Below are 47,315 nucleotides of genomic sequence, written 5' to 3' on the forward strand. Positions count from 1 at the left end.
TTTATTGCTTTTAACCCGGAGCGACGCTGTTTGTCGCGTGCTCGGAACAATCTTTGATTGTGTGCTCGGAGTGGCATATTCTGCCACGTACTCGGAGTATCGTTTACGATACGTACTCAGGGAGTTTTAACTCCCGTTGTTGGCACATCAGAGCCGTTCGGCTCTCGCCCTAGATACCGTGTAGTATCACGGCATGACGCAAGAGTTTTTGCTGTTTCTTCCACCTCCCACCTTCCACCAGCGACGCTTACCTCACTCGAAACAACGTGTACTCCAAGCCGGTACCATCAGCGAACTCTATGTGACGTTTTCGGTCACGTGCCTGGAGTATCGCTTGCGATACGTTCTAGGGAAATTCCAATTCCCAGTCATTACCACCATATTGATAGGGTGGTAATGTTATGTGTTTATATACAGTATTAAAAATACTGGTATACTGTCCCACAGTAAATCGACCCTAAAACGTCCGGGTCATACTCATCAATCAGGCTGTGAGCAATAAATTTCATTATGGATGTCTCTGAATTACTCGATTCGTTAAACGACAAGCAACGGGAAGCGGTGGCGGCTCCGGCGCAAAATATGCTGGTTCTGGCAGGCGCGGGCAGTGGTAAAACCCGAGTATTAGTACACCGGATTGCCTGGCTGATGCGGGTCGAAAATGTCTCCCCGCACAGCATTCTGGCGGTTACCTTTACTAATAAAGCAGCGGCAGAGATGCGTGCCCGGGTGGAACAGGCCGTGGGAAGCAATATTCATGGCATGTGGATAGGTACCTTCCATGGATTAGCCCACCGTCTGTTAAGAATGCATTTTCAAGAAGCAAAATTGCCACAAAGTTTTCAGGTTCTCGACTCTGACGATCAGTTGCGTTTGTTAAAGCGGGTGATTCGTTCGTTACAGCTTGATGAAAAAAAATGGCCGGCGAAACAAGCGATGTGGTACATCAATGGGAAAAAGGATGAAGGACTACGCCCCAAACATATTGATGCTCAGTATGACCCGACGGAAGAAACCTTTAAGAAAATTTACCAGATTTATCAGGAAACCTGTGATCGTGCCGGTTTGGTAGATTTTGCCGAACTGCTGCTTCGAGCCCATGAATTATGGCTGAACAATCCGATTTTGCTTGAGCATTATCAGCGTCGCTTTTCACGCATTCTGGTAGACGAATTTCAGGATACCAATGCAATTCAATACGCCTGGTTAAACCTACTTGGCCGCGAACACGGCAATGTCATGATTGTTGGTGATGATGATCAGTCAATCTATGGCTGGCGCGGCGCAAAAATTGAAAATATTCAGCGATTTTTAAAAGACTTTGAAGGCGCGCAAACCATTCGCCTTGAACAAAACTATCGCTCCACGGGTAATATCCTGAATGCCGCAAATGCCTTAATTAGCAATAACAATAATCGCCTTGGTAAAGATCTGTGGACCAAAGATGCCGATGGCGAATCCATCTCGGTGTATACCGCGTTCAATGACCTGGATGAATCGCGCTTTGTCAGTAGCCGCATTAAGCAGTGGCTCGATGAAGGCAATAGCCTTGATGATGTGGCGATTCTGTATCGTTCCAATGCGCAATCGCGGTTGCTCGAAGAAGCCCTGTTGCAGGCGCAGCTTCCTTATCGGATATATGGCGGTTTGCGATTCTTCGAACGTCAGGAGATTAAAGATGCCCTGGCATACCTGAGATTGATGAACAACCGCAATGACGATGCATCCTTTGAACGGATCATCAATACTCCGACTCGGGGTATCGGTAACCAGACATTGTCATTAGTTCGTGATGCCGCTCGCAGCCATGGTTCAACGCTTTGGGAAGCCTGTATTCGCATGATTGATGCAGAGCAGTTGTCTTCTCGCCCGGCAAAAGCGATCAAAACTTTTATTGATCTAGTTAATCAACTGGAAGATGACACCCTGAATCTGAATCTCGACCAACAGGCCAATCATGTGATCCAGCATTCAGGTCTCAAAGCCATGTATCAGGCGGAAAAAGGCGAACGCGCCGCCGCACGAATTGAAAACTTAAATGAATTAGTGACCGCCTGTCAGACCTTTGAGGTGGATCCGGAAGTGGAAGAAGAGATGACGCCACTGACCGCGTTTTTAACCCACGCGTCTCTGGAAGCGGGGGAATCGCAAGCGGATGAGTATGAAGCGGCAGTACAACTGATGACATTGCATTCTGCTAAAGGGCTGGAATTTCCACTGGTGTTTATGGTTGGCATGGAAGAAGGTATGTTCCCATCACAACAGTCGGGTGATGATATATCCCGATTGGAAGAAGAACGTCGTCTTTGCTATGTCGGCATGACCCGGGCAATGGAAAAACTGTATATGTGCCATGCGGAATCACGTCGATTATATGGCCAGGAAAAATACCATCGTCCGAGCCGTTTCCTGCGGGAAATCCCGGATCAGTATCTTGATGAAATCCGGATGAAAAACCAGGCGGTAAAACCCAAAACCACAGGTCGTTTTGCCAATACCATTTCGCTGGATACCTTTGCTGATACAGGGTTTAAATTGGGACAGCAAGTGCGCCACAGCAAGTTTGGCGAAGGCACGGTATTAAACTTTGAAGGCAGCGGCGCTCAATCGCGGGTTCAGGTTAATTTTATTGAGCATGGCAGCAAATGGTTGGTCGTTGCTTACGCGCATTTAACAGCAATTTAGTGCTAACACTTGTCGTGTTTATCAACAGTTCCCTTGATATAACTACTGCAAAACCTGGTTGATTTTTAATAATAAATTGCACAAAATACTGTCAACAGTCGAGGCTGTTTCACGATTGTGCAAGTGGTTGGAACTATTAGTCTTATCGGGATTAACCTAGTTCCAATTACCCCCACACCTGAACTCCGGCATTGATCAAAAAATCATCTTCGCTGACTCAGTTTACTTGCCAATATTGCAATAATAAATAAAAACAAAATGGAACGTTTTATATGGAATCTGCAATCGATCAAGCTCCTGCGGAATCGCAAGAGTCATCTACACCTAAACCCGTAAATTTTAATTTTCACGGCAAGGCAGGAGAATTTTTTAAAATCTGGGTCGTTAATGTTGTGCTGAGTATTCTCACGCTGGGAATTTATTCTGCATGGGCTAAAGTACGCACCAATCGTTATTTTTATAGCCTTACTGAACTTGATGGTCATCGCTTTAGCTATTTGGCAAAACCATTACAAATTCTCAAGGGGCGGATTATCGCCGTTGTTTTGTTTGGTGGATTTTACGCTTTGAACATATTTGCACCGGTTGCAGGACTATTTGCATCTCTGGCATTTTTATTCATTATGCCTTTTTTAATTTGCGCGAGTATTCGTTTTAATATGCGCATGACAAGTTATCGCAATGTGCGTTTTGATTTTAAAGGGAAAGCATGGGACGCGGCAGTAAACTTTATCTTGTTACCTTTTGCCAGTGTATTTACTTTATACCTTCTAATGCCTTGGGTTATGAAACGTATCGATAAGTTCATTGTTGATAATACTCGCTATGGTAATAAAGCCTTCAATGCAGACACTTCTGCAGGAACCTATTACATGGCGACATTTGCTACCATAGGCCTCTCCATCGGGCTACTTATATTCCTAGGTGTGATTTTTGCTTTGTTCGGCACTTCCATGGATTTAAAAAACCTGGAAGGTGAGCAGGGTGCTAGTGCTATGTTTACCATCGTTATGATGGGTTTTTACCTGATCTTCTTCACCTTTGTTCAGGCATTGTATAAATCTATCGTGCGCAATTACCTGTTTGATAATACAGAACTAGAAGCAGTCGCAACCTTTGGTTCAACATTCCAGTTTGGCTCATTAGCATGGCTACAAATCACCAATATATTGGCGTTAATTTGTACATTAGGTCTGGCATTTCCGTGGACGAAAGTGAGAAAGGCTAACTATACAGTAGATCGTACCCAGGTGAACATTCAGGAAAATATCGACCCGATAATCGACTCAATTATCGAAGAATCGTCGGCGATTGGCGATGAAGTTGCAAACGTCTTTGATGTCGATGTAGCGCTTACCTAATGACGGATTCCGGAATCATGTACTTTGCAGGTAGTAATCAAACCTGCAAAGTAACATTAGCCTTGGTCAATGGTCGATTAAAGATTGAACCTGAAGGTGAAACGCCTGCTCGTTTTGAAAGTATTCAGGATCTCGACGTTGAACCACCAGTGCCTAGTTTGCCCTGCGAAATTACTCTTCAAGATGGTAGTAAAATTGAAGTTGCCAGAGACAGCCTAACGGCAATGTCTCTGTACCGCAAAGACACAGGTAATCGTTTATTGGCATGGCTGGAAAGTAATAAATGGGCGTGTCTGATTGCGACTATTCTGCTCCCTATTAGCTTCTATTGGTTGACTAATTCTGTGATCCCAACGGCTGCTATGGGTGTGGCGGAAATGATACCCTCATCGGTGAGTCGTAACATCGATGAACAGGTAATGGACATATTCGAAGGAGAGATTATTGAACCTTCGCAGTTGGATTCTGAGCATCAATTAAAAATTCAGGATGGCTGGAATCGTGTATTAACCAGCTTGCCTGTCGATAAGCAGCAATTTGAACTGCTCATTAAAAAAAGTGAATTTTACGGAGCCAATGCATTTGCTTTACCGGGTGGAACTGTAGTGGTCACTGATGACCTGGCGAATCTGTTTAAGGAACACCCCGATGCGTTAAATGCAATTTTACTGCATGAAATCGGCCATGTAGTTGAGCGTCATAGTTTGCGTATGATGACAGAGTCTGTCGGCACCAGTTTGATGATCACTTACTTTTTTGGTGATTTGGAAGGCATGGCCGAACTGTTTTCGGGGACCGCCTTAACCTTGATGCAGAACAAATATTCTCGTGATTTAGAACGTGAAGCGGACCAATTTGCAATTGACCATTTGCGTACCATAGGAGCCGACCCTGAAGCGTTCGCTACTGCGATGAAGACGTTGCAAGAATCTATGGGAGATGAAAATATTGAATCCTTGTTTAAGTACCTGTCTACGCATCCGGAGTTTGAAGAGCGCATCAAGCATGCCAGTCAATAATATTGAGGTTTTTCTATGAACGTCATGAAATTGGTATAAATCCAGCATAAAGAGAAAAACTAACAAAGGGAGCTTATCTCCCTTTGTTATTATATTGATAATTTGCTTAATGGCTATCTGTTTATTGATGCTTTCGTGATCCGGTGCTTTTTGTAGGAATCTAAACTGTAGATAACCAAAGCTGACCAAATGAAGGCGAAAGTAATCAGCTTTTCAAACACTAACGCCTCCTGATAAACGCTGATGGCGATGATAAACATAATGCTTGGGCCTATATATTGAAAGAACCCGAGAGTCGCCAGAGTAAGCCGTTTAGCTGCGCCAGTAAAGAATAGTAACGGGGCGGTAGTTACTATGCCTGCAGCAACGAGTAGCAGATTAAGATTCATGTCATTGTTTGTCAGATGACTGGTTGGAGTGTCTAAAAACATCATCCAATAGATGAGTGCGGCCGGCATCAACCAGGCGGATTCGATAAACAGACCTGAGACGGAATCCACCATAAGCTTTTTACGAAGTAAGCCGTAAACACCAAAGGATACGGCAAGCGCCAAAGCAATATAAGGTACAGAGCCGAGACTAATAAGTTGAATCATCACTCCAATAAAGGCTAATAACACGGCGACTCCCTGCCATTTAGAAAGACGCTCGCCGAGAAAGATCATACCGAGAGCGACATTCAGCAGCGGATTGATATAGTAGCCTAGACTGGCTTCGAGAATATGGTTGTTGTTGACCGCCCAGATAAATATCAACCAGTTTATCGCGAGTATTACAGCGGTAAATCCAAGCCAGAGTAACGTTTTAGGTTGTTGAAAAATGGCTTTTACTTTTAGCCAGTTGCCCATTACCACGATTATCCCAACTAGTAAAACAAAGGACCAAACTACCCGATGCATTAAAATTTCCGTGGCCGCTACCTGTTGCAATAACTTAAAGTAAATCGGCGCTAGCCCCCAAATGGTATACGCGCAAACGGCGTTTATGATCCCTGATTTTGTTTCACTTTGTTGATGCATGGATGAATTTTATGTGCGAGCTAAAAAGGCGGCGATTTTAGCACAGCGGTATACGGCAGTGAAACCATCCCGTATACCTGGCTTGCATTTAGAATGAGTATTACTAGGCTTAATTGAGTAAAGGTTTATCCTCGCATTACCCCAAGTCGGAGGTTTTATGGCACAGTGTAATCATCCCCACATCGAACACTCTCATCAACATGGCAAAGGCTGTGGCCACACAGCGATAAAACATGGCGATCACGTCGACTATATCCACGATGGGCATTTACATTGCCCACATGGTGACCACTATGACGAACATAACATTGAAGTGAGTGAGCAAAATCCGGATGGTTGCCATCCGATGGATTGCGGCTGTGAATCAGGTCATGTGCATGGTCCTGATTGTGGACATGAGGCCGTGCCTCACGGTGATCATATTGACTATTTGGTTAACGGACGCTTGCATCATGTCCACAATGGTCATTGTGACGATCATGGCCCGGTTGAAGTTCTCGACTCCTGATTTCAAGCATATCTGCCGATTAACCAAGAGTGACTCTGTATACAGGGAATCTACAGTCGGCAAACACGATTAGCCGACAATATAGGTACCGGTGCCGAAGGCGATGTGGGTGCCTTTTTGATTATGTAACTCCATACGGGCGACCGCTACTTTACTGCCTTTGCGAATGATTTTGGCGGTAGCAATAAACAGCTCGCCTTTGCCTGGGCGCAAAAAGTCGGTGCGTAAATCAATGGTGCTCATCCGTGATAGTTTGTCATGGATTATCGTGTCATTGAGCTCCGGCAGATTTTCGATAATATTCGCTGCGGCGACAACACCGCCAACCATATCTAAAACCGATGCGATCACCCCTCCGTGCAAAATTTTCTGGACCGGATTTCCCATCAGATCGTGTTTCCATTGAAATTGAATCTCTGATTCCTGCGGATCCATCCTGGTGATTGTAAAACCCAACAGTTGATTAAACGGAATATTGTTATTCCAAAGTTGGGTTACTTGCGCCAATACTTGATTTTTATCCATAAAGAATCCTTGTGAATGATGAGAGTCCTGACACACTTCAGAGCGGTCAGGTTAATTAAAAAAACTAAAGCCCTTGTTGTCACCGAAAATTGCTCCTCGATAACTGCTCCTCGACAACAGAACCTGAGCGTCAGTACCGCTAATAAAAAAACTAAAGCCCTTGCTGTCACCGCGTCAGCTGTCACCCGAAAACCTGTTGGTGACTAGGTTTTCTATCCGACGCAGTCTCCCTCGACAGCAGAAACAGTCCGTTAGTACTGTTTCAGACTTGTATAATTTCAGTAGCTTAAAGATTTCCCGATAAATGTCTACCGAGATAGCAGGGCTCTGGGGTAAAATGGTTGAAAAAATAAACCTGATATTTCAATTTGACCACCGCAAATACGACCCAACAAACACCGGATTTACTGCACTCATTAAAGCATGTCTTTGGTTATGAGCAATTTCGCTCAGGTCAAAAACAAGTTATCGAGCAGTTGATGAATCAGCGTGACTGCCTGGTGCTTATGCCAACGGGCGGGGGTAAATCCTTATGTTACCAATTGCCCGCTACCTTAATGCCGGGTTTAACGGTTGTGGTGTCGCCGCTGATTGCGTTGATGAAGGATCAGGTTGATGGTTTATTACGCCAGGGGATCAGCGCCGCTTACGTTAATGGCAGTATGAATAGTGCCGACATCAATGACACTATGCAGCGGGTTGGCCGAGGCGATGTGCGAATTTTGTATGTTGCTCCTGAACGCTTGTTATCCCATTATTTTTTGCAAAGCTTAACGCAAATGCAAATCAGCTTTTTCGCCATTGATGAAGCCCACTGTATTTCCCAATGGGGGCATGATTTTCGCCCATCTTATACGCAATTGGGCCGCTTAAAAGAATATTTCCCGTATACGCCAATTATGGCGTTAACGGCTACCGCGGATGTCACTACCCGTAAAGATATATTGCAGCAATTGAATCTGCACAATCCATTTGTATTGCTTGATAGCTTTGACCGTCCCAATATCCGTTACACCCTGACCGAAAAATATAATGGCCAACGTCAATTGTTGGATTATCTGCGGGAGAACAGCGAAGACAGTGGCATCATCTACTGCAACTCACGCTGGCAGGTCGATAAACTGACTAAGGAATTGGCGGAGAAAGGGATCAATTGCGCGGCTTATCATGCGGGTATGGAAAACGATATGCGCAGTATTATCCAGGATGGCTTTACCAAAGATAATATCCGTATAGTCGTGGCAACGATTGCTTTTGGATTAGGGATTAATAAACCAAATATTCGCTTTGTGGTGCATTACGAACTGCCGCGCTCCCTGGAATCTTACTATCAGGAAACAGGCCGCGCTGGTCGTGATGGTTTGGAAGCGGAAGCACTATTGCTATACGATCATCAGGATATTGATCGCATTAAGAAACGTATCAATGACAACGATAATGAACAACGTTCCGCGGTGGAATTACAGCGCTTTAGTGCCATGGCTGGATTTGCCGAAGCACAAACCTGTCGTCGTCAGGTATTACTAAACTATTTTGCTGAATACACCCATGCCGGTTGTGGTAACTGCGATATTTGTCTCGACCCACCCAGTCGTTACGAAGCTACCGTCGACGCCCAGAAGGTACTTTCCTGTGTATATCGCATTGGCCAGTCAGGTGATATTCACTATGTGATTGATGTATTACGTGGTCGGGATACCGACCGACTAAAACAAGCAGGTCATGAAACCGTCTCCACCTTTGGTATTGGCAAGGACAAAACCCGGGGCTACTGGTTTTCGGTTATTCGCCAATTGATTCATCTGGGGTTATTGCAACAGGATATTGAACAGCAATCGGCACTGCAATTGACCGAAGCGTCCCGGTCGGTTATCACCGCAAAGGAAACCTTAATGCTGGCCCGTCCGCGTTTACAACATGCGAGTTACTGGCAACAAAATAAACCGAAAAATCAATATGACAAAGGATTGTTTAAACAACTTCGTGAGCTTCGTAAAATGTTGGCAGATCAAGAAGATATTGCACCATTTATCGTATTTAATGATGCATCATTGATGGAAATGGCTCGCCTTAAACCGACCAATAGCACGGAATTTTTGAGTATCTCCGGTGTCGGAGATACTAAGCTCAACCGCTATGGTAAGGCGTTTATGGATGTCATTAAAGAAGCCGGGTGATTAACCAGACAGAAGAGCGTCAACAAACCATAAGAACTCTGAGAATTTAAAGGCTCTAGATTAGTAGAACTCATGATACTGCAATAAAATGCCAATCAGCATATACAACAAACCATGATGATTATCTAAAAATGCCCGGAAACAGTTATCTCTGTTGCGGTTTTTAATCAGGTACTGTTGATGGATAAATGAGGCGGCGGTAAAAGCCACAGACAGATAATAAAACATATTAAACTGTAGTCTCTGGCCCAGCCATACCAACAATGCCAATACGCATAGCTGCATCATGGCTATGATAAATTTGTCGAAGCGACCAAATAACACCGCTGTCGATTTAACGCCGATTTTAACATCATCATCTCTGTCGACCATGGCATATATGGTGTCGTAAGCGACAGTCCAAACCAGATTGGCGGCGAATAATAACCAGGCCTCAAGCGGCACATAACCTCGAATTTCCATAAATGCCATGATCATGCCCCAACTAAATGCGGCGCCAAGAACCACTTGCGGGAAATGGGTATAGCGTTTCATAAATGGATAACAACTGGCCAATAGCAGGCCAACGATGGACAATGCGATGGTTTTCCAGGACAGGCTCAGGACCAGAAAAAAAGCGATGCTGATGAGTAACAAAAACAGGTTTTTCGCCTGCTGCTCAGTGATTAATCCTCTGACTAATGGTCGTTGTTCGGTGCGTTTAACCTTGCCGTCGACGTGGCGATCGGCGTAGTCATTAATCACACAACCGGCGCTGCGCATCACAAATACGCCCACGGTAAATACGATAAAATAATGCCAGCCAGGAAAATCTTCTGCAGCTACCCAAAGTGCCCAAAGGGTTGGCCACAATAGCAGGTAGGTGCCAATAGGCTTGTCCATTCGGGTGATTTGTTTAATGCCTTCAAAAGTGCCAAACCAGTTTGTGATCACGTCTACAATTCTCACTTTGTTGTTATTCACTTGCTGCATAGCGCCAGCTGTGTTGGCAGCACGCATCTATATGGGTCAGGAGTATTTCTTCCTAATGTGGGGAATAGTGATAAACTTGCCGTCTTTTACACCAAGGTAGATTGACGGTACGGATACATTATTCCCAATGCGGACTATATTCTAACAGCCATCTTTTTACGAAACACTTAAAATTACCACATGCCTTTTTTAAATATGCAATCCGTCAAAGCCAGCATCAAACTCGCCTGGCCAATCTCTTTACAGCAAACATTGGTTACCATGCTGGGGATGATTGATATCATGATGGTGAGCCAGTTGGGGGATGCTGCCGTCGCTGCCGTAGGTCTTGGCAACCGTATTCAGTTCGTGGTGCTGGTTATTGTGATGGGAGTTGCCTGGGGTGTCGGTGTGTTGGCTTCACAGTATTTTGGCGCTGGTAACATGGCGAAAATGCGTCGCTCTATATTGATGGGCATCAGCGTCGCGGTACTGGCATTAATTCCTATCGTGCTACTGAATTTTGCTTATGCCGATCAATTAATGGGCCTAGGCAGCACTGACAATGAAGTCATTGGTTTAGGTGAGAGTTATCTATGGATCACCATGCCGAGCCTGTTTTTTATCGCTGGTATCTTAGTGTTTGAAAATGCACTTCGCAGTATGAATCAGGTGAAGCTTCCGATGGTTTTAAGCGCCATCGCGATTGTCCTAAATATCATTCTCAATTATTGGCTAATCAATGGCGGGTTGGGGATAGAACCCTTAGGGGTTGATGGTGCCGCGATAGCCACCACGGTTTCCAGACTTATGCATCTGGTTATCTTAGTAGGGTTTTTAATCGCAATGAAGCATCCAGTTAAACCATCGCGGCACGATGTCAGCAGCTTACGTGATATTCAGGCCTGGAAAAAGCTCGTGGCTTTGGTGTGGCCGATGATGTTTGGCTTTGGTGTCTGGTCGTTAGGGACCTTTGTCTATCAACTTATATTTGGTCGAATGGGCACCCAAGAGCTGGCGGTGATGAGTGTGTTAGCGCCGGTAGAGGGCATGTTTATTTCAATGTTTTTTGGCTTCGCGTCTGCCTGCGCAATTATGGTTGGTCAGCGTTTGGGGGCTGACAAAATTGATGAAGCCTGGTCCATCGCCCGAACATTTGCGTTCTTATCGCCGCTGGTTGCTATCGTTGGTGGCGCCCTGTTATACGCCATAAAAAGCTGGGTGTTTATCCCGTTTGCGGATTTGCCTGCATCGACGCTGGAGATGGCCAGCGATGTGTTTTTAATTATTGCTCTGGGCGCCTGGATTAAAATCAGCAATATGACGTTTGCGATGGGAATGCTGCGAGCCGGTGGTGAAACCAAAGCTTGTCTTTATATCGATACTACAGGTATGTGGTTGGTCAGTATTCCGCTTACGCTGCTCGCCGCTTTCTACTTGCAACTGCCGCTGTTTTGGGTCGTCGTGGTTTCTTATTCCGAAGAAGTCTGCAAATTAGCATTATTTGGCTGGCGCGTCGCATCGAAGAAGTGGCTAAATAACCTCGCCACCACCTGACCCTTTGATTTCTCTTATTGATACGCCAGCGCGCCAGGAAGAAAGACCTCAGCCACCATCAAAGGTTTTTCTTCGATATGAAACAGTGAGCGGCGGCCCCACAAGGAGTGCGTCACTTCAAGGTTAGCCATTTTTGCTAGCTCACAGACGCGTTGAGACGGAGCAATTTCGGCCACCTGAAGCACTTTGCGGGTGAGTTTTGGGTTGTTAAACAACACCTGACCTAAAGGTTGCTCACCAAGTTCGGCTAACGTCCTTTGATCTCCGGTTAACGAGCTTGAGGGTAACAATGAACGGGCAAAAACCACCGGTTGTTCATCGCAATAGAGCAATACTTCACGCACCAGCACTTTCTCACCCTCGCCGATACCGGTCGTGTCACGTTCGCCTTTGATGGCCTCATGGGAAGGGCAAGCTTGTAATGCCTGACCTAGCAACAGAACTCGAAAATCGTTGCAGTGGCGTTTTAACCGGGCGGTGAGTGAGGTTGGATCTAATAGCCAGTCGCTGAGCACGGATTGCTTAGGCGATAAGGAAGCATCAACCCAATTTACATCGAGGCCAATGGGAAACTGCTGTTTTAATTTTTCTAGATTAGAGTTCACTGTCACTTCGACTGCTGTTACGTTGACTTTTTTGACTAAAATGCACCATAAAGGCGTAGGCGATTCCCGATAGCAAGCCAACCAAGTGCGCGGTGTTGGCAACATTGATTGGCATAAAATCGGTATACCCTAATACCAGCCAAAACAATAGGAATCCTACAATTGGCTTTTCCAGATGTATCTTGTGGCCAGGATTGAGGTAGCCAAACCACCAGACAAACCCTACTGTCGCGTAGACAACGCCGGAAAGACCACCAAAATTGGGGCCGGACACATAGAATTGGGCGGTATTGGAAAGCAGGGCAGAGCCTATAAACAATATCGCAATGCGGCCAACGCCCAGATTCTGTTCTATTTGCCCACCTAATTGCCACCACCATAGGGTGTTAAATGCAATGTGCAAAAAGGAGAAATGAAAGATTGCCGGCGTTAACCAACGCCAAGGTTGATCCATGGTTTGTGCAATATCGCCGAGTTGATTGAATTTCAGGGCGTCGAACGAGGCATTAAAGGCCACCAGAGAATACAAATAAACCAGCCAGCAAATGGCAAAAACAGATAACGTAAACCAGCCTGCTTTGGCTTTTAAATTGCTGACAATTTCTTTAGATAGTTTTTGACCTGAACGAATGTCCAGACTTGAGCCACTTTGCCAGGCGGAATCTTGAAACTTACTTTGATGAGGATTACGGACAAAATCGGAAAATTCCGCTTTTGCCTGTTCTAGTTTATCGGGTTCACAGTAGATAACATGTGGAAACTGCGCCTGATTTTCTTCATCACTTGCTGCCGGGCGACTGTCCGCATCGATTCCCAGGTTTTGCAGATAACGGACAAAGATTTTTGCCATGCCAGACTGCTTTACTTTGACCAGGGGAACCAATTCATTCATGTTTTGTGCTCTGTTTGGTTGTTATTCGTTGTCGCTCAATGATCTAGTGTCAGGACAAAACGACATCTTAGCGTCCAATATTAGCGCTCTACTTTATCAGGGTGGAGTAATGCCCATTGTTCAAATCCCCCATCCATAGAGTATACGTCGGTAAAGTCTTGACTGATCAGAAATTGCGCCGCTTGTTGCGAAGAAATTCCATGATAACAACACACTACCGTCGGTACATCATAGTCTGCCTGATGCAGAAAGTCTGTCAAATTGTCATTGGTCAGATGTACCGCGCCAGGTATGTGACTGGTGTTGAAAGAATTGGCGTCACGAATATCAACGATTACGTATTGTTGATTGTTCAAGCCTTCAGCCACTTGTTGCACATTAATGTGCTTAAAGGTTACATCATTATTTTGCACGGAAAAATCTCTGTCGTATTTAGATATCAGGATGTTAGCAATCCTGATGAGGAAGTTAAAGCAGGGAAGTGCCATGGCCACACGAATATGACCATGGAATTTACGATTTTGTAAACATTGCCCGGTAAGCCGAAGCGTTTGTCTGGCAGGCTAATCCCAGTGGAGAATAACCTTCCCTGAGTTACCTGATAACATGGCGTCAAACCCCTGCTGGAAATCATCGATTGGGAAGTGATGGGTGATGATTGGCGATAAATCCAGGCCGGACTGGATCAGGGAGGCCATCTTATACCAGGTTTCAAACATCTCTCGACCATAAATTCCTTTGATGGTTAAGCCTTTGAATATCACTTTGCTCCAGTCGATAGCCATGTCTTGTCCGGGAATACCTAGCATGGCAATCTTGCCACCATTGTTCATGTTATCGAGCATATCGCTAAATGCCATTGGCACACCGGACATTTCCATGCCAACGTCAAAACCTTCAGTCATGCCAAGATCGTTCATTACATCTTTAAGGCTTTCCTGACTTACATTGACGGCACGGGTTGCCCCCATTTTTCGGGCTAAATCCAAACGATATTCATTAATGTCGGTGATCACGACATGGCGGGCGCCAACGTGTCTGGCAACCGCAGCAGCCATGATACCAATGGGACCTGCGCCGGTAATTAGAACATCTTCACCAACCAAGTCAAAGGATAATGCGGTATGAACGGCATTGCCGAACGGGTCAAAAATCGCCGCTAAGTCGTCGCTGATTTCATCGGGTAATTTAAATGCGTTGTATGCAGGGATCACCAGATATTCGGCAAAACTACCGGTACGATCAACGCCGACTCCAAAAGTGTTGTTGCATAAATGACGACGGCCAGCGCGACAATTACGGCAATGACCACAGGTGATGTGGCCTTCGCCTGATACTCTGTCGCCGATACTAAAACCACGTACTTCCTGGCCCATATCGACAACTTCCCCGGCATATTCATGGCCTACGACCATAGGCACAGGAATGGTTTTTTGCGACCATTCGTCCCAGTTGTAGATATGAATATCTGTGCCGCAAATGGCGGTTCTCTTTATCTTAATTAATAAATCGTTATGACCCATTTCTGGTTTTGGTGAATCGGTCATCCAGATGCCTGGTTCGGCTTTTAGTTTTGCTAAGGATTTCATCGTCTATTGCTCTTAAATCACGCCCATGTCTTTACCGATACGGATGAAAGCATCGATGGCTTTATCCAGTTGCGCTTGTGTATGAGCGGCAGATATCTGCGTACGAATTCTCGCCTGGCCTTTCGGTACAACAGGGAAAGAGAAACCAATCACATAAACTCCTTCGGCTAACAGTCGATTGGCCATATCCGCGGCAATTTTCGCGTCACCCAGCATAACGGGCACGATGGCATGATCTGCACCAGCACAGGTAAAACCTGCAGCTTCCATCTTTTCACGGAAATAGGCGGCATTCGATTTTAAGGTCTGACGCAACTCACCACCTTGGGCTAGCATGTCGATAACTTTAATCGACGCGCTGACAATTGCTGGCGCCAGTGAGTTTGAAAATAAGTATGGACGCGAACGTTGACGTAGCCATTCCACGATTTCTTTTTTACCGGACGTATAACCACCAGAAGCGCCACCCATAGCTTTGCCCAGAGTTCCGGTAATGATATCGACGCGACCCATTACCTGACAATATTCATGGGAGCCACGGCCATCTTCACCGACAAAACCAACGGCGTGGGAATCATCGACCATCACCAGGGCATTGTATTTGTCGGCCAAATCACAAATACCCTTGAGGTTGGCAATCACGCCGTCCATGGAAAAAACACCGTCGGTGGCGATCAATTTGTAACGCGCGCCAGCATCATCGGCAGCGATTAACTGAGCTTCCAATTCTTGCATATCGTTATTGGCATAACGAAATCGTTTGGCTTTACATAACCGTACGCCATCTATGATAGACGCGTGGTTCAAAGCATCGGAGATAATCGCATCTTCCGGACCCAAGATGGTTTCAAACAGACCAGCGTTGGCGTCGAAACAAGAAGAATAAAGAATGGTATCTTCCATGCCAAGGAACTGACTTAGTTTCTGCTCTAACGTTTTATGGATATCCTGAGTACCACAAATAAAGCGCACGGATGCCATGCCAAAGCCGTGATCATCAAGGCCAGCTTTGGCTGCGGCAATCAGATCTGGGTGGTTGGCTAAGCCCAGGTAATTGTTTGCACAAAAATTGATGACATCTGCACCGCTACTGACCGCGATTTCGGCCTGCTGTGCGGAGGTAATGACGCGTTCTGCTTTGTACAGACCTTCGTCTTTTACCTGGTCAATTTGTTGCTGGAGGTGTTGGATAAAGTTTGATGTCATGTGCGCCTCAAAAAACATAGTGGAACCGCCGGAAAAATTGGCGGCTATTGTACGCTTATTCCCCGTGAATTAAAGGCCTGAGGCCATTTAACGGTATCTAGAACTTAAAAAACATTATTGTACTGCAACTACTTAGCTTATTGCCTTAAAAGCCCCGCAATCTGGCTTTCATGCTTGTTTAAATTGTTCATAAATATTTACGATGGAAGCGCAAATGCTCTTCGATATACGAAGCAATAAAAAAATAACTATGATCAAAACCTTCAACGCCGGTGTAATCCAGGGTTTTGCCTCTGGCATCGCAAGCCTCAATCAACGCCTGAGGTTTCAATTGTTGTTGCAGAAAATCATCGGCCAGGCCCTGCGAAACTTTTACCGGTAAGGTTAAAAATGGATCGTTATCCTGAAGACGTTTTATCAATTCACAGCTGTCCCATGGATGCCAGTTATCTGGGTTGTCACCAAGATAGCCTGTCAGGGCTTTTTGTCCCCAAGGACAATCGCTGGGGTTGGTGATGGGAGCAAAAGCACTGACTGATTGATACATACCGGGGTTTTTAATAGCACAAATCAAGGCGCCATGGCCACCCATGGAGTGACCGGCGATGGACTTGTTGTCGGTGACATTAAAGTTTTCTGCAATAATCAATGGTAACTCTTTGGTAATGTAATCATACATCTGGTAGTTATTGCGATAAGGGGCTTGCGTGGCGTTTACGTAAAACCCTGCACCGAGGCCAAAATCATAGTCGCCATTTTCATCGTCTGGCACCTCTTCGCCTCTTGGGCTGGTATCAGGCATGACCAGGGTTATCCCGAGTTCATCAGCAATCTTTTGTGCACCGGCCTTAGTACTAAAATTTTCATCATTACAGGTTAGACCGGATAACCAATAGAGTACTGGCAGGGCTTGCTCGCTAGCAAGAGCCGGCTGGTATATCGCAAATGTCATTTTGCAGTGATTAACATCCGAATAGTGACTGAATCTTTGGTGGCGGCCGGAAAACATGCGATTGCTGCTTACGCGACATAAGGCTGTGGTCATAAATGCGTCTCGTATATATCTGAATTATGGATGAATACAAGCCATTAATTACAATGGCTTGGCTAATATTGAGTGATGAATTTACACTACTTATCAAAATGAATGACGGAACGAATACTCTTACCTTCGTGCATCAGCTCAAAAGCATGATTGATGTCCTTAAGTCCCATGGTATGGGTAATAAAATCATCCAGACGAAATTTTCCCGCCAGATAATCTTCAACGTAGCCGGGCAATTGCGATCGACCTTTAACGCCGCCAAACGCGGTGCCGCGCCAGACACGCCCGGTAACCAGCTGAAATGGACGAGTGCTGATTTCCTGCCCTGCGCCGGCGACACCGATGATAACGGATTCGCCCCAGCCTTTGTGGCAGCATTCCAGCGCTGAACGCATGGTATGAACATTTCCTATGCATTCGAACGAATAGTCCACTCCGCCATCGGTGAGATCAACAATCACGTCTTGAATCGGATCGCTATAGTCTTGTGGATTAATGCAATCGGTAGCGCCCAGTTTAGTCGCTAACTCAAATTTATTGGTATTGATATCCACGGCAATAATGCGTTGTGCACCGGCCATGACCGCGCCGATGATGACCGACAGGCCAATACCACCAAGGCCAAATACCGCAACGGTATCGCCGGGTTTGACATCGGCGGCATTGACGACAGCGCCCATGCCGGTTGTAACCCCACAGCCTAATAAACAGACTTCTTTTAACGGTGCTTGTTTGTTAATTTTCGCCAGCGCTATCTCTGGCAGGACGGTATATTCGGAAAACGTTGAGGTGCCCATATAATGGAAAATATCACTGCCATGCAACGAAAACCGGGTCGTGCCATCGGGCATTAGCCCTTGGCCTTGGGTTGCGCGAATTTTCTGACAAAGGTTGGTTTTACCGGATAAACAAAACTTACATTGGCCACACTCTGGCGTGTACAGCGGGATCACGTGATCGCCAACCGCAACACTGGTTACGCCTTCGCCGACTTCTTCAACAACTCCACCGCCTTCATGGCCGAGTATGCTGGGAAAAATACCTTCAGGATCATCACCACTTAAGGTAAATGCATCAGTATGACAGACACCACTGGCGACAATTCTTACTAGCACTTCACCAGCTTTTGGAGGTTGTACATTCACTTCTTCAATGGTTAGCGGTTGGCCTGCTCCCCAGGCAACAGCGGCGCGAGATTTGATCATAATTTACTCCCGAATACGTTTAGAAAATTATAGCAGTGCTCAGTTTGTGAACATGTTTTAATAGATTTACGTTCTGTTACAGATACGTGTTGTTGTACCTTTTCGTTCTAATTAAAGATAGTTTTTTAATAAAAATAGTCATTTATAACAATCGATTGATTGTCCTATTTGGTTATTTAAACGCGCCCACGTATAATTTTATTTATGCTTAATAACCTAATGTGATTATTCTTTTGCTTTCTTTTTTGCTGTATCAGCTATTAATGTTGGTTCTATCGCCTATTTTGGTTTTGGCGTTGTTAGTCCGTTCCAGAAAACAAGTGGCTTATCGACAACGCATTGGCGAACGTCTCGGATGGCTTGGGAATCAACAGCACGGTGGCATCATTCTGCATGCTGCCAGTGTCGGTGAAGTGATGGCCATCAAGCCGATTGTTGAAGGCTTATTAAAACAATATCCCGAATTACCGTTAACCGTTACCACGTTTACGCCAACAGGATCGGCGCAGGTGACAAAACAGTTCGGTGACCGGGTCCAACACTGTTACATCCCGCTAGATAATATAGTAAGCGTCAATCTGTTTCTATCGACATTAAAGCCTAGGTTGTTGATTTTAATGGAGACTGAGCTTTGGCCGCAACTGATTCACAGTACATTTAAGCGCAATATTCCGTTATTGTTGATTAACGCCCGCCTGTCGCAAAAATCTTTGGCAAGTTATCAAAAACTGCGTTGGTTAATTTCACCGGCATTAAATAAATTTCATCGAATCCTCGCCCAAAGTGACGAAAACCGGGATCGCTTTATTTCTTTAGGGGCGGCACCTGAGAGGGTAAGTCATAGCGGCAATTTGAAATACGATATTCGCTTAACCGAAGCGTTGGAAACAAAAGTTGAGACTTTACGACAATTGCCTATCGCGAACCATCGAGTGGTGGTTGCGGGCAGTACTCATCAAGGGGAAGAAGCTTTAATCATCAAAGCGTTTATCGATGTAAAAGAACTCTATCCTGATTTATTACTGGTTCTGGTACCTCGTCATCCCGAACGTTTTGATAAAGTACAGGATCTATGCCAGCAACATGGTCTTGCCGTGGCGCGTCGTTCTGCCAATGACGCTATCAGTGAGCAAACAGATGTTTGGCTCGTTGATACGCTGGGAGAGTTACTCGCCTTTTATGGTATCGCCGATATCTGTATTGTTGCCGGAAGCTTTTTTGAGGTTGGAGGACACAATCCATTAGAGCCGGCACTTTTTGCTAAACCCATTGTCGTTGGTCCTAACATGGCGAATTTCAATGATGTATGTGAGCAGTTAATGCGCGCTGAAGGCATGATTCAGGTGGGTGCGGAACAATCTGCGCAACAACTGCAGCAACATCTTCAACATGAGCTTCAGCATTTGCTCGGCGCCCGCGATGAAGCCAAAGCCTTAGGCCAAAACGCTGCAGCCCTACTGGCGAAAAATCAAGGCGCAGCGCAACGTACACAAACTGAAATCGAACAACTCCTGAATTAACATCAAGTTAGGGGCTAGTATTTATCGCTAAGGCTAGCTTTGCTATTTGCCCATAATCTGATCGATTTGGCTTTGTACCATATCAAAGGTTATTAAGTGCATTAGTTCGCCTTTGGCCCGGGTGCCAAATGGTATCTGGGCAAGAGGTTTTCCCTGCTGTTGTTCAATGGCTTGCTGATAAACACTGACCACATTGTCTCGATATAAATAAGGCCCAGTGCGCTCGGGATTGGAATGAGCATAGAGGCCAATCACGGGAGTATTTACGGTAACCGCCATATGTGCCGGTCCGGTATCCGGTGCAATCACTAACTGAGCACGTTCTAAAACGGCCAGCATTTGTTTTAACGACGTTTTGCCCACCAAATTTAATGGCGCTTGCTGGCATAGCGATGTGATGGCTTGCGCTAGTTCAATTTCTAACGGGGCAGGACCGCCACACAAAACAACCTGATAACCAAGCTTTGTTAAGTAGTCGGCGGTTTGAGCATAGCCGTGTGCATGCCAATTGCGCTCAGCCTTACTTGCTGCAGGCGAGATCACCACGTAATTGCTATCATCAATATGTTGCCCGACGAAGGCGATATCTGGTTCACCGTGGGGCATTAGCCAGTGTGGCGCTTCAGTCACAACACCGATGGCCCGGGCAAAGGCCATAAAGCCATCCAATACATGTGGATTGTCCTGAGCCTCTACGGTTTTATTGGTGAATAGCCACTGGCCTTCTTTGGCTCTGGCTTTATCAAAGCCAATTTTAATATTGGCTGGGATAAACAAACTGGCGATGCTGGCCCGTAATGCCACCTGCATATGCAACAGCACGTCAAATGCGCGATTTTGCATTTGCTGTCTAAGTTCCCGATATCCTTGCCAACCTTTTGATTTATCGAAGAGGATAAATTCGACGCCGGGCAGGTCTTGTAACAATCGATATTCGACTTTGCCGAGCACCCAGGTGATTTTTATTTCTGGATAGTGTTTTTGAATTTGTTGTACCATAGCCACGGCATGACAAACATCACCAATCGCGGACAACCTGAGAATACAAAGAGATTTTAGGTTTGAGTACTGCTCTGTCATAAATGATAATCCGCGTAAGGCTGACAACTATTGGCCAACGAAATAAATGAAAGGCTTATTATCTTGAACCTGCAAAGATTTGTAAAACAATCGTCGCTAAATCTTTTCCAACAAGGCCCGATTACCTGTGCCTATTATGGCAATATTTTAGTGGATTTTGAGCCGGATATGTTTTCTGGGTCATATTGGCAGGAAAAACAGGCCGTTACCGGAACAGCGACCGGCAGAGGTACGACGTATTTTGTTGCCCACAAAGACAATCAATTAGTGCTTCGCCATTATTATCGCGGTGGGCTAATTGGCAAGTTTCTCAATGATAGTTATCTGTATACCTCGGTGTTAAATACCCGCGCCGCCAGAGAATTTCAATTGCTTATGCATTTGCAATCCTTGGGCTTGCCTGCGCCGGAGCCTGTGGGTTTTAAAGTGCATCGCAAAGGCCTGAGCTACTCGGCGGATATAATCACACGGTTAATCGCCAATTCCCGGGATCTGGTGGCACAACTTGTAAAAGGGCCATTATCTCATGAGCAATGGCTGCAAATCGGGGCGACCATTTATCAATTTCATCAGCATGGCATTTTTCACCATGATCTTAATTGCCATAACATTATGTGTGATGACAATGACAACGTGTGGTTGATTGATTTTGATCAGGGCAGCGTAAAACCAGCAATGGGGACATGGTGCCAGAAAAACCTCGATCGTTTATTGCGATCGTTTCGAAAAGAGAAAAACACCCTTTCACAATTTTATTGGCAGGAAAGTGATTGGCAAGCGCTGATGCAAGGTTACCAGCGCTGTTGAGTTTAAGTAATATGTTTGCGTCTACATAAATTGGCGCAGACGTCTACGCGGTGATTGCCAATTCTGCAGCTTGTTGCTCTAATTCACGATAGTGATCACGAGCTTTCTCAAATTCTTCGCGGGCATTTTCGGTCACGTAAGGGCTAAGCAAGGCGAAAATTTTCATCAAGCCCTGATACAAAGCCGCATCATCAATGACAGGTTCGTCGTGCTGGGTTTGTAAGTAACTTAGCCAAAATGTTGTTGTGATACGCAACAAACAGGTTAAATCATCCAGCTCTTCTTCTTTAATATTCAGAATGTCCGCTTCTTTTAATGATACCAACATGCTGGATACTTTCTTGATAATTTCCCGTTGGATCTCAGAATAGCGCTTTTTTAACGATGGATTTTTGCTTAACAAAACCGGTAGATTGGAATAGAAAAAACGGAATTTTGAAATGAGCTGAAATACGATATCCATGTATCTCAAGATAGAATCTAACGGATTTTCGGTATCGGATAAACGTTGGAACTGGGAGATTAAATCATCGGCATACTCTGCGTAAATTGCAGAGATAATGTCTTCTTTATTCCGAAAATGGTAATAAAGATTGCCTGGGCTGATACCCAAATGCGCCGCAATATGATTGGTGGTAATATTACGTTCGCCTTGTTCATTGAATAACTCAATGCTGGCGTGGATGATTTTGTCTCTAGTTTTCATTCCCTATAAAATCCTGAATGATACAGCCGCTTGCTATACTCAAATATTGTACGAATTTTAACATCATACACGTTAAATCGAGCAAAAGTGAACTTTTTTGAGTATTTACTTTAAGCGCATTTGAAGATAATTTTGCTTTGCGTAAATCCACAGTTACAATGAGCCTAATATTTTTCGCTGAATCAGTATCATGAAAAACAAAGCAATCTATCCCGGTACCTTTGATCCGGTTACCAATGGCCATCTCGACCTAATTGAACGGGCAGCCGATTTATTTGAGCATGTCGTGGTTGGCGTTGCAGCATCGCCAAGTAAAAAGCCAAGATTTGAGTTAGCACAGCGGGTTGCGATGATAGAAAACATCACCAAACATCTGGATAACGTGAGTGTTGAAGGATTTAGTGGCTTGCTTGTGGATTTTGCTCAGACCGTAAATGCTAAAGTGTTGATACGAGGCTTGCGCGCGGTTTCCGATTTTGAATACGAATTTCAATTAGCCAATATGAATCGTCGTTTACTACCAGACTTGGAAAGTGTGTTTTTAACGCCAGCGGAAGAAAATTCCTTTATCTCGTCAACCTTAGTGAAAGAGGTTTCACTACACGGTGGCGACGTTAGTGGATTTGTTCATCCGCATGTCAAAGAAGCATTAGACAAAACCCTGTTTAATAAAGCTGGCAAGGTTTAACCAACCCAATCTTTAAATTAAGGGATCAGAGTTGTTGAAACACTATCAATAACTCTGACACCTTGATTATCTGGCCTGACATTTGGGACAATAAACCGTTGCTCGGCCACCCTGTTTGATTTCTTTTAAGGTTGTCTCACAAACAACACACGCTTCGCCACCACGGCCATAAACCTGTAATTCCTGTGCAAAATAGCCAGGCTTACCGTCCGATTGAGTAAAGTCTTTTAACGTGGTTCCGCCTTGTTTAATGGCTTTGGCCAGTACGTCTTTGACGATAAGGGTCAACGCATCGTAGCGCTTTCGACTGATTTTACCTGCGGGTGTTGTTGGTCGAATACCTGCCTGAAATAACGACTCGTTGGCGTATATGTTGCCGACACCAACCACGACATGATTGTTCATTAAAAAGGTTTTTATCGGTACGGTTTTATTACGGGACTTCTCATATAAATAGCCTTGAGGGAAGTTGTCTGTTAAAGGTTCTGGTCCAAGTGCACGTAATAAAGGGTGAGAGCTAACGTCCCCTTTTAGCCATAAAATGGCGCCGAAACGTCGCGGGTCGTTTAAGCGCAGCGCTTTACCTGTGGTTAAAACCAGATCAAAGTGATCGTGCTTTTTAAGGGGGAATGCCTCATCGATTACCCGAATGGTTCCGGACATGCCTAAATGTAGGAGCAAGGTGCCTTTTGCGGTTTTGAGTAGCAGATATTTGGCGCGGCGTTCAACCGCAACAATTTCTTGTCCCTGAAGCTCGTTGATATCCTCAGAAACAGGCCAGCGCATTTGGCGATTGCGGACAATGACTTTATCCACGATTTTTTTTAATACATGGGGTTCAATGCCTTGTCGGCACACTTCCACTTCGGGTAATTCAGGCATAATAAGTTAATGATTCACAATACAGTTGGATAATTGACGACTATCAGGTCGTTACTCAGTGTTTACTTGACTGTTCGTCTCAGCGTCATTGTCAGTTTGGGGTTGTTTTCTGCACCCTCTGCGGGTTGTCTATCGTTAGCGGTCACCGCTTGTTGTTTCGTCTTCAAGTCAACAGACAATAGGCGTTTTTGTGGGTATTTGTAAAGTCGTAAGCCGAGCCGAGCCTGTATTCTGGCGAAAAAAGGCGTTGGTGTAGAGGTGTTGATCGCTCGTTGAAGGCAATCAGACATAAAAAAAGCCGGTAAAAACCGGCTTTTTTATAGAAACATCAATTACTTGATTTTTGCTTCTTTATAGATCACATGCTTGCGAACTTTTGGATCAAACTTTTTGATTTCCATCTTTTCTGGCATGGTCTTTTTATTTTTGTCAGTAGTATAAAAATGACCAGTACCTGCAGATGAAACTAAACGGATTTTATCACGCATGGTTCAGTTCCTTAGATTTTCTCACCACGGGCACGGATATCTGTTAGTACAGAATCGATACCATTTTTATCGATAATACGCATACCTTTAGGGGTTACGCGTAATTTTACAAAGCGGTTTTCGCTTTCAACCCAGAAACGGTGCGTTTGTAGGTTTGGTAAAAAACGACGACGAGTAGCATTCATCGCGTGAGAGCGGTTATTACCTACCATCGGTTTTTTGCCGGTTACTTGGCAAACTTTAGACATTTGAGTCACTCCAAAAAATATTTCAGCTCGAGCTATTTTCTCCCCAGGCCGTCGCCTACGGGATCCTGAAAAAGGCCGCAGATTATACAGGCGCGATTTCTATTGATCAAGCTTTATCGCCTATAAAATAGACGTTTGTTGCTGGTGGCGCGATTATACTGATCTTTTCCCTAAAACAAAAATTAAAATCAACGCTTTTGGCAAATTATTGAGAAATTACGTTGTTTTACGCGTTAAGCGTAAATCGAATGTTAATGTGCCATAGCTAACGCTATAGATCGCCGCATTCGGCAAACGAGTATGTTAGGTGACCGGCAACAATAATATGGTCCAGTACTCGGACATCGATTAACCCCAGTGCCTGGATTAACCGCTTAGTAATCTGTTTGTCTGCAAGCGAGGGCTTGACGATGCCTGAAGGGTGGTTGTGACTCAAAATGACTGCGCAACTGCCTAATTGCAATGCCTGTTCTACGATAACCCTGGGATAGACGGTTGCGGCGTCTATGGTGCCGTAAAACAATTTTTTAAAACTGATGACCCGGTGTTGATTATCGAGAAACAACACCGCGAACACTTCATGGGGCTCTAGTTTCAAAGCGCCAATTAAGAAATGTTTGGTCTGGGTTGAACTTTGCAGCGCCTGACGTTGAGAGAGAGGTTCTTGCAACAAACGCTGGGTTAATATGAGGCAGGCTTGTAGCTGTGCATATTTGGCAATACCAGCTCCGGGGCTTTGACAAAACTGGATCGCATCGGCCGCAAATAACGCCTGTAAATTCCCAAATTGCTTTAATAGATTGTGGGCAAGGGCTAAAACATTGGTCGTGCGGCTCCCGGTTTGAAAGACTAATGCTAATAGCTCGCTATTGGTTAATGCCTGTGGGCCTAAGGTCAGCAGTTTTTCTCTGGGCCGCTCCGCATTTGGCATTTCTTTTATCATTGGATCCTTCCATGATTTATACAGATTTAACGGGTGGTTATTTATTCACCGTGTGTTGGTACTTGCTAACATCCAAGGGACAGGATTAAAATAACCTATTAATCAGGAACCTTCGGGTGTCCTTCTTTAGCTAAAATTAGCAGGTTGCAATGCAATTAACGGATAAAAACATCATCGTCGGTGTCAGTGGCGGTATCGCGGCTTACAAAAGTGCAGACTTAATTCGTCGCCTTAAAGAGCAGGGAGCCAACGTCCGGGTGGTGATGAGTGAAGGTGGCAAGGCATTTATTACGCCGTTAACCTTACAGGCCGTTTCTGGTAATCCGGTGTCCGATAGTTTGTTGGATCCGGAGGCGGAAGCCGGTATGGGCCATATTGAATTGGCCAAGTGGGCGGATTTAATCTTAATCGCCCCAGCCAGTGCCGACATTATTGCCCGCATTAATGCCGGTATGGCAAATGATTTACTCACCACCATTTGTCTGGCAACAGCGGCACCGATTGCCATTGCTCCGGCAATGAATCAGCAAATGTGGCATACCCAGATAACTCAACAAAACATTGAGTCATTGTTGAGCCGAGGTGTATTGGTCTGGGGTCCTGGTCAAGGGGAGCAAGCCTGTGGGGATGTTGGCTTTGGTCGAATGCTTGAGCCATTAGATTTATGTCAGCATTGTATCGATTATTTTGATGCCGGTGAACCTGCCGGTTATCTCGCCGGTCAAACCTGGGTAATCACCGCAGGCCCCACCCGTGAACCTATGGATCCGGTGCGCTTTATTTCCAATCATAGTTCAGGAAAAATGGGCTTTGCAATTGCTCAGGCTGCACAGCAGGCCGGCGCTAAGGTGTATTTAATCTGTGGCCCGGTAAAACTCACGACGCCATTTGGTGTGGAACGTATTGATGTTGAAACCGCGATTGAGATGCAAGAACGATCGTTGCGGTTAGCACCAGATGCTCAGGTGTTTGTCGCATGTGCCGCAGTTGCGGATTATCGCGTAGCTGAAATCGCCAACCAGAAAATCAAAAAATCTTCAGATCAATTACAGCTTATGCTGCAAAAAAATCCAGATATCGTGGCCAGTGTTGCGGCACTGGATAATGCACCATTTACCGTAGGATTTGCGGCGGAAACCGAAAATGTGGAAGAATACGCGCTGGGCAAATTGCATAAGAAAAACTTACAAATGATTTGTGCCAACAATGTTTCCGCTCCCGGCCATGGGTTTAATAGCGACACCAATGCGCTAACCTTGTTCTGGTCCGGAGGTAGTGTTGCTTTGCCACTAACGAGTAAACTGAACTTAGCTCGTCAATTGGTGGAGCAGATATTCAAAAATTTCAATAAAAGCCCCCAAAATGCATCTTAATGTTGAGATGCGCTGTGTTTAACTTAACTTAAATAAGAATAATTATGTCGGAAAACCCAAAATCGAATCGCAGACAGCAAATTCTGGAATGTCTTGCACATATGTTGGAAACTAGTCCGGGGCAAAGAATTACAACCGCAAAACTCGCCGCAGAAGTGGGTTTTTCAGAAGCGGCCTTGTATCGCCACTTCCCTTCTAAAGCAAGAATGTTTGAAGGCTTGATTGAATATATTGAAGAGTCTATCTTTTCTCGTATCAATATGATTATGAGCGAGCAAAAAGAAACATTAACCCGATGCCACCACATTATGCACGTGGTGTTAATTTTCGCTGAACGTAATCCGGGGATGTGCCGTATTCTTGCTGGTGATGCGTTGGTCGGTGAAAACGAACGGTTGCGGGCTCGGGTGCATCAGTTTTTCGAAAAGCTGGAAACCCAGTTTAAGCAAATTATTCGAGAACGAAAATTGCGTGAAGGCAAAGCGTTTAGCATTAATGAATCGGCATTGGCTAATTTATTGCTGGCATATTGCGAAGGCAAAATTAATCAATATGTACGTTCGGGTTTTGAGAAAAAACCTAGCGATAGCTTTAACGAGCAATGGCAATTTTTAATGCAGGAACGTTAATTCGTTTTTAGCAGACGTTCAGTAGTATCGACAATCTTGAGGACACCATGAAGACATTAGCGCAGTTGTCTGAGCAACCCCTTTGGCAAATTTTCGCCAACATTTGTGAAATTCCACATCCTTCAAAACATGAGCAGAAAATTTCAGCCTGGATCCAGCAATGGGCGACAGCGTTAGGCCTTGCGGTAAAAGAAGATGACGTGGGTAATTTGTTTATCAAAAAGCCGGCAACCATGGGTATGGAAGACAGACCCGGAGTGATTTTACAGGCGCATATGGATATGGTGCCGCAGAAAAATGCCGATACGGAGCATGACTTTTTAACGGACCCTATTCAGGCTTATGTTGATGGTGATTGGGTAACGGCCAAAGGTACGACTTTAGGCGCGGATAATGGCATCGGCCTGGCTTCTGCAATGGCGGTGCTGGCGAGTGATGATATTGCTCATGGGCCACTGGAATTGCTGGTGACCATTGATGAAGAAGCCGGTATGTCAGGCGCATTTGGGTTAAAAGCCGGTTGGCTTGATGGGGAAATCCTGATCAATACCGATTCTGAACAAGATGGTGAAATTTATATGGGCTGTGCTGGTGGTGTCGATGCCAGCGCAACATTTGCATTAGCCATGGAGCCAGTTCCTGAGGGATACCAGTCTTTTAACTTGTCGATTTCGGGACTTAAGGGTGGTCACTCGGGAGTCGATATTCATACCGGTCGTGCTAATGCCAATAAACTTCTGGTGCGGATGTTGAATCTGGCGGTAAGCAAGTTTGATATCCAGTTGACTGAATTAAATGGTGGCTCACTACGTAATGCGATTCCAAGGGAAGCAAACACCAGTTTGGTGATACCGACTGCCCAGGTCGATGCATTTAAATCCTTTGTTGATGAGCATCAGCAATTGCTAAAAACCAATTTGGCGATTGTGGAGCCGGATTTATCCCTGTTGTTAATATCTCCGGAAACCTTCGAGCAAATGTGGACTAAAGACTGTCAGCAAACCATTTTGCATGCCTTAAATGCCAGTCCAAATGGTGTGCTGCGTATGTCTGATGATGTTCCTGGCGTAGTAGAGACGTCGGTGAATCTAGGGGTTGTCAGAATGAAAGGCAACAAACTGGTGGTGCTTTCTCTGATCCGCAGCTTACACGATGATGGCCGCAGTCAGGTCGAAGAAATTTTATCTTCTGTGTATGGCCTGGCTGGTGTTGATGTCACATTTTCTGGTGCCTATCCCGGTTGGAAACCAAGCACCGATTCAAAAATCATGAATATCGTACGCGATGTATTTGTCGAGCGGTTTGCCTATGAACCCAAGATAATGGTGATTCATGCGGGTCTTGAATGCGGATTGTTTAAAACCGAGTACCCACATTTAGATATGGTGTCGATTGGTCCGACAATAAAATATCCACATTCTCCTGATGAGAAAGTGGATATCGCCAGCGTTAGCCGTTACTGGCAACTATTAGTGGACGTACTGGCCGCTATCCCTGCCAAATAGCAAAACTAATTGGCGTTAACATTGGTACGAAAACCGTTACGCCAATTCCTAAACCCCTGTTTGACGGATTGAAGACGACCGTTGAACAGGGTTCTATCTGCCTCACGCATTAATTTTCGACGTTCAAAATCCGCCTGGATTTTTTCCAGAGCCTTTAACAAAACCCGATCATTACTCCGTCTCGCCTGCTCGATATTTTCCTTCAGGAATTGATAATCGTGAATATCAAAAAGTTTTATTTTTGCCAGTTGCGTGCGGGTTATTTCATCCGTTAAAGGCGGAAACGTGTCGACCTTTAATGCCAGTGCTCTGAGGCTTGCCATGGTTCTTAAGCACTTTTCACATTTACCGCAGTTATAGCCATCATCATGCCAGCAAACCCGCAATATTTTTAAGCATCTGGGATCTTCTGCAATGGCACGAATTTTATCCAAACGTGAAGATTGTGCACCATCGTGAACAATCCGGGTTTGCAGATTTCCCCATAAGTGATCGCTAATATAGTTGGTACCGGACGGATAGATGTAATCGTAGCTCGACCCTGACGCAATCAGGCATTTTCGGGCCCCAACCGCTAACGCGATGCTGCTGAGACCGCCGCCACAACAAGCGCCCCATTTCACCCCAAAGTGATGCCCTAAAAAACGCACGTTCGAGGTAATGGTGTATAACGGTTTATCATATTGCTGGAGATAGTCTCGATTTACGCGTGATGTTTCAGCAAATAGCGCATCGTTGTCGAGCTGCATATCAATGCCTTTGACAAACAATAATGCGTCGATATCGTCTTTGTTGGTTAAGAACGTGTGCGAACCATCGACACCGCCAGAAAAAAAACTGACGGTTTGATCAAAGTGGCTGGGTGCCTCTACAACCGTGCCTCCATGGATGCTAATTTTGTGCAGCTTATAGCCAAGATATTGTTCCCAGCGACTAAAAATATCCTGGATTTTATTCAGGTTTGATAATAGCTCTGGGGATATTTGCCATTCATCGTCAATAACAATATCTTCGTTCAGATACATGGCGCTGAGTAAACTGGCGGCGACGAATGGGTCGGCGCAAAGACGAGGTTTAATATTTCTGGGGAAGTGATAATAGAGCTTAAAGTCATTACACCAGCCAGTTAACTGGTATCCGGACTCGGATTCACTAATGTCTAGTTTGGTAATATGCATAGGCTACGGTCTAATTCTTTTACTCTGACGACGATAGGTTTGCTGGCTTGCCAGAAGCGTTGTCAATTTGATGAGTATAAGACACGATTCGAGTTTTAGCAGATATGTGGGATAACTTCTTGATAATGCTCGATAGAATGAAACTCAGCGATAGGATTGCTGGGCAATTGACTATCAGGATTTGCGATAGCGAGTAGGTTTGCGATACCGTAGGTTTTTGCACTTTGCAAAATTGGCAGGCTGTCATCCACAAATAAGGTTCGGGCTTTATCAAATTGTAAATGCTGTTGTAACCGTTGCCATAACAGTTGCGACTCTTTGGTGACCCCAAACTGATGGGTAGAAATCAAAACATCAAAATACTTGTCCAGACCGGTTCTTTCTATTTTTAACTGCAGAGCATCTGGATGGGCATTGGTGACTAGAATAATATCTTTGTTGGCTTGTTTTAACGCTACCAGAAAATCATGAGCATCATCTCGCATCTGAATTAAATGCTGAACTTCTTTTTTTAATTCAACAATAGGAAGCTGGGTTTTTTTTGCCCAGTAATCCAAACAGTACCAGTCTATGGTTCCTGCAACTTCTTCATATCCAGAAGACAGGACTTGATGAGCATCGTCATGACTGATGTCGTGATGTTGTGCATAGCGCTGCGGCAGGTGATTTTTCCAGAAGTGATTATCGAAATGCAAATCTAGTAACGTGCCATCCATGTCCAGAAGTACGGTATCAATTTTTGACCAATCAAACATGGCATTTCCCTACAAAATACGTTTAGAGCAGTATACTATACCCATTCTTATAAGTAAGTGTGCATTCAACCAGAATCTAAATTAGCGCTTGGGTAGATTGAGTCGTTCACATATCTATCAGAATTGGTATGATATCTTCAATCTTTTCAAAGTTGTTTTCCTGAGCATAAGCCTTGGTTTAGTTAAAACGGGAAGTTAAGCCACGTATTCGTTATGGATAAATCTAAACAAAAAACATTACCTCAAATCGTTGCTTGTAAAGAAGTTGCGCGAAGCCGATTAGTCGCGGTTGAACAGCTTGATTTAAAATTTAGTAATGGGGCTGAACGCAGCTTTGAGAAAATAAAAGGCAGTGGTCAGGGCGCCGTTATGGTGGTGCCTTTGCTCGACGATGATACCTTGTTACTGATCCGCGAATATTGTGCCGGAACTCATAATTATCAGTTAGGCTTTCCAAAAGGGCTGATTGATCCCGGAGAGCAGAAACAGCAAGCTGCCAATCGAGAGCTTCAGGAAGAAGTCGGTTTTGGCGCAAATCACTGGACCCATCTGCATCAGGTTTGTATGGCACCGGCTTTTTTCAACGCGCAAATGGATATTTTTATTGCCAGAGATTTATACGAAAGTGTTTTGGAAGGTGATGAACCCGAGCCTCTGGAAGTTGTGCATTGGCGGTTGAGTGACTATAAGTCTTTATTAGCCCAACCGGATTTTACTGAAGCTCGAAGTATTGCCGCGTTATTGCTGCTCAAGGATTTTATCGAGGTACCTGATGACCGATAAATTGTTGCAAATTGCCATTGATACAGCGCTAAAAGCTGGTGAAAAGGTCATGGAAATCTACCAGCAAGGTGATTTCAGTCAGTATCAAAAAGACGATTTGAGTCCGGTGACATCAGCGGATATTGCCGCCAATCAGATAATGATTGAAGAACTTAAGCGACGCTCCCCGGATATTCCAATTATCTCTGAAGAAAGTGATGCGCAAACACTGTCGCAACGGAGCCGTTGGCAACGTTATTGGTTACTGGATCCGATTGACGGTACCGGTGAATTTATTGCCGGTAGTGGTGATTTTGCGGTAAATATTGCCCTCGTGGTTGACGGCTGGCCGGCAATTGGCGTTATCCATGCGCCATCTCACCAATATACTTATTTTGCCGAGAAAGGTCGTGGGTGCTTTAAACGCGATGCCAATGGCAAAGAGGACCGCTTGCAAGTGGCAGCGTACGATGGCAAACGATCGTTGAATATGGCAGTGAGCCGACGGCAGGCTTTGGCTAACGTCACCCAATATCTTCATGAGCATATATCGTTTGAGCATATCCCCTTTGGGAGTTGTTCCCTTAAAAGCTGTTTAATTGCTGAAGGTGTCGCGGATTTTTATATTCGCACCGGCCCCACCGGAGAGTGGGATACAGGCGCGAGTCAGGTCATTCTGGAAGAAGCCGGTGGTACGATTCTGGACAGTGAGTTTAATCCGCTAAGCTACAATAAACGAGAAAGCCTGATGAATCCCGATTTCATTGCACTTGGCAACCAAAATATCCCGTGGCGAGAGGTCGTTAAACCGTATCGGTGCCAACGAGATTATTAATCGCTGTCGAGAATGTTATTGGCGATTACGCCGATTATGGAGAAATACATGCACAATCCTATGATTACAAAAGCGACGTTACCGTTAACCATCATTGCTTCCCTGCTTTCTTTGTGTTCGCTGCCAGCGCTGGCTGGCTGGCAATCGCTTGATCATTCTTCTTCCTTAAGCTTTATCAGTATTAAGAAAAATGCTATTGCAGAAACCCATGAATTTAAAAGCTTTAACGCCAGCGTCACTGACGATGGCGAGGTTAAGGTAATAATAGATTTAAGCTCAGTTGCAACCGGTATTGATATTCGCGATACGCGTATGCAGGAAATGCTGTTTGAAACATCAAAATATTCCGAAGCGGTATTAACCGCTAAGCTTCCCAACGGTTTGCTGGCGTCTCTGGTCCCCGGGGAAATGAAACAGTTCAACATCGATGGTAAGCTGGAGTTGCATGGACAAGCGCGCATGGTAACGATTTCGTGCGCCGTGTTTATGGAAGCAAAGGATAAATTAGTCGTAACATCGACTCAGCCCACCATTATTCAGGCTGCGGAATTTTCACTCTTAGATGGAATCAAGCAGTTGACGGACATCGCCGGCTTAGATGCCATCGCCAGCGCGATACCGGTTTCTTTTGTATTGACTCTGGAAAACGATAAATAGTGCCGTAAGCGATAGCGTACGTTTTTGCTAACGTACATCTTTGCTTAGGAGGGATCCGATGCTGATTGTTGTTGAAACTGCTCGGCGAGCATAATGTTAACCGTTTCATAAGCTTCAGAAAAAACAATAACTAACCGTCCGGATGTTAATTGCTCCTGAATCTGCAACACTTTTTGTTGATGGGAGCATTCCTGCAAGCCGTAGTCCGTCCCTTCGCGAAGAATAAATTCGTCAATGATGGCGAGCAAGGTATCCTGTTGCAGTTGTTCTACTGGAATGATCATGTCAGTCAATGTCCTTAGCAATGTCATTAAAGTGTGCGCCAATATGATCTAACACGCGTTCTTCCAGCCAATACATAGGCTTAAATGGATTCGTACCAGCGATAAAACCAACGTGCCCACCATATTTACTGATCTCAAAGGTGATGTGAGGATTGCTAATGTCCATTGCCATAATATGATCGTTACAAAGAAAAGGATCGTCTTGTGCATGCAGTATTAACGTTGGACGATTTATTTTATCTAAGACAAAAATCCCACTGGCTTGTTCATAATAATCATTGGCATCTTTAAAGTCATTTAAGGGGGCTGTGACTTTCTGATCAAAATCGTATAGAGACGTAATTGCCTTTAACTCATCATGATCGATGTGTTTGATGAGCTTCATTGCAACTTTCTCAGAGGTGCTGTCTTTGAGCATATCGACCAGGTATTTTTGATAAACCTTGGAGAAACCTTTATTAATTTGTTGCGCACAGCTGGCTAAATGCAAGGGCGCACAGATAACAACGGCACTTGTATAAATTGCTGCATTATCTTCTGCTAAATATTTGGCAAGTACGTTACCACCAAGAGAAAACCCCAGGATACCGAATTGACGATGCGAAAATCTTTGTTTCAATAACTGCGTCAGAAAATGCACGTCGTCGGTTGCACCTGAGTGATAGGATTGCGCATGCCGGTTGGGACGACCGCTACACCCGCGAAAATGCATCAGCAGGCCAACCCATCCACGCTGCGCAATGGCATTCATCATGCCTTTGGCATAATGACTGTCGATAGAACCTTCCAAGCCATGCAGAACCAAAACAATCGGTTTTTCCGGTGATGCTTGCGGTTCTTCTGTCCATACGAGATCCAAAAAGTCGCCGTCGCTCAATTCCAGGGTTTCTTCAACAACCTGTATTGATTCATTTTTTCTTAATATTTTTGCCGCCATGGTTTGCAGGTGACGGTTTTTTAGCCACCAGGCGGGTTTGAAATTACTGGATTTACTCATGAATGCCTTAATTTTTGACCGCGGAAATTATAAACCGATTGATGGAAAGCTCCAGTGTTTTGATGGTTTTTCGCTCGCGAAACCCACTGGTCGGAGTTGAATGTATACGGTAATGCTAATCCTGAGTCGCTATTGAGAAAGGCCAATATACTATTTTGTTTTACTTGTGGGTGTTATTACCAGTGTTTTGACTGACAAATTTGATGACGACTCTGGTTCTGGAAAGGAATTTGTCGGCATCTATCTAAACGGATTTAGTGTTGCTTGGTATAGCGTGAGCCTAGTCGCCTAAGCCCTAAACGTGAACCTGTAGTCATCAGAAAATATGTATTTACTCATCGCATTTGAACTGAGGTAATTGCAATAGCAGTAAAAAGGCATAGGATAGGCAGAGAAACCAATCGATGTTTTTTCGATAGTGAATCAATCGCTATTTTGTAATGTTGCGTATATCAATGCGCGATATTTTTGGCCAGCTGAGCTGGAATTGAATGAGCTCGATTAAGGTCTTGTTAGCCAAACCAGTGGGCGATACCCATATTAATGAACAATGATAACGATCAGAATGAGTATGTTATGAGTGAAAACGTTTACGAACCACCAAAAGTCTGGACCTGGGATACTGCCAGTGGCGGTAAGTTTGCCAACATAAACCGGCCAATTGCTGGCGCTACCCATAAAAAGGATTTGCCTGTGGGCAAGCATCCATTTCAGCTTTATTCCCTAGCGACACCTAATGGTGTGAAAGTAACCATCATGTTTGAAGAGTTACTGGCTAAAGGCATTGCTGAGGCAGAGTACGACGCCCATTTGACCGACATTGGCGAAGGTGAGCAGTTTAGCTCTGGCTTTGTTGACGTTAATCCGAATTCGAAAATTCCGGCATTGTTAGATAAAAGTGGTGATAAGGATGTTCCAATTTTTGAATCTGGTGCAATATTAATGCATCTGGCAGAAAAGTTTGATGAGTTTCTCCCAAGCGAAGGTTCAGCGCGAGCAGAATGTCTGTCCTGGTTATTCTGGCAGGTTGGAAGCGGACCATTTTTAGGAGGTGGCTTTGGTCACTTTTATGCCTATGCGCCAGAGAAATTTGAGTACCCAATTAATCGCTTTGCTATGGAAGCAAAACGTCAGCTTAGTGTGCTAGATATTCATCTGGCTGAAAATACCTATATGTGTGGCGATGATTATACCATTGCCGATATGGCGATCTGGCCTTGGTATGGGGCTTTAGTCTTGGGACGTTTGTACGATGCCGCAGAGTTTTTATCGGTACATGAATACAAAAACGTGCAGCGCTGGGCAAACGCGATTGATGAAAGACCTGCGGTGATCCGCGGCCGTAAAGTGAATCGCACCTGGGGCGAAGAGCATGAGCAGTTGCGTGAGCGACACGATGGTTCTGACTTAGACAGGAAATAAGGGCAGATGCAAAGCAAGCGAATAGAGGCACTAAAACACAGCCTAGACAATGGCCGGGTTTTGCTGATTGATGGTGGTCTCGCAACTCAATTGGAACATCAAGGGCATGATTTAAATCATCCCATGTGGTCTGCCAAGCTATTGCTCGAAGACCCAGATGCGATCATTAATGCGCATTTGGCCTATCTACGTGCCGGGGCGCAATGCATTATTACCAGCAGTTACCAGGCTTCTGTCGCGGGTTTTGAAACGCTTGGATTATCAAAAGAGAAAGCGATAGACGCACTTAAGTTGTCGGTAACATTGGCAAAAAAAGCCGTTGATTCGTATGTCGAGGAAAGTAGTACTGCATCGCGGCCTTTTGTTGCAGCGAGTATCGGTCCTTACGGGGCTTACCTTGCCGATGGTTCAGAATATCGAGGCAATTATGGGGTGAGTGATGAAACATTATATAAATTCCATTCTCAAAGGATGTCGCTATTAGCGCAAGCGGGCGCTGATTTTTTTGCGTGCGAGACGATACCTTCTATTCAGGAGGCAAAGGTGATTGCAACATTACTTACCGAGAATAACCAACCAGGTTGGATCAGCTTTTCCTGTCAAAATCTGTCGCAGATTTGCGAGGGTTCCTTGTTTACCGATGCGATTGTCTCGGTTGAAAATTGCGCCGAGATTATTGCTGTTGGGATTAATTGTACCGCCCCTGAATATGTCGAATCGTTACTGAAACGCGGTCAACAGGTTACTCGAAAACCGCTATTAGTTTATCCAAATTCCGGGGAATGTTATCACCCAGATAGCAAAACCTGGGATGGAAATGCCGACCCTCAGAGTAGTGCAACATCTGCCTTACGCTGGGTTAATGCCGGTGCCAGTATTATTGGTGGGTGTTGTCGAATGGGCCCGGATCATATTAAGGCGATGTCTGAGGCGCTGAAAGATCGCTAAAATAAGATCGCAGGGTTCAGGACTCTGGCTTCATTTTTTAAGGAAAACAGCAGGTCATGTATTATATCTGCTGCTCTTACCTGAAACAGTGTAGAATTTACCGAAACGTATCCACTTATCCTTTTCTGAAGGTTTTGCAAAAAATCACGGTTTGGATTACGAGAGTCTATTGCAAATGACGGATGACGGTGCAAGTTAACGATTATGACAGAGATGTCATCATCGCAATTCATTACCAAACTGTACCTATACACAGAGCAAGGCAATAGGTTAATGCCTTGCTCTGCCTGTGAGTTACTCGTCAATAATGTCTTCAATTTTTTCTAACAGTTCCATCCACTCTTCTTCGGCGGTTTCAATGTTTGGCTTAAGTTTGCCCTGCTCTTGCAGCAGCTCAGCAAGACGGTCTTTGTTGTTGGCATCATAGGTCTCGCTTAACGCCAGTTCCTGTTCAATGGTATCTAGTTGCGTTTGCCAACTTTCAATTTGTTGCTCTAACTTATTGGCCTTTTTCTTTAGAGGCGCTGCTTTTTTGCGAAGCTCAGCCTGTTGTCGGCGCTGTTCTTTTTTATCCACCTTGGGAAGCTCTTTGTCGATTTTACCAAGTTGTTTTGCGGCTTTCTTATCCTCATCAAGCCAACGCTGATAATCATCGATGTCGCCACTGAAGGGTTCAACTTTACCGTTACCAACCAGATAAAATTCATCGACACAGGATTCCAATAAGAACCTATCGTGAGCAATTAGTATTATCGCACCGTCAAATTCCTGTAGCGCCATGACTAACGCTTGACGCATTTCGATATCCAGGTGGTTGGTTGGTTCATCGAGTAGCAATAGCTGAGGTTTTTGCAAGACTATCAGAGCAAGGACCAATCGCGCTTTTTCGCCACCAGACATGGTATTGATTTGCCCTAACGCCTGATCGCCACTAAAACCAAAGCGACCAAGGTGATTACGGCCCTCCAGATCGGTCATTTCAGGGTGCGCCAGTAACAACTGGTTTAACGGTGTTGAATCTAACGATAATTGTTCTAACTGGTGCTGCGAAAAATAGCCTATCGTCAGTTCCTGCGCACAAAACCGAGTGCCACTGTTGAGGTTTAGTTCACCGGCCAGGGATTTGATTAAGGTAGATTTACCAGCACCGTTACGACCTAGAAGACCTATTCGAGATCCTGGCACCAGATTGATTTTCACATCTTCTAATATGGTATTTTCATGGCCGTAGCCACAGTCACTGTGCTCCAGCGTCAGTAAAGGATAAGGCATGTAATCGGGATTGATAAAGCGGAACTGAAATTGGCTGTCCACGTGCGCGGGCATTAAATCGGGTAATTTTTGCAATCGTTTTAAACGACTTTGTGCTTGTTTCGCTTTACTGGCTTTGGCCCGGAATCGATCAACAAATGATGTTAGGTGTTTCACTTCCCGTTGCTGTTTTTGATACATGGCTTCTTGCTGGGCAAGTTGCTCGGCTCGCTGACGTTCAAAACTGGTGTAATTGCCACTGTATAAACGGGCTTTACGATGTTCAATATGCAGAGTTTGGCTGATAACGTTATCAAGGAAATCACGGTCATGGGAAATCAGTACTAAGGTACCGGTATAGCGTTTTAACCAGCGTTGTAGCCATAAAACCGCATCTAAATCTAAATGGTTTGTTGGCTCATCAAGCAACATCAAATCGGCTCGACTGATCAGTGCCTGGGCGAGGTTTAAACGCATACGCCATCCCCCAGAAAAGCTACTGACGGCATCTTGCAATTGTTCCTGCATAAAACCCAGACCATTGAGTAATTCACCGGCCCGAGCCTCCAGGCTATATCCCTGAATGACATCGATGTGATTTAGGATCTCCGCTTCGCGACTGCCATCATTCTGCGCGCGCGCGAATTCCAATTGTTGTTCCAAAGAGCGATATTCGGTGTCTCCGTCGATCACGTAGGAGAGTGCGGATTGCGATAATGCCGGAGTTTCTTGTTTTACCGTGGCAATCTGCCAGCCACCGGGCATTTCTAAAATACCCTGATCGATCCCAAGGTTACCGGTTAACGCCGCAAAAAAAGACGATTTTCCACAACCATTTGCGCCAACTAATCCAACCTTATGTCCGGGATGGATGCGAAAACTGGCATCTTCAAACAGAGGGTTGACGCCACGGGCGAGAGTAAGATTACTGGCATTGATCAAGAGGAACGTCCTTTATGGTGAAAAATTTAAGCTGTGCTGGCATCGGCGTTAATAACATTGGCGCATCTAACGTTGCTCGAATCTGCCATTGAAGCGTTCGCACGCTTGGTATCAGGTATGTTAAATTCCCGCTGAATACGGTTCTGTGTATCGTAATTGCTATAAATTGCGAGTAAAATAACATTTTTGAGCAGTTTACCTTTGAATGTTAAATGAAGAAACGATTTATTGCCGGCGCAGTATGCCCAAAATGTAAAAGTCTGGATACGATGGCACTCACGAAACACGATGGTGTTGAACAGGTCACTTGTGTCAGCTGTGGTATGCAAATGACCCAACCAGAAGAGCAAGTGGCTGCTGATGTTCGGCAACAAGAGCAGGTTATCGGGGTCTTTAAGCCAGAATAATGGTAGGCAAAAATGCTTTGGTGTTATGTTGCTGACTCAAAGCATTTTGGTTCATAAGCACCTGGTTAATAATGCGGAGGAGGCGCTTCATCTTCCTGACGTCCAACAACAGACGTATTCATATCACGCACTTTTTGTCCAATTAAGTGCAATTGTTCATTCAATTCTTTTATTTGTTGTTGATGCACACTAATTTCATTATTGAGTTGTTCAATAACATCGTCTTGAAACGCTAATCGCGTTTCAAGGGTGTCGAGCCTTTGGCGCAATTGCGCTATATCTTCTGTCGTGGTCATGGATAAACTCTAATAGGGAGAAATTTCTATGGGGTATTATCGCTAAAGATAATGTCGCAAACAACTTAGACTCAACTATATTAAGTATTTTGTCCCCTTGGTTTGAAACAGTAGTTTTCAGTGGTAAACAATCGGTTATTCGCCAGGGCTTTCATATTTGGATGTTTAAGGCTAGTATTATGAGCCTTTAATACCCGGATAATAACAATAAACTGAAAATATTGGGGGGGTCTCCGATATGCGGTTTCTTTTTGGAGAAAGATATGAAACAACTATTCAAACCTACGCTGGTAGCCGTTGCTGTTTTGGCAATGATGGGCTGTCAGGAAAAAGAACAAAAAGCTGAACAAGCGACAAAGTTAGAAACTCCGGAGCAAAAGCAAGCTTATGCCATTGGGTCTTCTATGGGTGGCTATTTAAGCAAAACCCTTAAAGAGCAGAAAGATTATGGTTTTGATCTGGATAGAGAATTAATCATTCAGGGTTTGAGTGAAAGTCTTGCGGGTAAAAGCCAACTTACTCAAGAAGAAGTTGAACAGACTCTGATGGCATTCGAACAGGAAGTTCGTGCTAAGCAAGAAGAAATGGCGAAAGCCGATGCTGAGAAAAACCTTACTGAAGGTCAGGCATTTATGGCTGAAAACGCGAAAGTTGAAGGCGTAGAAGTGACTGAGTCTGGTTTACAATATCAGGTTCTGACAGAAGGTGAAGGTGAAAAGCCAAGCGCTACAGATACCGTACAAGTTCACTACAAAGGTACGTTGATCAACGGTGAAGAGTTCGATAGTTCATACAGTCGTGGCGAACCAATTGAATTCCCATTAAACCGCGTAATTAAAGGTTGGACAGAAGGTGTTCAATTGATGAATGTCGGTTCGAAATACAAGTTTGTTATTCCTTCAGACTTAGCTTACGGCGCAAATGGTACCGGTCCAATTCCTGCAAATTCAACCTTAGTTTTTGAAGTGGAATTATTGGATATCGTTAAGCCTGAAGCGACTGAAGAATCTGATAAGTAAAACAGATGAAATTAAATCTATACGTTTGATTTAGGTTTAAAGGAAAAAGGTTTAAATGGAAAAGCCCGTAGCTATCAAGCTACGGGCTTTTTTTTATAAGCGATTTAAGCGCTGGTTTTATACAACGCTTCAATCAGTTGATCTTCTAGATCAAAACGTTCTTCCAGAAATTGACCGAGTGCAGAAAGGCTGGCGTCAAAACCTTCCAATTCGCTGTCCTCACCTAAGTCAGCATATTTGTCATTAAAGGTAAGGGCGATGTCGGTGGAACGTGCGATTTGTGGGTAAACACGTTGTGCCAGGGCGAGGCTGTGTGGACCATTTTCTTTGCATTTACGAACAATTTGATCGAAAACTTCAAAGTGACCCGCAGATATGTAATCTACCAGAACCTGACAGAAGGCTTGAATATCCGAACTTTTCGGCAAAGCACGGTCGGCTTTATCAAAAGGTGGGAGGCCAGCTAATCGACAATAATTTACTAATACATCTTGTCGTTCAGTTAACCAATTATCGATGGCGTTTGATGAGCCACCCCATTGTTGTTGTGCTTGTTCCAGACGTGTTAGCATTTTTCCCTCCGACTTCAAAAAAATCGTAATGGTGAGTGAAATATCACTGAATACTACCAGAAAATGCAACAAATTATTAACATTTGCGTTGCCGAAGACGTTTATAATCATGAACGTTTTTTCTGATCTTCAGTAACTGTTTATTTTTAATTGTAAAAATAAGTATAGATGCTATTTCTCAAAAGCAACTGAAAAAAATTTAACTTAAATTGTCGCTGCCAGATACGCCTTTAAGCGCAAGGCCGCGAGCAGAATTTGTTGTTTTAATCGGTGTTTATTGTTGCGGATATACAGTGGGTTGTAATGGATTGCTGTTGCAGATGAGTGACACCAGGGGCCGGTTTGATAATGACAGTACTGCACATCAGGGTGTCTTGATATTGACAAAGACTCGTTGGCCCAACCTACGACCAGCTCAAGTGTTAATGCAGGGTTTGATAGGTTTGATTGGTTAACGCGGGTTTTCTGATAGTCAATGAAACTTTTCTGCCATTGTTGCGACGTTAATCCTATATCGTTGACCAGGCACGTATCCCAGATTTGATGAAGGTTTGAACATTGCCCACTGTTATCAATGACCTGCGTAGTGTTGCCACCGCGATCCGATTGAAAGCTCACGTGCAGGGGTTGGTGTATATCGGCAATCCAGTGGCTGATAAACAGCAACGCCTGGAGGCGGTCTTTTGCGTCGGGTTTTTGTCGCCAGTGCTGATCATGGGTGATGATGGCCTGAACAATGCAGCCGCGCGGGCAATTAACGTTGGCAATTTTGCTGCTATCGCGTTGGACATTCAGATAATGCCAGGGTGAAAACTCGTTGTAGTCTTCAATATCGCGAATGGCATCAGCCCAAACACTTGCATCGGCAAAGACCAAACTCGTGTCTTTATCCCGATGCAATGCTCGATTTATCCGCCGTTTATCTTTAGCCGGGATTTGCGCTACCCAGGCCATCAAGGACCGTTGTTGTGGCGGAGGAAGGTTATCAAAAGCCAGTTGGCACACAATTTGATGACCAGATTGCCCGAGCGCATAGCTGATATTGCCACTAAAAAGGCAACTGAATAAGACAAAACAAGCAAAGAAAGTACGGCAAGTGGGTTTCATTAGATGACTTTAACGATGGTTATTCGGGCTTTATCTGGATTTTAGCAAGTAATCAGGGAAAGTGGTTTTTCACAGAAAAAATCGTTCGATTAATGAGGAAGATACCCCAGAAAATAAAAAGGCCTTATCAAAAGATAAGGCCGGAAATGCTCGCTGTATGGTCTAGTTAAAACTAGCTTCTTATTAGTTATTCTGTAAAGCGTGTGAAATTTATAACAAAGCTATATTGTCAGCGCAACACTTTTTTACAATTATTTTTTGAACGAATTCTAGCTTTAACTGTACGAAAAACCTCGTTTGTCGGTGAGTTGTGTCTAAATTTAATACTCACAAAATAGCCAATATATTGATATGAAAAGAAAGTCTTTGATTCCTCGAATAGGTCATAGTATCCATCGACAACTTTGGGTAAAATGGCCGCAACTTTTTTCGTGGATACCAAGATGACTGAACTAAAGAACGACAATTATCTTCGAGCTTTGCTAAAGCAACCTGTAGATTACACCCCGATTTGGATGATGCGCCAGGCGGGAAGATATTTACCTGAATACAAAGCCACCCGAAAAGATGCGGGTGATTTTATGGCGCTGTGCCGTAATACCGAATTGGCCACGGAAGTAACACTGCAACCGTTGCGTCGCTACCCGTTAGATGCTGCGATCCTGTTTAGTGATATTTTGACGATCCCTGATGCGATGGGATTAGGATTGTATTTTGAAACAGGAGAAGGACCGAAGTTTGAACGTCCCATCACCTGTAAAGCCGACGTCGATAAAATTGGTCATCCGGATCCTGAAGGCGAGTTGCAATACGTCATGAATGCCGTGCGTTCAATCCGAAAAGCTCTCAATGGCGATGTGCCGCTTATCGGTTTTTCTGGTAGCCCGTGGACCTTAGCCACATACATGGTGGAAGGCGGCAGCTCAAAAGCATTTACCAAAATTAAAAAAATGATGTTTGCTGAGCCTCAGACCCTGCATTTATTGTTGGACAAGCTAGCAGACTCTGTTATCAGCTATTTGAATGCACAAATTGCTGCCGGCGCTCAGTCGGTTATGGTATTTGATACCTGGGGCGGCGTATTGTCTCCTGCCATGTACAAAGAGTTTTCATTGCAATACATGCACAAGATCGTCGATGGTTTGACTCGTGAAAATGAAGGCAGAAAAGTACCCGTGACGCTATTCACCAAGAATGGCGGCATGTGGTTAGAATCGATCGCGGCAACCGGCTGTGATGCTTTAGGCCTCGACTGGACAATTAATATCGAAGATGCGAAAGCACGTGTGGGTGATAAAGTGGCCTTGCAAGGCAACATGGACCCGTCGATGTTGTATGCACCCAAAGAGAGAATTGAACAGGAAGTCGCGTCAATTCTGGCCGGCTATGGACATGACAACACGGGTCATGTGTTTAACCTGGGGCATGGTATTCATCCTGATGTGAATCCGGAGCATGCGGGTTACTTTATTGATGCGGTTCATCGTCTCAGCAAGCCTTATCATCAGAAGTAATCAAAATTGAAACGTGCTTCACTTGGCGACAAAGGTTTGCAAGTGAAGCGCTATTTACCATCTCCTCCCTGCAGCTATTTCAGGTTTTAATAAACACGAATTAAGGTTTCACCCTCAAAGGTTCTGGTTTATCATTCCTAGTAAGATTCATTGATAAGCGCTTTTAATGGTTTTACACAAATCAGCTTCACAAAATTCGGCTTCACATCCATTCTCTTTGCAGTCGTTAAGTACTTTTGCACTTCCTGCCTTTGCCCACAACCTGTTGCATCTGCAACAAGCAGAACAGCTAACAGAGATTGATTTCGGCCATCTCGGAGAGTTCTATATTCTCGGTGGCGGCAGTAACAGTATTTTTTTAGAGGACTATGCAGGGACGATTATTCAGCCAGATTTCAAAGGCATTAGTATTAGTGAACAGGCGAAAAGTTGGCAGTTGCATATTGCTGCCGGCGAAAACTGGCATCGGTTGGTTTGTTTCTGCCTGGAGAATAACATGCCAGGTCTCGAAAACCTTGCTTTGATCCCAGGTAACTGCGGTGCCGCTCCGATTCAAAATATTGGCGCTTATGGCGTTGAACTGGCTAATTTTTGCGATTACGTCGATTGGTTTGAGATCGCAACGGGAAAAATTAAACGTCTTCATCGCAGTGATTGTGGTTTCGGTTATCGCGATAGCATTTTTAAAGGTGCGTTGAAAGGTAAAGGCATTATTACCGGCATCGGACTTCTTTTGCCGAAACAATGGCAACCTAACTTGTCTTATCCGGGCTTACGTGAACTGGACAATCCTACTCCCCAGCAAGTATTTGATACCGTTGTTGCAATCCGGCAAAGCAAGCTTCCCGATCCAGATGATATTCCTAATGTTGGCAGTTTTTTTAAAAATCCAGTGGTGGAACAAAGCACCTTTAGTGGGATTAAGGCGGCTTACCCAGCAATACCGGCATTTGAGCAAACAGACGGCAGGATCAAACTGGCAGCTGGTTGGCTCATCGATCAATGTGGGTTAAAGGGGACAAAAATAGGTGGCGCTGCGGTACATCATCGTCAGGCTTTAGTACTAACCAATATTGACCAATGTAGTGGCGTAGATCTGATTTCCCTGGCAAAGCTTGTTCAGGCAAAGGTAAAAGATAAATTTGCGGTTGATTTGGAACCCGAAGTTCGATTAATTGCTGCGTGTGGGGAAACCAAACTGGAAAACCTGGGTTAATGGGTAAGGTCGTACGCGAAGAGTTGATACGACGATTAGCCAGTGGCGATTTCGTTTCTGGTCAGGTTCTGGCTGATGCCCTCGGTGTCAGTCGTACCGCAATTTCTAAAAATATTCAGACATTGACGGAGATGGGACTCGATATTTTTAAAGTGCACGGTAAAGGTTATCGTTTAGCCGAACCTATTCATTTGCTGCAGGCGAATGTGATTCAGCAACATCTACTATCATTTGGTGCCAACAATCCCGTTGAAGTACATACCATCATTGATTCAACCAATTCTTATCTTTTACGACGTCTGCCAAATCAGGTTGTCAATGGTCAGGCCTGTGTCGCTGAATATCAATCGGCTGGACGCGGACGCCGAGGTAAAAACTGGGTGTCACCATTCGCCTCGCATTTATATTTGTCAATGTATCATCCGTTAGAGCAAGGATTGTCCGCGGCTATGGGGCTTTCTGTGGTGATTGGATTGGCTGTGGCTGATGCGCTGGAAGCTGCTTATGCAATCGATGTGCAGTTAAAATGGCCCAATGATATATATGTCGAAGGCAAAAAACTGGCAGGAATTTTAGTTGAACTGGAAGGGCAACCGACCGAATCCGGACACAGTGTGATAGGGCTGGGGTTGAATATTCAAATGCCCAAGGCACAGGGGGATGCCATTGATCAGCCCTGGACGGATTTATCGCAGCACACCGATATATTGATTGACCGAAATCTATTGGTTGCCAAGCTTATCTCTCAATTCAATCACCGCCTTATACAGCATCACCAATATGGGCTGGCACCAATGCTAGTAGATTGGCAAAGACGCGATATATTTATAAACCAAGCGGTGGAAATCTTTAGTGGCGGCCAGACGAGTCGCGGGATTTGTCGGGGGATTAATGCCAATGGTGCATTGTTGATAGAGATTAATGGAAAAGTTAAACCAATATATGGTGGTGAAGTCAGTTTAAGGAGGCAACGTTGATCGTACTTGTAGACGTAGGAAATTCAAGAATCAAGCTTTGTCAGCTTGGTGATACTGGCTCGGTTAGCTTGTCACCGGTGAAATCGTTTGCCGAAAATGAAGCGCTGAAGTTTATTAGTATCCAGCACCCTAACAAAGTCATCGTTTCAGCGGTTTCAAATGAGGAATTTTGCCATAGCCTGCAGCAACTTTGTGAACGCGAGCATATAGAGTTTAAGCGTCTAATGACTGCCAATTGTACTGCCGATGTGGCATTTGGCTATGAAAAGCCACAGCAATTGGGGGTTGATCGTTGGATGGCCATTATTGGCGCAAGTCAGATCGTTACAGGGCAGAATCTGTTAGTGGTTGATGCCGGTACGGCAACGACGATTGATTTGCTTAGCGCCGACAACAAGCATCTGGGCGGCTGGATTACCCCGGGGATAGAGATGATGATCTCATCATTGTACGCCAATACCGCACAAGTCGAAGGGGTGTTTTCTACGCCCGACAATCTGCTTTTTGCAGATAATACCAGTGATAATGTGAACCACGGCTGCTGGGCGATGACCGTAGCTACCATTGAATTTGCACAATTGCAGGCGCAACTGCTGACTATTGATATAAACGCTATGCTAATCACCGGGGGCAATGGCAAAGCGTTAATGCCGTATTTGGGTGAAAAAGCGCGTTACCATGAGAACCTCATTTTTGTCGGAATGAGCCAATTCACGAATAGTTAACCCCCTGTCTCTGGTGAAATTGGGGTAGTTACCGCTCTTATTAATGTTTTGCTTACATATCCGCGTAAAAAAACAGCAAACAATCAAAAAGCCACACTTTTTTTTGTTTTAGCTATTGCATGGTGTAAAACATTGCTCTAGAATTCGCTCCACTTAATGCAGTGCCGACTTAGCTCAGTTGGTAGAGCAACTGACTTGTAATCAGTAGGTCGCCAGTTCGACTCCGGCAGTCGGCACC

The 47,315-nt window shown here is 44.7% G+C and carries 47 protein-coding genes and 1 tRNA gene; 24 read left to right on the top strand and 24 right to left on the bottom strand.

Annotated elements, in window-relative coordinates; all coding sequences use genetic code 11:
• Positions 1 to 510 precede the first annotated feature (510 nt).
• From uvrD to ACHUFQ_RS11370, 3 genes are all read left to right on the top strand, one after another.
• Positions 511 to 2,685 carry a DNA helicase II gene (gene uvrD, locus ACHUFQ_RS11360; RefSeq protein ID WP_394175647.1) on the top strand — a complete coding sequence of 725 codons (2,175 nt, stop codon included), beginning with the start codon at positions 511 to 513 and terminating at the stop codon, positions 2,683 to 2,685.
• A gap of 272 nt (positions 2,686 to 2,957) precedes the next feature.
• Entirely contained in the window at positions 2,958 to 4,046 is a 1,089-nt protein-coding gene (locus ACHUFQ_RS11365; RefSeq protein ID WP_394175649.1) for a YjgN family protein, read from the top strand.
• Positions 4,046 to 5,065 (top strand): M48 family metallopeptidase, encoded by a 1,020-nt coding sequence (locus tag ACHUFQ_RS11370; RefSeq protein ID WP_394175650.1) that lies wholly within the window; start codon positions 4,046 to 4,048, stop codon positions 5,063 to 5,065. The genes ACHUFQ_RS11365 and ACHUFQ_RS11370 overlap by 1 nt, the downstream gene beginning before the upstream one ends.
• A 113-nt stretch (positions 5,066 to 5,178) precedes the next feature.
• On the opposite strand, the gene rarD is transcribed toward ACHUFQ_RS11370, so the two are convergent.
• Positions 5,179 to 6,084: an EamA family transporter RarD gene (gene rarD / locus ACHUFQ_RS11375; protein ID WP_394175652.1), complete on the bottom strand. Its 906-nt coding sequence runs from the start codon at positions 6,082 to 6,084 to the stop codon at positions 5,179 to 5,181.
• Positions 6,085 to 6,241: 157 nt separating this feature from the next.
• On the opposite strand from rarD, the gene ACHUFQ_RS11380 reads away from it, so the two are divergent.
• Positions 6,242 to 6,592: a hypothetical protein gene (locus tag ACHUFQ_RS11380; protein WP_138320161.1), complete on the top strand. Its 351-nt coding sequence runs from the start codon at positions 6,242 to 6,244 to the stop codon at positions 6,590 to 6,592.
• A gap of 69 nt (positions 6,593 to 6,661) precedes the next feature.
• Here the strand turns inward: ACHUFQ_RS11380 and ACHUFQ_RS11385 are convergent, their stop codons facing one another.
• Positions 6,662 to 7,117, bottom strand: coding sequence for a thioesterase family protein (locus ACHUFQ_RS11385; RefSeq protein ID WP_394175654.1), 456 nt, complete (start codon positions 7,115 to 7,117; stop codon positions 6,662 to 6,664).
• Positions 7,118 to 7,485: 368 nt separating this feature from the next.
• Here ACHUFQ_RS11385 and recQ point away from each other — a divergent pair, with 368 nt between their 5' ends.
• Positions 7,486 to 9,294 (top strand): DNA helicase RecQ, encoded by a 1,809-nt coding sequence (recQ, locus tag ACHUFQ_RS11390; RefSeq protein ID WP_394175655.1) that lies wholly within the window; start codon positions 7,486 to 7,488, stop codon positions 9,292 to 9,294.
• Positions 9,295 to 9,354: 60 nt separating this feature from the next.
• On the opposite strand, the gene ubiA is transcribed toward recQ, so the two are convergent.
• Complete coding sequence (ubiA, locus tag ACHUFQ_RS11395; protein ID WP_394175657.1) at positions 9,355 to 10,266, bottom strand: 4-hydroxybenzoate octaprenyltransferase; 912 nt, start codon at positions 10,264 to 10,266, stop codon at positions 9,355 to 9,357.
• A 180-nt stretch (positions 10,267 to 10,446) separates the two neighbouring features.
• Between ubiA and ACHUFQ_RS11400 the strand changes: the two genes are divergently transcribed.
• Positions 10,447 to 11,802, top strand: coding sequence for an MATE family efflux transporter (locus ACHUFQ_RS11400; RefSeq protein ID WP_394175659.1), 1,356 nt, complete (start codon positions 10,447 to 10,449; stop codon positions 11,800 to 11,802).
• 14 nt (positions 11,803 to 11,816) lie between these two features.
• Here ACHUFQ_RS11400 and ACHUFQ_RS11405 read toward each other — a convergent pair whose 3' ends face one another.
• The 7 genes from ACHUFQ_RS11405 to ACHUFQ_RS11435 form a co-directional block, all read right to left on the bottom strand.
• Positions 11,817 to 12,407, bottom strand: a complete 591-nt coding sequence (locus ACHUFQ_RS11405) for a chorismate--pyruvate lyase family protein (RefSeq protein WP_394175660.1) — start codon at positions 12,405 to 12,407, stop codon at positions 11,817 to 11,819.
• Positions 12,397 to 13,299, bottom strand: a complete 903-nt coding sequence (gene glpG / locus ACHUFQ_RS11410; RefSeq protein WP_394175662.1) for a rhomboid family intramembrane serine protease GlpG — start codon at positions 13,297 to 13,299, stop codon at positions 12,397 to 12,399. Before glpG ends, ACHUFQ_RS11405 begins: the two co-directional genes overlap by 11 nt.
• Before the next feature lie 80 nt (positions 13,300 to 13,379).
• Positions 13,380 to 13,712: a thiosulfate sulfurtransferase GlpE gene (gene glpE / locus ACHUFQ_RS11415; protein WP_394175664.1), complete on the bottom strand. Its 333-nt coding sequence runs from the start codon at positions 13,710 to 13,712 to the stop codon at positions 13,380 to 13,382.
• 150 nt (positions 13,713 to 13,862) lie between these two features.
• On the bottom strand, positions 13,863 to 14,888 hold the full coding sequence (gene tdh, locus ACHUFQ_RS11420; RefSeq protein ID WP_394175666.1) for an L-threonine 3-dehydrogenase: 1,026 nt from the start codon (positions 14,886 to 14,888) through the stop codon (positions 13,863 to 13,865).
• A gap of 12 nt (positions 14,889 to 14,900) precedes the next feature.
• A complete protein-coding gene (locus ACHUFQ_RS11425) occupies positions 14,901 to 16,094 on the bottom strand; it encodes a glycine C-acetyltransferase (protein ID WP_394175667.1) in 1,194 nt (397 codons plus the stop codon).
• A 187-nt stretch (positions 16,095 to 16,281) separates the two neighbouring features.
• On the bottom strand, positions 16,282 to 17,139 hold the full coding sequence (gene fghA / locus ACHUFQ_RS11430) for an S-formylglutathione hydrolase (RefSeq protein ID WP_394175669.1): 858 nt from the start codon (positions 17,137 to 17,139) through the stop codon (positions 16,282 to 16,284).
• An 86-nt stretch (positions 17,140 to 17,225) separates the two neighbouring features.
• On the bottom strand, positions 17,226 to 18,344 hold the full coding sequence (locus ACHUFQ_RS11435; protein WP_394175671.1) for an S-(hydroxymethyl)glutathione dehydrogenase/class III alcohol dehydrogenase: 1,119 nt from the start codon (positions 18,342 to 18,344) through the stop codon (positions 17,226 to 17,228).
• 221 nt (positions 18,345 to 18,565) lie between these two features.
• Between ACHUFQ_RS11435 and waaA the strand changes: the two genes are divergently transcribed.
• Positions 18,566 to 19,864, top strand: a complete 1,299-nt coding sequence (gene waaA / locus ACHUFQ_RS11440) for a lipid IV(A) 3-deoxy-D-manno-octulosonic acid transferase (protein WP_394175673.1) — start codon at positions 18,566 to 18,568, stop codon at positions 19,862 to 19,864.
• Between the two features lie 42 nt (positions 19,865 to 19,906).
• Here waaA and ACHUFQ_RS11445 read toward each other — a convergent pair whose 3' ends face one another.
• Positions 19,907 to 20,944 (bottom strand): glycosyltransferase family 9 protein, encoded by a 1,038-nt coding sequence (locus tag ACHUFQ_RS11445; protein WP_394175675.1) that lies wholly within the window; start codon positions 20,942 to 20,944, stop codon positions 19,907 to 19,909.
• Positions 20,945 to 21,007: 63 nt separating this feature from the next.
• Here ACHUFQ_RS11445 and ACHUFQ_RS11450 point away from each other — a divergent pair, with 63 nt between their 5' ends.
• The gene (locus tag ACHUFQ_RS11450; protein WP_394175676.1) at positions 21,008 to 21,751 is read left to right on the top strand and encodes a 3-deoxy-D-manno-octulosonic acid kinase; all 744 of its coding nucleotides are present in this window, start codon (positions 21,008 to 21,010) and stop codon (positions 21,749 to 21,751) included.
• A gap of 43 nt (positions 21,752 to 21,794) precedes the next feature.
• Here ACHUFQ_RS11450 and ACHUFQ_RS11455 read toward each other — a convergent pair whose 3' ends face one another.
• On the bottom strand, positions 21,795 to 22,457 hold the full coding sequence (locus tag ACHUFQ_RS11455; protein ID WP_394175678.1) for a TetR/AcrR family transcriptional regulator: 663 nt from the start codon (positions 22,455 to 22,457) through the stop codon (positions 21,795 to 21,797).
• A gap of 190 nt (positions 22,458 to 22,647) precedes the next feature.
• Here ACHUFQ_RS11455 and coaD point away from each other — a divergent pair, with 190 nt between their 5' ends.
• Complete coding sequence (coaD, locus tag ACHUFQ_RS11460) at positions 22,648 to 23,145, top strand: pantetheine-phosphate adenylyltransferase (protein ID WP_394175680.1); 498 nt, start codon at positions 22,648 to 22,650, stop codon at positions 23,143 to 23,145.
• A 66-nt stretch (positions 23,146 to 23,211) separates the two neighbouring features.
• Here the strand turns inward: coaD and mutM are convergent, their stop codons facing one another.
• The 4 genes from mutM to radC form a co-directional block, all read right to left on the bottom strand.
• The gene (gene mutM, locus ACHUFQ_RS11465) at positions 23,212 to 24,027 is read right to left on the bottom strand and encodes a bifunctional DNA-formamidopyrimidine glycosylase/DNA-(apurinic or apyrimidinic site) lyase (RefSeq protein ID WP_394175682.1); all 816 of its coding nucleotides are present in this window, start codon (positions 24,025 to 24,027) and stop codon (positions 23,212 to 23,214) included.
• A gap of 332 nt (positions 24,028 to 24,359) precedes the next feature.
• On the bottom strand, positions 24,360 to 24,515 hold the full coding sequence (gene rpmG, locus ACHUFQ_RS11470) for a 50S ribosomal protein L33 (RefSeq protein WP_136735743.1): 156 nt from the start codon (positions 24,513 to 24,515) through the stop codon (positions 24,360 to 24,362).
• Positions 24,516 to 24,526: 11 nt separating this feature from the next.
• Positions 24,527 to 24,763, bottom strand: a complete 237-nt coding sequence (gene rpmB / locus ACHUFQ_RS11475; protein ID WP_394175684.1) for a 50S ribosomal protein L28 — start codon at positions 24,761 to 24,763, stop codon at positions 24,527 to 24,529.
• Between the two features lie 271 nt (positions 24,764 to 25,034).
• Positions 25,035 to 25,706: a RadC family protein gene (radC, locus tag ACHUFQ_RS11480; RefSeq protein WP_394175686.1), complete on the bottom strand. Its 672-nt coding sequence runs from the start codon at positions 25,704 to 25,706 to the stop codon at positions 25,035 to 25,037.
• 149 nt (positions 25,707 to 25,855) lie between these two features.
• On the opposite strand from radC, the gene coaBC reads away from it, so the two are divergent.
• Genes coaBC through ACHUFQ_RS11495 form a run of 3 tightly spaced genes read left to right on the top strand, consistent with a single transcriptional unit; the run spans position 25,856 to position 29,213 of the window.
• The gene (gene coaBC / locus ACHUFQ_RS11485) at positions 25,856 to 27,079 is read left to right on the top strand and encodes a bifunctional phosphopantothenoylcysteine decarboxylase/phosphopantothenate--cysteine ligase CoaBC (protein WP_394175688.1); all 1,224 of its coding nucleotides are present in this window, start codon (positions 25,856 to 25,858) and stop codon (positions 27,077 to 27,079) included.
• 44 nt (positions 27,080 to 27,123) lie between these two features.
• Entirely contained in the window at positions 27,124 to 27,708 is a 585-nt protein-coding gene (slmA, locus tag ACHUFQ_RS11490) for a nucleoid occlusion factor SlmA (RefSeq protein ID WP_394175690.1), read from the top strand.
• Positions 27,709 to 27,755: 47 nt separating this feature from the next.
• Positions 27,756 to 29,213: an aminoacyl-histidine dipeptidase gene (locus ACHUFQ_RS11495; protein WP_394175692.1), complete on the top strand. Its 1,458-nt coding sequence runs from the start codon at positions 27,756 to 27,758 to the stop codon at positions 29,211 to 29,213.
• A gap of 5 nt (positions 29,214 to 29,218) precedes the next feature.
• On the opposite strand, the gene ACHUFQ_RS11500 is transcribed toward ACHUFQ_RS11495, so the two are convergent.
• Together ACHUFQ_RS11500 and yrfG are read right to left on the bottom strand one after the other, a co-directional pair.
• The gene (locus ACHUFQ_RS11500) at positions 29,219 to 30,391 is read right to left on the bottom strand and encodes a hypothetical protein (RefSeq protein ID WP_394175694.1); all 1,173 of its coding nucleotides are present in this window, start codon (positions 30,389 to 30,391) and stop codon (positions 29,219 to 29,221) included.
• 95 nt (positions 30,392 to 30,486) lie between these two features.
• Complete coding sequence (gene yrfG / locus ACHUFQ_RS11505) at positions 30,487 to 31,146, bottom strand: GMP/IMP nucleotidase (RefSeq protein ID WP_394175696.1); 660 nt, start codon at positions 31,144 to 31,146, stop codon at positions 30,487 to 30,489.
• A 213-nt stretch (positions 31,147 to 31,359) separates the two neighbouring features.
• Here yrfG and nudE point away from each other — a divergent pair, with 213 nt between their 5' ends.
• From nudE to ACHUFQ_RS11520, 3 genes are read left to right on the top strand one after another with little or no spacing between them, the layout of a single operon-like run.
• Positions 31,360 to 31,929 (top strand): ADP compounds hydrolase NudE, encoded by a 570-nt coding sequence (gene nudE, locus ACHUFQ_RS11510; protein ID WP_394175698.1) that lies wholly within the window; start codon positions 31,360 to 31,362, stop codon positions 31,927 to 31,929.
• Complete coding sequence (gene cysQ, locus ACHUFQ_RS11515) at positions 31,919 to 32,743, top strand: 3'(2'),5'-bisphosphate nucleotidase CysQ (protein ID WP_394175700.1); 825 nt, start codon at positions 31,919 to 31,921, stop codon at positions 32,741 to 32,743. The genes nudE and cysQ overlap by 11 nt, the downstream gene beginning before the upstream one ends.
• Before the next feature lie 48 nt (positions 32,744 to 32,791).
• On the top strand, positions 32,792 to 33,400 hold the full coding sequence (locus tag ACHUFQ_RS11520) for a YceI family protein (protein WP_394175702.1): 609 nt from the start codon (positions 32,792 to 32,794) through the stop codon (positions 33,398 to 33,400).
• Positions 33,401 to 33,444: 44 nt separating this feature from the next.
• Here ACHUFQ_RS11520 and ACHUFQ_RS11525 read toward each other — a convergent pair whose 3' ends face one another.
• A complete protein-coding gene (locus ACHUFQ_RS11525; RefSeq protein ID WP_394175704.1) occupies positions 33,445 to 33,684 on the bottom strand; it encodes a YheU family protein in 240 nt (79 codons plus the stop codon).
• A 1-nt stretch (position 33,685) separates the two neighbouring features.
• Positions 33,686 to 34,681, bottom strand: a complete 996-nt coding sequence (locus ACHUFQ_RS11530) for a hydrolase (protein ID WP_394175706.1) — start codon at positions 34,679 to 34,681, stop codon at positions 33,686 to 33,688.
• A 576-nt stretch (positions 34,682 to 35,257) separates the two neighbouring features.
• Here ACHUFQ_RS11530 and yghU point away from each other — a divergent pair.
• Complete coding sequence (gene yghU / locus ACHUFQ_RS11535) at positions 35,258 to 36,103, top strand: glutathione-dependent disulfide-bond oxidoreductase (RefSeq protein WP_394175707.1); 846 nt, start codon at positions 35,258 to 35,260, stop codon at positions 36,101 to 36,103.
• Positions 36,104 to 36,109: 6 nt separating this feature from the next.
• Complete coding sequence (mmuM, locus tag ACHUFQ_RS11540) at positions 36,110 to 37,051, top strand: homocysteine S-methyltransferase (RefSeq protein ID WP_394175709.1); 942 nt, start codon at positions 36,110 to 36,112, stop codon at positions 37,049 to 37,051.
• A gap of 294 nt (positions 37,052 to 37,345) precedes the next feature.
• Here mmuM and ACHUFQ_RS11545 read toward each other — a convergent pair whose 3' ends face one another.
• Positions 37,346 to 39,244, bottom strand: coding sequence for an ATP-binding cassette domain-containing protein (locus ACHUFQ_RS11545; RefSeq protein WP_394175711.1), 1,899 nt, complete (start codon positions 39,242 to 39,244; stop codon positions 37,346 to 37,348).
• Positions 39,245 to 39,456: 212 nt separating this feature from the next.
• Between ACHUFQ_RS11545 and ACHUFQ_RS11550 the strand changes: the two genes are divergently transcribed.
• Positions 39,457 to 39,651: a YheV family putative zinc ribbon protein gene (locus ACHUFQ_RS11550; RefSeq protein WP_394175713.1), complete on the top strand. Its 195-nt coding sequence runs from the start codon at positions 39,457 to 39,459 to the stop codon at positions 39,649 to 39,651.
• Between the two features lie 65 nt (positions 39,652 to 39,716).
• Here ACHUFQ_RS11550 and ACHUFQ_RS11555 read toward each other — a convergent pair whose 3' ends face one another.
• On the bottom strand, positions 39,717 to 39,947 hold the full coding sequence (locus ACHUFQ_RS11555) for a SlyX family protein (protein WP_394175714.1): 231 nt from the start codon (positions 39,945 to 39,947) through the stop codon (positions 39,717 to 39,719).
• Positions 39,948 to 40,210: 263 nt separating this feature from the next.
• On the opposite strand from ACHUFQ_RS11555, the gene fkpA reads away from it, so the two are divergent.
• Positions 40,211 to 40,966: an FKBP-type peptidyl-prolyl cis-trans isomerase gene (fkpA, locus tag ACHUFQ_RS11560; protein WP_394175716.1), complete on the top strand. Its 756-nt coding sequence runs from the start codon at positions 40,211 to 40,213 to the stop codon at positions 40,964 to 40,966.
• A 104-nt stretch (positions 40,967 to 41,070) separates the two neighbouring features.
• Here the strand turns inward: fkpA and rsd are convergent, their stop codons facing one another.
• Positions 41,071 to 41,538 (bottom strand): sigma D regulator, encoded by a 468-nt coding sequence (rsd, locus tag ACHUFQ_RS11565; RefSeq protein WP_394175718.1) that lies wholly within the window; start codon positions 41,536 to 41,538, stop codon positions 41,071 to 41,073.
• Between the two features lie 204 nt (positions 41,539 to 41,742).
• The gene (locus tag ACHUFQ_RS11570) at positions 41,743 to 42,645 is read right to left on the bottom strand and encodes a S1/P1 nuclease (RefSeq protein ID WP_394175720.1); all 903 of its coding nucleotides are present in this window, start codon (positions 42,643 to 42,645) and stop codon (positions 41,743 to 41,745) included.
• A gap of 443 nt (positions 42,646 to 43,088) precedes the next feature.
• On the opposite strand from ACHUFQ_RS11570, the gene hemE reads away from it, so the two are divergent.
• The 5 genes from hemE to ACHUFQ_RS11595 all read left to right on the top strand — a co-directional run bounded on the left by hemE (position 43,089) and on the right by ACHUFQ_RS11595 (position 47,313).
• On the top strand, positions 43,089 to 44,159 hold the full coding sequence (gene hemE / locus ACHUFQ_RS11575; protein WP_394175722.1) for a uroporphyrinogen decarboxylase: 1,071 nt from the start codon (positions 43,089 to 43,091) through the stop codon (positions 44,157 to 44,159).
• Between the two features lie 166 nt (positions 44,160 to 44,325).
• Positions 44,326 to 45,375, top strand: coding sequence for a UDP-N-acetylmuramate dehydrogenase (gene murB, locus ACHUFQ_RS11580; RefSeq protein WP_394175723.1), 1,050 nt, complete (start codon positions 44,326 to 44,328; stop codon positions 45,373 to 45,375).
• Entirely contained in the window at positions 45,375 to 46,352 is a 978-nt protein-coding gene (gene birA / locus ACHUFQ_RS11585) for a bifunctional biotin--[acetyl-CoA-carboxylase] ligase/biotin operon repressor BirA (protein WP_394175725.1), read from the top strand. Before murB ends, birA begins: the two co-directional genes overlap by 1 nt.
• Complete coding sequence (locus ACHUFQ_RS11590; protein ID WP_394175727.1) at positions 46,349 to 47,077, top strand: type III pantothenate kinase; 729 nt, start codon at positions 46,349 to 46,351, stop codon at positions 47,075 to 47,077. Before birA ends, ACHUFQ_RS11590 begins: the two co-directional genes overlap by 4 nt.
• Before the next feature lie 163 nt (positions 47,078 to 47,240).
• A tRNA-Thr gene (locus ACHUFQ_RS11595) sits at positions 47,241 to 47,313 on the top strand.
• Positions 47,314 to 47,315: the final 2 nt, after the last annotated feature.

The organism is Thalassotalea litorea, from assembly GCF_043642205.1.
GTDB classification, from domain to species: domain Bacteria; phylum Pseudomonadota; class Gammaproteobacteria; order Enterobacterales; family Alteromonadaceae; genus Thalassotalea_A; species Thalassotalea_A litorea.

Bases quoted from the DNA above. Each gene is read 5' to 3' on its own strand.
- ACHUFQ_RS11520 (WP_394175702.1), top strand. From the start codon at position 32,792: ATGCACAATCCTATGATTACAAAAGCGACGTTACCGTTAACCATCATT.
- birA (WP_394175725.1), top strand. From the start codon at position 45,375: ATGGGTAAGGTCGTACGCGAAGAGTTGATACGACGATTAGCCAGTGGC.
- uvrD (WP_394175647.1), top strand. From the start codon at position 511: ATGGATGTCTCTGAATTACTCGATTCGTTAAACGACAAGCAACGGGAA.
- ACHUFQ_RS11425 (WP_394175667.1), bottom strand. From the start codon at position 16,094: ATGACATCAAACTTTATCCAACACCTCCAGCAACAAATTGACCAGGTA.
- ACHUFQ_RS11455 (WP_394175678.1), bottom strand. From the start codon at position 22,457: ATGAAAACTAGAGACAAAATCATCCACGCCAGCATTGAGTTATTCAAT.
- mmuM (WP_394175709.1), top strand. From the start codon at position 36,110: ATGCAAAGCAAGCGAATAGAGGCACTAAAACACAGCCTAGACAATGGC.
- ACHUFQ_RS11550 (WP_394175713.1), top strand. From the start codon at position 39,457: ATGAAGAAACGATTTATTGCCGGCGCAGTATGCCCAAAATGTAAAAGT.
- glpG (WP_394175662.1), bottom strand. From the start codon at position 13,299: ATGAATGAATTGGTTCCCCTGGTCAAAGTAAAGCAGTCTGGCATGGCA.
- nudE (WP_394175698.1), top strand. From the start codon at position 31,360: ATGGATAAATCTAAACAAAAAACATTACCTCAAATCGTTGCTTGTAAA.
- rpmB (WP_394175684.1), bottom strand. From the start codon at position 24,763: ATGTCTAAAGTTTGCCAAGTAACCGGCAAAAAACCGATGGTAGGTAAT.
- ACHUFQ_RS11385 (WP_394175654.1), bottom strand. From the start codon at position 7,117: ATGGATAAAAATCAAGTATTGGCGCAAGTAACCCAACTTTGGAATAAC.
- ACHUFQ_RS11500 (WP_394175694.1), bottom strand. From the start codon at position 30,391: ATGCATATTACCAAACTAGACATTAGTGAATCCGAGTCCGGATACCAG.
- rarD (WP_394175652.1), bottom strand. From the start codon at position 6,084: ATGCATCAACAAAGTGAAACAAAATCAGGGATCATAAACGCCGTTTGC.
- murB (WP_394175723.1), top strand. From the start codon at position 44,326: ATGGTTTTACACAAATCAGCTTCACAAAATTCGGCTTCACATCCATTC.
- ACHUFQ_RS11380 (WP_138320161.1), top strand. From the start codon at position 6,242: ATGGCACAGTGTAATCATCCCCACATCGAACACTCTCATCAACATGGC.
- ACHUFQ_RS11365 (WP_394175649.1), top strand. From the start codon at position 2,958: ATGGAATCTGCAATCGATCAAGCTCCTGCGGAATCGCAAGAGTCATCT.
- ACHUFQ_RS11495 (WP_394175692.1), top strand. From the start codon at position 27,756: ATGAAGACATTAGCGCAGTTGTCTGAGCAACCCCTTTGGCAAATTTTC.
- rsd (WP_394175718.1), bottom strand. From the start codon at position 41,538: ATGCTAACACGTCTGGAACAAGCACAACAACAATGGGGTGGCTCATCA.
- tdh (WP_394175666.1), bottom strand. From the start codon at position 14,888: ATGAAATCCTTAGCAAAACTAAAAGCCGAACCAGGCATCTGGATGACC.
- cysQ (WP_394175700.1), top strand. From the start codon at position 31,919: ATGACCGATAAATTGTTGCAAATTGCCATTGATACAGCGCTAAAAGCT.
- coaBC (WP_394175688.1), top strand. From the start codon at position 25,856: ATGCAATTAACGGATAAAAACATCATCGTCGGTGTCAGTGGCGGTATC.
- ACHUFQ_RS11400 (WP_394175659.1), top strand. From the start codon at position 10,447: ATGCCTTTTTTAAATATGCAATCCGTCAAAGCCAGCATCAAACTCGCC.
- rpmG (WP_136735743.1), bottom strand. From the start codon at position 24,515: ATGCGTGATAAAATCCGTTTAGTTTCATCTGCAGGTACTGGTCATTTT.
- ACHUFQ_RS11435 (WP_394175671.1), bottom strand. From the start codon at position 18,344: ATGATCAAATCTCGCGCCGCTGTTGCCTGGGGAGCAGGCCAACCGCTA.
- yghU (WP_394175707.1), top strand. From the start codon at position 35,258: ATGAGTGAAAACGTTTACGAACCACCAAAAGTCTGGACCTGGGATACT.
- fkpA (WP_394175716.1), top strand. From the start codon at position 40,211: ATGAAACAACTATTCAAACCTACGCTGGTAGCCGTTGCTGTTTTGGCA.
- ACHUFQ_RS11530 (WP_394175706.1), bottom strand. From the start codon at position 34,681: ATGAGTAAATCCAGTAATTTCAAACCCGCCTGGTGGCTAAAAAACCGT.
- fghA (WP_394175669.1), bottom strand. From the start codon at position 17,139: ATGACCACAGCCTTATGTCGCGTAAGCAGCAATCGCATGTTTTCCGGC.
- ACHUFQ_RS11370 (WP_394175650.1), top strand. From the start codon at position 4,046: ATGACGGATTCCGGAATCATGTACTTTGCAGGTAGTAATCAAACCTGC.
- ACHUFQ_RS11445 (WP_394175675.1), bottom strand. From the start codon at position 20,944: ATGACAGAGCAGTACTCAAACCTAAAATCTCTTTGTATTCTCAGGTTG.
- ACHUFQ_RS11570 (WP_394175720.1), bottom strand. From the start codon at position 42,645: ATGAAACCCACTTGCCGTACTTTCTTTGCTTGTTTTGTCTTATTCAGT.
- mutM (WP_394175682.1), bottom strand. From the start codon at position 24,027: ATGCCTGAATTACCCGAAGTGGAAGTGTGCCGACAAGGCATTGAACCC.
- yrfG (WP_394175696.1), bottom strand. From the start codon at position 31,146: ATGTTTGATTGGTCAAAAATTGATACCGTACTTCTGGACATGGATGGC.
- radC (WP_394175686.1), bottom strand. From the start codon at position 25,706: ATGATAAAAGAAATGCCAAATGCGGAGCGGCCCAGAGAAAAACTGCTG.
- ACHUFQ_RS11555 (WP_394175714.1), bottom strand. From the start codon at position 39,947: ATGACCACGACAGAAGATATAGCGCAATTGCGCCAAAGGCTCGACACC.
- ubiA (WP_394175657.1), bottom strand. From the start codon at position 10,266: ATGCAGCAAGTGAATAACAACAAAGTGAGAATTGTAGACGTGATCACA.
- slmA (WP_394175690.1), top strand. From the start codon at position 27,124: ATGTCGGAAAACCCAAAATCGAATCGCAGACAGCAAATTCTGGAATGT.
- coaD (WP_394175680.1), top strand. From the start codon at position 22,648: ATGAAAAACAAAGCAATCTATCCCGGTACCTTTGATCCGGTTACCAAT.
- ACHUFQ_RS11525 (WP_394175704.1), bottom strand. From the start codon at position 33,684: ATGATCATTCCAGTAGAACAACTGCAACAGGATACCTTGCTCGCCATC.
- hemE (WP_394175722.1), top strand. From the start codon at position 43,089: ATGACTGAACTAAAGAACGACAATTATCTTCGAGCTTTGCTAAAGCAA.